Genomic DNA, 57671 nt, shown 5'->3' with positions numbered 1-57671 from the left:
CACCCGCAGGCGTTCCTGCGGGAGTTGCGCGATACCCTGGCCGAGCAAGGCGTCCGGACGAGCGTCAGTGGGTTGTGGCGGTTCTTTGCCCGGCATCGGATCACCCGTAAAAAGGGGCTGCCTACGCAGCTGAGCAGGAGCGGGCGGACGTGAGGGCCGCCCGGGAGGCATGGTTCTCGGATCAACTCGGCCTCGATCCCGACGCTCTCGTGTTCATCGATGAGACTGCCGCCGCGACGAACATGGCCCGAACCTATGGCCGGACCCCGCGCAGCGAGCGCTGCCGCATCCTCGTGCCCCGGGGGCATTACAAGACCACCACCGTCACCGCCGCCCTACGCACCAGCGGCCTCGTCGCCACTACCCTGTTCGATGGCGCGACCAACGGTGAGCGTTTCCGAGCTTATGTCACTGACATCCTCGTCCCGGTGCTGAAGCTGGGCGACACCGTCGTCCTCGACAACCTGAACGTCCACAAGGTCGCCGGCGTGCGCGAGGCCATCGAGGCGGCCGGCGCGCGGGTCTTCTATCTCCCCGCCTACTCGCCGGACTTCAACCCGATCGAACAGGCCTTCGCCAAGCTGAAAGCCCTCCTGCGCACGGCCGCCGCGCGCACCGTCCCCGACCTCTGGCAGGCCATCAAGGACGCCTTCGCCGCTTTCAGTCCAACCGAATGCCGAAACTACATCACCGCCGCAGGCTACGACGCTTATGACCCAATCTGAGTGGACGCAGCTCTAGGGGTGAGGAGCGGACCTTCCAAAGACTCGTTGCTGACGTCCATAGGGCGATTCCGGAATTGCCCTATCGACATCAGGATCAGCGCGGCATGGGCGCCGATCACAACTCTGTGGTTTGGCCGCAACTTGGCTATCCTGCTACACGGTGGACGTGTTCTACAGCTCCGACCGACGAGAGTATGACAAATTCTGGCATCTTGCGGGCGAAGCCCCCCCACCGGAGGCATCTAAGCAGGGCATCGGCCGACAGCTTCGGCTTCTATCACGATATGATCCAGTCGAGTGGGGCGGCGACGTACCTCCTCGGTGATACATTCGAAGCAACCATCGCCGCGCAACACTTCGGACGCCTAACGCTGTACGATCGGCAACTCATCGGCGCCGACCATAGGCGGGATCCCGCGCACATTCGGCGCGACGGTTTCGAGCATTACTATCTCCAAGTCTTACGATCCGGCCGGGTCGTGAGCGGTCGGCCGGGTGAGGAGCGTCGTCTTGTCCCGGGTGACGCAGTTCTCTTCGACGCGACCCAACCGATGCGGTCGATCGTGGATGACGGTGATCTCGTCACGATCATCTTGGCCCGCGATCAAGTCGAGGCTGTCGCGCCGGACGTGCGCCATCTGCATGGAAGCATCCTTCCCAAAGGTGAGACAGGCTCGCTCGGCCAAGCCGTGCTTTCTTTCATCCGCTGTGCATCGAGCTTCCCCGAGACCTCGGCCGCCGGGGTTGGTCACGTCATCACCAGTATGCTCGGCCAGGTCCAGGGAAGATCCGATACGGCCTACAGTGACGCCGTCGGCGAAAGCAATTTGGAGTTATCGCGACGCATCAGGGCAGAAATTTTCATCGACAACAACCTCGCGGCAGATTTGAGCTCCGATGCTGTCGCCCGTAGCATCGGTGTTTCCCGATCTTCTTTGTATCGTGCGATGCAAGCCGTCGGCGGCATCGAAACGGTCGTCAAACGTCGGCGTGCCGCTCGTCTGCGACTACTGATATCCCAACAGGACAAATCAACGTCGATCGGCTTTTTTGCGGAAAAAATTGGTTTCTCAAGTATCAGCCACGGATCACGTGCATTCAAGGAAATCTATGGACAATCGCCGGATCAATTTCGGGCGGCTCTTCGAGCTGACGCAATCTTGGCGGCTCAAGCTTTACACCCCGGTCGAATGAGGAATTGGTACGGCACTATAAACGACTGAATGGTTGCATTCGGTTGAGATCTGTACCGCCCGTGATTTCATCGCCTACAGACCGAAGGAGTTGTCGAGGCGTGCTTCCTTCCCGCCAACCGGCGTCCGCCCGGTTGGAAAGCATGGTGCTCAATTCGAATGACCGAGTTGGGTCGGGACAGGGACGGCGAGGAGTTAGAGGCCGCGCAGACCCTTCGGGTCTCGCTGTTCATCGATACCCCTCTCGGGCGCCGCGAACTCTACGTCGGCATCATCTCGTCCGGCTGGGGGTTTTCCGCGGTGCGCGCTACCGAGCTTTTGCCCCGTTCGGCGGCATCAAGGGCGAGATCGTCCGCCGCCGGGTGGCCCGACTGCCCGCCGTAATCCTGCGGGGCAACGAGAACACCCCGATCGCGACCCTGGCGTGGAACCTCGGCTTTTCATCGGCCAGTCACGGCTCGCGCGCTTTCGTGGCGGCCTACGGGGTGCCGCCGGGCCAGTTCCGCGACGCCATGCTGCGCCCGCAGGGCGGGGCCATCGGAGATCTCAAGGCGGAACACATGCGCGGCTGGGTCGAGGTCCTGAACCGCAAGTCGTCGAAGGCCTAAGACGCCCGCGACCGGCACGAGGCGTATCCGAAGGGACAATGTCTCNGAACACATGCGCGGCTGGGTCGAGGTCCTGAACCGCAAGTCGTCGAAGGCCTAAGACGCCCGCGACCGGCACGAGGCGTATCCGAAGGGACAATGTCTCCCGAAAACCACATCGTCCGTCCCGAACAGTGCGGTTGGCTCCTGCGTGAAGTTTGGGACGCTCAGACAACGCGCAGCTCCGTACACTTCTGTACCAGCGAGGGACGCGTGGTGTCGGGCTTTTCGCGCGAGACATCGACGCCCATGGATTCCGCGGTGACGGCATTGNAAACCACATCGTCCGTCCCGAACAGTGCGGTTGGCTCCTGCGTGAAGTTTGGGACGCTCAGACAACGCGCAGCTCCGTACACTTCTGTACCAGCGAGGGGCGCGCGTGCCTCGATCCTTCCGTCCGAAGGGGAACGGCGACAGCGCGAGTCAGCGTCTGGGACCGGGTATGATGAGCGTCGACAGCACCGCCGGATCGGCACGCCTCTGGGGCCGCGGCCTCCTGCTCGCCTCCACGGCCTTGGTCGGGTTCCGCACCCGTCCAGCGCCCAAGCCGACCGTACTGCATGTGGCCGCGTCGCTGTTACGGGAGCGGATCGGTCGCCTGCTGACCCTCGCTGTCGAGACCCCGGCCGCCCTCGTTGCCCGGTTGAACCCCCTGCGCATCCGGAAGGTCCGCCCAGCAGCCCGGATCGGGCGGCGGAAGTTACAGGAGACCCTGCGCGCGGTCGCGGTGTTGGCGATCCGGGCGCGTGGCGTGCTCGCCCGTTCGGGGCTGGTGGCCGCGTCCCTCGCCGTCGGCACCGGCATGGCCCACGCGCAATCATCGACATGGGGAGGCGCAGGAAACCCAGGCGCCACCACGACGACCGGCGATTACAACCTCGGCACCAATTGGAGCACCGGAACGGCTCCGACCGCCGCCGGCCAGTCGGCCGTCTTCGCCGCCACGGGTGTCCCAGCCGTCAACGTCTCAGCCGGACCGATCGCGCCGGCTAGCTGGATCTTCAACACGGACGCTCAGAACTACACGATCACCGGCGCACGCGTGAATTTTGGCGGTGACGGCATCGTTAACAACGCGTCTGCCGGCACGACGATCAGCATCGCCAACGTCATCGGCGGCACGGGGGGGGTCCAGCAACTCGGAGCCGGCACCCTCACCCTAACCGGCGCCAACACCTATTCGGGCGCGACGACGATCAACGCCGGCATCCTCCGCATTTCGGGCGGAAACGCCATCGCCAACACCGGCGCGGTGGTGCTTTCGCCCGGCGGCACGTTCGACGTGACCGCATCCGAGACCGTCGGCTCGCTCGCGGGGACGGGCGGCACGGTGGTGATCCGTCCGGGCCAGACCCTCACGACGGGCGGCGCGAACACCTCGACGACGTATTCTGGGGCCATCAACGGTGCTGGCGGGCTCGTCGTCGCCGGCCTGACGGGCGGCAGCACTGCGACCTTCGGTGGAGCACTCACGCAGACCGGCGGCTTCACCGTCGCGGACGCTTCGAACGTCACGATCGCGGCCACGGGCAGCTACGTCGCCGCCGCCAACGGCGTCGTCCTGAACGGCGGCACCTTCACCAACCAGGGCAGCGTGCGCGTCATCGGTGGCGTGGGCGGCATCAACGCCGTCACGACCAGCACCACCGTGGGCACCACCGTCAACAACGCCGCGAACGCGGAGATCGTGGGCCAGGCCAGCGGCGTCATCCAGCTCCAGGGCAACGTCACCGGCGCGTTCACCGTGGGCAACGCCGGCCGGATCCAGGGCATCGACTTCGATGGCGTGACCCAGCACGGCACGGGCGCGCTCACCGTCACGAACGCCGGCACCGGCGTCATCTACGGGCAGAACGCCAGCAACTCCGGGAACGGCTACGGCGTCGGCAGCGACGGCGGCGGCGCGCTGACCCTGATCAACCAGGCCGGCGGCACGATCGTCGGCCGGTACGGCGCGGTGGGCTCGAACGCCGCCGACCGGATCACCAACGCCGGCCGGATCGCCTCGGGCACCCTCAACGCCGACAACACGATCACCGCGGGCGGCGTCGCCGGGATCCAGCTCCGGGCCGGCGGCACGGTCACCAACCAGAACGGCGGCGTGATCGACAGCGGCGGACGCGGCGTCAGCCTCGGGGCCGCCGGCACCGTCGACAACCAGCAGGGCGGCATCATCCGCCACACGGGGACGGCGGACAACGGGACCGGCAACGGCGCCGGGGTCTACGCCAGCGGCAATCTGATCCTGACCAACGCCGGCCAGATCACAACCACCGCCGGCGGCTTCAACGACGGCGTGACCGTGCTTGGCGTGGCCATGATCACGAACACCGGCACGATCCAGGCAGCGAACGCCGCCGGCATCGCGATCGCAGGCGCGGGCAGCCGCATCACCAACAGCGGCACGATCCAGGGCGGCACCGGCAGCGTCGGCGTCAAACTCAACAACGGCGGCACGATCACCAACAGCGGCGCGATCCAGGGCGCCGTTCACGGTATCGACTCCAGTGCAGCGCTGACGTTGACCAACCTCGGCGGCGGTACGATCTCGGGCGATAGTAGCAACGGCGTCGTCGTCCGGAGCGGCGCCTCGACCGTGCTGAACGCCGGCACGATCACCAGCACCATGAATTCTGGCATCGCGGTGGGCGCCGGGACGCTGACCGTGGACAACTATGGTTCGATCGGCAGCGGGGCGCTCGGGATCACCGCCTTCGGCAGCGGGGCGCTGACCGCCAACCTCTACGCCGGATCGGCGACGGGCTCGATCCTCGGCACCGGCGGCAACGATACCGTCTCGATCTACACAGGTACCGGGACCAACGGCACGGGCGCCACAACCACCGATCCTGTGACCGGGCAGACCGTCGTGCTGCAGGCCGCCGGCACCAACGCCGCGGCGACCGTGGGCGCGATCGCCCTCGGCACCGGCAGCAACACGCTGAACCTGCGCGGCACTGGTGACGGCACCGCCCCCAACGGCGCCGCCGGTGCCTATGGCGCCGTCATCTCGGGCTCGACCTCAGTCAACAAGCTCGACACTGGCACCTTCGTGCTCAGTGGCGCCAACACCTACAGCGGCGCCACGACGATCTCGGGCGGCATCCTCAACATCCAGAACGCAACCGCGCTCGGCACGACGGCGGCCGGTACGACCGTGCAATCGAGCGGCACGCTTCAGCTTCAGAACAACATCACGGTGACCGGCGAGGCTTTGAGCCTCGCAGGCAACGGCTCCACCGGCAGCAACGGCGCGCTCCAGAACGTTTCCGGCGCCAACACCTATGCCGGTGCGATCATCCTGGCCGGCGCAAGCCGTATCAATTCGGACGCCGGCACGCTGACGCTGTCGGGGGGCATCGGCGGCGCGAACCAGAACCTGACCGTGGGCGGCGCGGGCGCGACTACGATTTCCGGCGCCATCGCCACGGGCACGGGCACCTTCACCAAGGACGGCGCGGGCACGGTCACGCTCACGGGCGTCAACACCTACACCGGCGCGACGACGATCAATGCCGGCACCCTCACGCTGAACAACGCCGCCGGTACCGCCCTTGCCAACACGAGCCGGGTGACGTTCGGTAACGTCGCAAGCACGGCGGCGACGTTGCAGGCGCAGACCAGCGAGACGATCGGCTCGCTCTCCGGCGGGAACACTAGCAGCACCGTCAACATCGCGGCCGGCACCACGCTGACGGTGGGCGGCGACAACACCACGGATGGCACCTACGCCGGCGCGATCAACGCCAACAACACAGGCATCCTCGCCAAGACCGGCACCGGCACGCAGACGCTGACCGGCGCGATGACCGGGGGCGCGCTGGTCGCCAACCAGGGCACGCTCGCTCTCGGCACGGGCGGTTCTTCGAACACGGCCGGCGTGGCCGGGCTGGTCCCGGGCGCAACGGGTGGGCAGGCCCAAGCCGCCGTGCTCGTGAACTCCGGCGCGATCTTCAACAATGCCGGAACGATCACCGCCAGCAACCAGGGCGTGGCGCTGCAGGGCGGCACATTGAACAACACCGGCGGCGTCACTGCGGCGAACCAGAGTGGTGTCTTCGCACTAACGGGCGCGGTCGCGATCACCAACACGGGTACGGGTTCGATCAGCGGCGTCAACGGCATCGACGCCAACCTCACCACGGCCAGTGCCATCTCCATCACCGGCACCGGTTCGGTCACAGGCACCGGCGGCTTCGGCATCCGGGCAGTCAGCAACGGCGGCAATGTCGTCCTCGGCACGACAGGGGCCGCCCTCGGCGCCGTCTCGGGCGCGGGTAATGCGATCCAGACCAGCAGCACCGGAACGGGCACCGTCAGCGTCGTCACTGGCGGCAACATCACTAGCACTGGCGGCAACGGCATCGCCGCCAGCACCGTGAACGGTACCGTCACGGTCACGGTGACCTCCGGCGCGATCGCCACCACCAACGGCTCCGGCCTCGTCGCCACCGGCACCACCGGCGCCGTCGCGGTGACCGCCAACGGCGCCATCGCGGCCGGCGGCGCGGGCAATGCGGGCGTGTTCCTCACCGGCAACAATGTCGGCAACACCGCAACGGTGGCCAACGGGATCACCGTGCAGGGCGCCATCGGCCTGCGGGTCGCGGGCACCGGCACGACGGCCCTCGTCAACAACGGCACCCTCGCGACCACCGGCGGGGCGGGCGCCAACGCAATCCAGATCGACGGCGGCACGCTTGTCGTCGGCAACAATGCCGGGACGGTCACCGGCAACCTCGCCGTCGTGAACGCGGGCAGCACCCTGTCCGTCGACCGCACGGCGGACCTCGCCCTTGCCAATGTCGTCACCGGCGCGGGCACGCTCAACAAGGGCGGCGCGGCGCGGCTCACCCTGACGGGCGTCAACGGCGTCACCAACCAGTTCACCGGCACGGTCAACGTCACCGCCGGGACGCTCGCCGTCAACGGGACCCTTGGGGACACGGCAGGGAACGCCGCCACGGTCAACGTCGCCACCGGCGCGACCCTGAACGGCACCGGCACCATCGCGGGTTCGGTCGTCGTCAACACCGGCGCCACCGTCTCGGCCGGCAATTCGCCCGGGACCCTCACCATCGGCGGCAACTACACGCTCAACGCCGGCTCGACCTCGCTGTTCGAGCTCGGGGCACCGGGCGTCGTCGGAGGCCTGAACAACGACCTCATCGTCGTCCGCGGCAACCTGCAGCTCGGCGGCACCCTGAGCCTGGTCTCGGCCGCGAACGCCGCCGTCGCGCCGGTCTCAGGCGTCTACCGGCTGTTCGATTACGGCGGCGCCCTCACGGGCGCCTTCGGCACCGTGCTGACGCCGACGGGCACCACCTCGACGGCCAGCGTCTTCACCACCGTGCCGAACCAGGTGAACCTGCTGATCGCCAACGCCAATGCGGGCGGCGGCGGCGGTGGGGGCGGAGCGGGGCCCGTCACACCGGTGACGCCCGTGACGCCGGTCAATCCCGGCACGCCGGTGATTCCGGTCACGCCGGGCGGCACAGGGGGCGGTCAGGCGGTGCAGTTCTGGGACGGGGCCGACACGGGCGGCGCCCTCGCGGGCGTGCAGGGCGGCAGCGGCACCTGGGCGGCCGGGGCCACGAACTGGACGACGGTGACGGGCGACGCCAACACCGCCTGGCGCTCGGGCGTCGGCATCTTCTCCGGCACGGCCGGCGTCGTCACGGTCGCGGGCGCGCAGGGCGTCCAGGGCCTGCAGTTCACCACGGACGGCTACGCGCTCGCCGGGGCCGGCACCCTCACGCTCCTGGGCGACGTCACGTCGCCGACCCGCAGCTTCGTCAACGTCGATGCCGGCGTCGGCGCCACCATCGCCAACGCGCTCACCGGCGCCACCGGGGAGATCGGCCTGAACAAGCTCGGCACCGGAACCCTGACGCTCACCGGGGCCAGCACCTATACGGGACCGACCCAGGCGGCGGCGGGCACCCTCGTCGTCGCGGCTGGCGGCGCCCTCGCCTCCGCCGTGACGGTCGATACGGGGGCCAGCCTCGTCAACGCCGGCACCCTCGGCGCCGGCCTGACCAATGCGGGCAGCGCCAGCAACAGCGGGACCGTGGCGGCGCGGGCGTCCAACACGGGCCGCCTCGCCAACACGGGCACGATCAACGGCGGCCTCGTCAACGCCACGGGGGCGACCACCAACGCCGGCACGATCAACGGCGGCGCCACGATCGTCAGCGGTAGCCTCACCACCACCGGCATCGTCAACGGAGCGGTCGCCAACGGCGGAACGATCCGGGCGCAGGGCCAGCTCAACGGCCCGGTGGCCAACCAGGCGGGCGCGGCCTTCATCCAGACCGGCGCGCTCACCGGCATCGGGCGCCTGACCAACGACGGAACGGTCGATCTCGGCGGCAACGACCTCGGCATCGGGTCGCTCGCGGGCACGAATGCAGGCGCCCGCATCGTCAACGGCGGCACGCTCAGCGCCGGCTCGGACGGCGCATCGACGGCCTTTGCCGGCGCGATCACCGGTACGACCGCCCTGACCAAGACCGGGGCCGGCACCCTGACGCTCTCGGGTGCCAACACCTCCACCGGCACGACCCGGGTGCAGGCGGGCGGGCTGATCAACACCGGCAGCCTCGCCGGCGGTGTCGGCAACGCCGGGATCTTCACCAACACCGGCAGCGTGGCGGGAGCCCTCGCCAACGGCGGCACCGTCCTGACTTCCGGCACCCTCGCGGGCGGGCTGTCCAACACCGGCGACGTGACGGCCCTGGCCGGGCGCATCGACGGCGCCGTTCTCAACACGGCCGGCACCCTCTCCATCACCGGCCGGGTCGCGGGCAACGGCACGCTCAGCAACGCGGCCGCCGCGACGCTCGCGGTCTCCGGCACCTACGATCTCGCCGGCCTGCTCACCAATGCGGGCGGCCTCACCGTGGCGTCGGGCGGCGCTCTCACGGCGCCCGCCGGCATCGTCAATTCCGGCGCGATCACCGTCGCGCAGGGCGGCACCATCACGGATGCCCTTGCCAACACGGGCCGTGTCGTCAACGACGGCACCTACAATGCCGACGTGAGCAATGCCGGCCCGGGCACCCTCGCCAACCGCGCCACCGGCGTCTGGAACGGCAATCTCACCGCCAACACCGCCAGCCTCACGAATGCCGGCCTGTGGCAGGGCAACGCCCGCAACGACGTGGGCGGCACCCTCGCCAACGGCGGCACCTGGACCACGGCCTCCGCGCCGATCGCCAATGCGGGCACGCTGTCGAACACCGGCACCGTCAACGGCGGCGTCGCCAACAGCGGCGGCTTCACCAACGCGGGAACGCTCAACGGCGGCCTGAGCAACCTTGCCGGCACCACCACGAACACCGGCGCGATCAACGGCGCCGTGGCGGTGACGGGTGGCAGCCTCGCCACCACCGGGACCCTCAACGGTGCGCTGACCAATGCCGCCACGGTGACGGCGTCCGGGCGGATCGCCGGGTCGGTCACCAACCTCGCGGGCGCCAGCTTCACCCTGACCGGGCCACTCTCGGGCGTGACGCGCCTGTCCAACGACGGAACCGTCGACCTCGGCGGAACGGCGCTCAGCGTCGGTTCGCTGTCGGGCACCAACATCGCGGCGGTGCTCCGCAACGGCACCCTCACGGCCGCCGGCGACGACACCACCACGTATGCGGGCACCATCACGGACGGCGCGGCGACGACCGCGCTGGTCAAGGCCGGCACCGGCACCCTGACGCTGACCGGCGCCAACACCTTCACGGGGGGCACCACCATCCTGTCCGGAACCCTGGTGGCGTCGGCGGCCAATCTCGGCGGCGGCCCCGTGACCAACAACAACACCCTGGTGATCGATCAGGCCGGCGACGCCACCTTGAGCGACACGATCAACGGCACCGGCCGCTTCATCAAGCAGGGCGCCGGCAGCCTGACCTATACGGGAACCGGCACCCTGTCGGGCGCGACCCTGATCTCGGCAGGGCGCCTCAGCGTCAACGGCAGCCTCGCCAACTCCGTGGTCACCGTCGCGAGCGCAGCGAGCCTCGGCGGCACCGGTGTCGTCGGTGGCGTGGTCGTCAACGGCGGCGGTGCGGTCGCACCGGGCGCGAGCCCGGGCACGGTCGGGACCCTTCGGGTCGCCGGCAACATCCTGTTCGCGAGCCAGTCGCTGTACCAGCTCGACGCCACGGCCTCGGGCCAGTCGGACCGGATCGTCGCGTCGGGCACCGCTGCCCTGCAGGGCGGCACCGTGCAGGTCACGGCCCAGCCCGGCCTCTACGCGCCGAGCACGCGCTACACCATCCTGACGGCGGCAGGCGGCCTCACGGGGCAGTTCGCGAACGTCACTGCGAACTTCGCCTTCCTGACGCCGACCCTGGCTTACGGCAACACCGACGTCACCCTGCAGCTCGCCCGCAACGACATCGCGTTCGGCACCACCGCGCAGACGCGCAACCAGGGCGCCGTCGCGGCCGCCGCCCAGGCGACGGGGCCCGGCGCCCGACTCTACGACGCCATCGCGGTGCTGTCGGCGCCGCAATCGCGGGCGGCCTACGACGCGCTGTCGGGGGAGATCCACGCCAGCGCCATCACGGCGCAGTTCGAAACGGCGACGCTGATCCGCGAAGCGGTCCTCGACCGCCTGCGCTGGGGTGATTCCGCCGGCTTCGGCAGCGGTGTCGGCAGCCAGGGCATCGGCCAGCGCTTCGCACCCGGCACCACCGTACCGGCAGCCTATACCGCCGACCTGCCCGGCCGCGCGCCGAGCCTGTCGATGGTGCCGGCCCGCTTCGTCGATCCGCAGCCGATCACGGCCTGGGGCCAGGGCTTCGGTGCCTTCGGCTCGACCGCCACGAACGGCAACGCCGCCCGCCTAGACCGTCAGACCAGCGGCTTCGTCCTCGGCGCCGATGCCCGGGTCGAGAACGACTGGCGCATCGGTGCGGCCGGCGGCTACACCATCACCAACCTCGACATCACCGGGCGTCTGTCCACGGGCAGCGTCGAGAGCGGCTACGGTGCGCTCTATGCGGGCGGCGGCGCTGGCCCGCTGCAGGTGCGGCTCGGCGCTTCCTACGGCGGCAACAGCCTGACCACCCGCCGCGCCGTGATCTTCGCCGGTGTCGGCGAGAACGCCGGTGCCCGTTACGGCGGAAGCACGGCCCAGGGCTTCGCCGAGACTGGCTACCGGTTCGGCACCGCCCTCGGCTACGTCGAGCCCTTCCTAGGCGGTGCGGTGATCCGCATTGGCCGGAATGCCTTCAACGAGACCGGTGGGGCCTCGGCCCTGACGGCAGCGGGCCGGGACTACGATCTGGCGACCTCCACGGTCGGCGTGCGGGCGGAGGCTCAGCTCGGCGCAGTGCTCGGCAGCGACCTGCCCATCCTGGTGCGGGCGCTCGTCGGCTATCGCCGGGCCTACGGCGATGTGGTGCCCTCGGCGCTACTCGCCTTCTCAGGCGGGCAGTCTTTCGTCACCGCCGGTATCCCCATCGATCGGGACGCCGTGGTGGGCCAGGCCGGCCTCGACTGGCAGGTCGCTCGTGGGACGACCCTCGGGGTGGCCTATACCGGTCAGGTCGGCACCCGGGCCCAGGATCACGGCGTGAAGGGCAACTTCACCCTGCGGTTCTAGGAAGCCGCAAACCAGAACGCCTCGGCCCGCGCGTCGGATGAGCGGGCCGATTCTTGTCCGGTCTGCGGGCTCCGGCTGCTTGTGGGGCCATCGGACCTGCACTCGTGTGCCACGTTTCGCTTAAGCGAGTTCCCCCATGCGTCAGATCTCCACCGCTCGTCTCCTCGGCCTGACCTGTGCCTTGATCGTGTCCGGGCCAGCCGGTGCACAGACCGGCAAAGCCGCCGCACCCGCGGCCCCCGCCAGGGCGGTGGCGGTTCCGACGGAGCCCGGCAGCACGACGGCGAGCTTCGGCGACTGGGTGGTTCGATGTCAGCGTGGCGGAGGCGACAAGCCGGTGCGGATCTGCGAGGCGGCCCAGACTATGCAGATTCAGGGACAGCCTCAGCCGATCGCCCAGATCGCCGTCGGCCGCCTGGGGCCGGGAGAACCCTTGCAGGTCACCGCGATCCTGCCGCCCAACGTCGCCCTGCCGAGCAGCGTGCGGGTTGTTCTGGACGAGAAGGATACCACCGGCGTCGAACTCGCATGGCGCCGCTGCCTCCCCGGTGGGTGCGTCGCCGAGGCGGCCGCTAGGGAAGATTGGCTCAAGCGCTGGCGGTTGGCGGCGGAACCCGGCCGCATCACGTTCAAGAACGCCGCGGGCCAGGAGGTCGCGATCCCACTGTCGTTCCTCGGCTTCGCCCAAGCCCTCGACGCGCTCGCCAAGGAGCCGGCGTAGGGCAGTCGAGCTTCCTTCTGCACGCACTGTTTCAAGGTACTTTGTCCGCGTATTAGGCGGCCGCAAGATAAGGGGCCGATCGGCCGCTTTCGGTTCTTGTGTGGAACGGATCAGACGACAAGGTCGGGTCGCGAGCGGTCTCAGCGGCTATGTCCGCTTCCTTGCATCCGCTCTCTGGAAGCGGACCGGCAGAAATCCACCCAACCCGGTCATTCCCGGGTGTCCGATAGACGGTCGTCCAACGGACACCCGGGACCCGTCCCTCGGGACGCCTCCCGCCCGAGGGAGGCATCGTCTCACAAGACCCGTACGCTGATCCTTCCAATGGCGGGGGCCTAAACGTACACTTCCCGCCATGACGACGATCCTGATCGGCTACGCCCGCTGCTCCACCGACCGGCAGGATCTCGCGGCTCAGTGATCCGCACTCGTTGAGCTAGGTATCGCCGAGCGGATCTAAGCCTTGGTCTAGCCAATGCTACGCGGCAACAGCTTCTTTGGTGGTCGAGCGGACGGCGTATCTTGGGAACGCCTTCATCTCGTTGGCCATTACGTCGACTGGGAATTCTCCATACTTGCCGCCCTCAGTCTGCGGCACGTGCCCCTGGATCGCATCGAGGACTGAGTCCCGCATACCGCCCCTCCGGCCGCGTGTCTTGAAGCCGTGGCGCCAGCCGTGGTTCGGGTCCACCCCGACGTCGGTGATCCCCAGCTTCCGCACCCAAGCCGCGAGCCGTTCCCCGACCTTCTTCGAGATCGGGTTGGCATCCGAGCCGCCGCGGCCTCGTTTCGGGTCGTAGAACAGCGCCCCCGGGCGTGTGCCGACATAGTCGAGGAAGCCCATCTCGATTAGGTGCGGATGGATCGGCACGTTTCGGAACCGGTTCGTCTTTACTGTGCCCGCGTCGGGCGTGATGTGGATGAACGGTACGCCATCCTCGTGGCGTACGTCCTTTCGGCGCAGTTGGGTGATCTCGCCGACCCGCGCGCCGGTGTAGGCGCATAGCCAGGGGACCCATCGGCGGGCCGCCGCGTGCTCGGCGCTGAGACGCCCCCCGTGGGGCGCAAGGGCCGCCGCCAGGATGGTGGACGCCTCCGCTTCGGTGAAGGAACGGTCGCGTAGCACGGGCCCCTCGACCACCTTCACCCGCAAGCCCTCGCAAGGATTGACCGCGACCTTCCGGGTGCCCTTCAACCAGCCGAACAGCGCCTTCGCCGAGGCAAGGTACACGTCGCGGATGGTCTTGGAGCGGCGTCCGCCTCGGGCGAGGTCGTCGACCCAATCGGCGACGTTGTCCGGCGTGACGCGGGCGAGGTCGTCGTGGCCGATGTAGGTGCCCAGCGTCGCCAGCGCCGGCCGCCACCGTTTCTGGGTGGAGGGCGCGAGCTCCGAGGCCTTGGCGTACGCGGCGAACCATTCATCCAATGGCAGGACGGTCGTCGGGGGCTTGTCGACGATTTTCGGGAAACGTCCCGCCATCGGATCGGGCCGGAAATCCCCGTCGAGATACTTCGCACTCTGCTCGACGGCCTGAAGGATCGCCTTGGCGATCGCGTAATCCAGGGTCACGCGCGTCTGCGGATCCACCCGGAGGCCCTTCCGCGCAAAGTGGGCTTCGATCTCCTTGCCGTGCAAGCCAAGGAATGCCTTGCGATGCTCCGCGCTGGGATCCTTGACGTACCGCTCGATCATCCCGGCCGAGGCTAGGTTGAAAAACGGCGAGAAATCACCCGCCTGGAACTCGGGGATGCGGCCCTCGTAGAACTCGCCCGCGATGGCGTGGATTTCGAGAAGACTCAGGTCCCGCACGCCGGCCCGCAGGCTCGCCCAGCGAACCTCGACCTGCGCGGCGTGCGCGGCATGGCGGCGTTTGGCCTCGCCGACCTCCTTCGTCCCGAGGCTGGCCTTCTCCTCGCGCTTGCCGACGAGCGCCAGGAGGTCCTTCGGGACCCGCTTACGGAACCAGAAGACGCCGGTCTTGGGATGGGGCCAGGGACGCGACATAGCGAGAACCACGTGTGTACCACCCGTGTGTACCACCGGACGGCCGCGAAGTCGCTGTTTCCCTTGGAGATGTCTGAAAAATAAGGCTTTTCAGGTGTTTTGGCGGAGAGGGGGGGATTCGAACCCCCGATGCCCTTGCAGGCATGCCGCATTTCGAGTGCGGTGCATTCAACCGCTCTGCCACCTCTCCGCGGGGGCCTCAATGAGACGAGCGCGGCTTAGCATGGGTCGTGTGAGAGTCACAAGGCGGGCGAGGGAGAAAAGTCGCGGCGCTCAGGGCGCGGCGCGAAAGGTGTTCATTTGCGCCCGCAGGGTCTCGGCGAAGCGGGTGGCGTCGTGGCGGTCGCGGATGCGGGCGGCGAGGTTGGTGGGTGGGGGCGTTCGGGCGGCGGCCAGGATCGCGGCGGCGAGGGAATCCGGTATCAGGGCGACGAGGCTGTCAATGTCGGCCTCCGTCCCCGCCAGGAGGGCGCGGTGGGCGGGGATGTCGCTCGCCGCGATGGGGAGGCCGCGGGCGAGGGCCTCCACCAGGGCGAGGGGCTGGGCTTCGGCGCGGGAGGGAAAGACCGCGAGACCGATTCCGGCGAATGCGGTGTCCGACGCACGTTCGCCCGCGAACGTGACGGCTGCGTCGAGGTTCAGGGTGGCGATCCGGGCGCGCAGCAGGGCGGCGAAGTCCGCATCGAGTTCCGGCCCGACCAGGGTCAGATGGGCCTGCGGATACACCGTCCGAAGGCGAGCGAGGGCCTCCACGGCGAGATCCTGGCCCTTGCGCGGCACGAGGGCACCGACCACCGCGAGGGTCGACAGAGGATCGCCCTGCGGCGTCGGCAACGGGGCAAGTGGCGGAAGCGGGTTCGGGATCAGGACCGCCGGCAAGCCCACCGGCGGCGCGATGTGGGGGCTGATGCGGATGCAGGCGTCCGCCAGGGCGACGCGGAGGCGCGCTGCACGGCCCCGGCCGGCATCGGCGTGGAGGTGCCAGAGCACGAAGGGGCGTGGACGCAGGCTCCGGGCAGCGAGGCCGTAGACGTAGAGGGACGGCTCGTCGTGGACGTGGATCACGTCCGGACGCAGGCGGCGGAGGGCCAGGGTTTCGCGCGCCACGAGACCGGCGAAGCGCGGCAGAACGGCGAGCTTGCGCCATCGGCTCGAGAGCGGCCGGGACGGGAACAGCGCCGGGCTGCGCTCGTCGGCCTCCGCGAGGGGCGCCCGCACGGTGACGGCATGGGCGGGGCGGAGGGCCTCCGCCGCCGCGAGCAGCACCCGCGTGGAGCCACCGCGGGTGTCGTACAGGGTGGGAAGCAGGATCTTCACGGGATCCGGCGCGCCCGAGCCCGCGCGATGGAGCCGGGTCGGGCGCGCCGTGCGATCATGCGGCGGTTGTCGAAGGGCCGGTCGAGGCGTCGGCCAGGGCGGCCGCCACCTTGCGAGCGAAGGCGACGGGGTCGCGCGGCGTGTCGCCGTCCTGGACCCGGGCGAGGTCGAGGAGGGTGCCGGCGGCATCCGAAATGTCGGCCTCCGCCGCGACCCGGTCGGCCAGCGACCGGATCAGGGGATGGCGCGGATTGATCTCGAGGACCGGCAGACTGCCGCCGCCGCGCCCGGCCCGGCGCAGGAGCCGCTGCATCTGCAGATCCGGCCCGGCGCCGGAGGCGGAAAGCACCACGGCGCTCTCGACCAGGCGGCCCGTGGCGCGCACCTCGGAGACGTCCGCCGTCAGCGCAGCCTTCAACGCCGTCACCAGGGCCTCGACGGAGGCCGAGACCTCGGCGCCGTCTTCAACGCCAGCGAACTTCGCGAGGTCGACAGCGCCCTGCGTGATGGAACGCAGGGGTTTGTCGTCGAACCGGCCGAGGGTTTCGGGCCAGAACGCGTCGACATGGTCGGAGAGCAGCAGCACCTCGACGCCGCGGGCGCGGAAGCCTTCGAGCTGGGGCGAATTCCGCAGGGCGTCGGCATCGTCGGCGACGAGGTAGTAGATCGCCTCCTGGCCGTCCTTCATCCGCGCCACGTAATCGGGGAGCGAGGTCCACCCCTCCACGGCGGAAGAGTGGAAGCGCAGGAGCGGGGCGATCTCGGCCCGGCGCTCATGGTCCTCGTAGATGCCCTCCTTGAGGACGGGGCCGAAGTTCTCCCAGAACGGCGTGTAGCCCTCCGCGTCCTTGGCCCGGTTGGTGAGCTCGGTCAGGACTCGGCCCGTCACCGCGCGGCGGATCTTGGTGAGCACCGGAGTCGCCTGCAGCATCTCGCGGGAGACGTTGAGCGGCAGGTCTTCGGTGTCGACCACGCCCTGGACGAATCGCAGCCAGGAGGGCAGCAGTTCGGCCTCGTCGGTGATGAACATGCGCCGGACGTGCAGGCGCACCTTGCTGGCGCGCTCGTTCTCCACGGCCTGGAACGGCTTCATGCCGGGTACGAACAGCAGCGCCGAGAATTCGAGGGCGCCTTCGGCCCGCCAGTGCAGGGTCGCCCACGGCTCATCGAAGTTCATGCCGACATGGCGGTAGAACGCCGTGTACTGCTCGGGCGTGATCTCGGATTTCGCCTTGCGCCACAGGGCGGTGCCCTGGTTGATCGTCTCCTCCTTGCCCTCCTCGACGAGGGCGATGGGTACGGTGATGTGGTCGGCCCATTTGCGCACGACGTGGTCGAGTCGGTAGCCTTCGAGGTACTCGCCGGCATCCTCCTTCAGGTGGAGCACGATGTCGGTACCGGGCTCGGGGCGCGTCGCCGGCTCGAGGGTGTAGCTGCCCTGACCTTCCGAGGCCCAGGTCCAGGCCTCGTCCGATCCGGCACGGCGCGACGTGACGGTGACACGGTCGGCAACCATGAAGGCGGAGTAGAAACCGACGCCGAACTGGCCGATGAGGCTCGGCCGGTCCTCCGCCTTGGCGTCCCCGAGGGACTGGCTGAAGGCGCGCGTGCCCGAGCGCGCGATGGTGCCGAGGTTCTGAGCGAGCTCGGCCTTGGTCATGCCGATGCCGGCATCCGACAGGGTCAGGGTGCGGGCGTCCTTGTCGGGGACGATGCGGATCTTGGCGTCGGGCGGCAGGGCGGAGGCCGCATCCGTGAGGGCCTCGAAGCGGCGCCGGTCCATGGCGTCGGCCGAATTCGCCACGAGTTCGCGTAGGAAGATCTCACGGTCGGAATAGAGGGCGTGGACCACGAGGTCCAACAGGCGCCCGACCTCGGAACCGAATTCGTGCCGCTCCACGGTGTCGCTCAAGGGTCCGCCTCCGAATGGTGTGATGGGAAGGGTATACCGGAACGGGCGTCCCCGCCGGGACATCCCCGACGGTGCCACTGCGACGGGGCTACCCGAATGCGCGCGATATGCGCGTGGGGGGGCGGAAATTCAATGCCGCACGTGGGTGCGGTGCAACCTTCGCGGCGTTCGAGCGTAGCCAAGCCTTCCCATCCCAACGCCAAGGAGACGCCGCGTGGAACCGATGAAGCCGATGAAACCCATGGAGCCGATGAAACCCATGGAGCCGATGAAACCCATGGAGCCGATGAAGCCCATGGAGCCGATGAAGGGCACCGAGCCTTGGTGGCCACGGGAGCTCGGCCAACCCGCCAGCAGCGGCGGCCAGAATGACATGCGCTACGCGTTCTTCCCCGATGCTCACCGTCTCCTCGTCGAGATCGACGGCCAGCGCACCACCTACGACAGCGGCGATCACCGGATCTCCGGCGTCCAGCAAACCAACGGAACGGCGCCGCGCTTCTCGAGCCAGAACGGCGACGTCGCCCTCAACGACCTGAAGGTCGTCGACTGACACCACGGAGACGGCCCAGCGTCGCCATCGGGTCTATCAGATGTGGGCGGCGACGCGTTGGCCATGATCGCCGAGGCCACGCTTAGCCGCCTGGGCGTTGACGATCCCGAACCGCAGGACCGCCTGTTCGAGATAGTCGATGGCATCCGTGAGGCGTGTCCGCGCGGCTGCCAGCGCCTCAGCGCCATCCTCGGGCCTTGTCTCGGCCAGCCCGACCGCTGCGATGAGAACGCGGTCCCGCTCCTCCTCGATGCGACGGTCGCGCTCCACATGGCCTCGGACATCCGCATCGAAGGCCTCGATCACAGCCCACGGTAACTGTTCGGCGCCGCCCAAACCGGAGAATGCTTTTGCTCGACGGCGGCCCGTAGCCGTAGCGCGTGCAACCTCTTCCGCGAGCTTGGTGGTCATGTGCATTACCCATCGAGTGCCATGGCCAGTCGCATGCTCGGAGCGCTGGCACCGTTGCGGTGGTTTTAGCACCACCTGGGCATTTTGATATCGAACGGCAGCTGGAAGCGCCGTCGGTAGTGGGACACAGGACTGGCGGGATGAGGTTAGCGAACGACCGTTCGATGATGGCCTGCCGCGAGGCAGGTGGTCATTTTCTAACCGACCCGCCCGACGGTGCTCGGCGAGAAGGTCACCGTTCGTGTGAGACGGGCATCGAAACCGGGGTGCTCGGATGCGATCCGGATGGATGCCGGGCCGTCGCCGGATCGTGCTCTTTCGGAGAAAATCAAGCGTCAGGCGGCGCGCACCGTGGCGAGAAAGTGGGACACCTGGGCGCTGAGATCTTCGGATTGGCGCGACAGTTCCGATGCGGAGGAGAGGACCTGCGCGGCGGCGGCGCCGGTCTCCTCGGCCGCCATCGCGACGCCGGTTACGTTGCGGGTGACCTCCCCGGTTCCGGCGGCGGCTTCGCTGACGTTGCGGGCGATCTCCTGGGTCGCGGCGCCCTGCTGTTCGACGGCCGCCGCGATGGAATTCGCCACGTCGCTGATCTCGCGGATGCGGGTCGTGATCCCCGCGATGGCCGTGACCGCCTGACCCGTCGAAGCCTGGATCCGGCCGATCTGACCGGTGATCTCGTCGGTGGCCCGGGCTGTCTGGTTGGCGAGTTCCTTCACTTCCGAGGCGACCACGGCGAAGCCCCGTCCGGCCTCGCCGGCGCGTGCCGCCTCGATGGTGGCATTGAGCGCCAGGAGGTTGGTCTGGCCCGCGATGGTCGAGATCAGCGCGACCACATCGCCGATGCGGGCCGCCGTCTCGCTGAGGTCGCGCACCAGGGCAGCGGTCTCGCTCGCTTCGGACACGGCGAGGCGCGACAGCTTCGCCGACCCGTGGACCTGCCGGCCGATCTCCGCGACGGAGGAGCCGAGCTCCTCGGCGGCCGCGGCGACGGTCGTGACGTTCCTGGCCGCTTCGTCCGATGCCACGGCCACGCCCGTCGAGCGTTCCGCGGTCTCGGAGGCCGTGGCAGAAAGGCTGCCAGCCGTCGCCTGGAGTTCGGTCGCCGCAGCGCTCACCTGCGCGACGATGCCGCCCACCGCCGCCTCGAACCGATCGGCGAGGCCGAGGGTCGCCGACCGGCGCTGGGCTTCGGCGTCCAGGCGGGCGAGGCGGGATTCCTCCTCAAGGACACGGGTCGCGATGATGTTGTCCTTGAACACCTGGACGGCGCTCGCCATCGCGCCGATCTCGTCGCCCCGACCGGCGCCCGGAACGGTGATCCCGGTGTCGCCGTCAGCGAGGCGGCCCATGGTCTCCGTCATCCGGCGCAGGGGCCGACTCACGCCGAGGGCGAGACCGGCGGCGGCGCCACCGGCGATCACCAAGGCGACGCCGACGAGGATCAGGGTGGTGAGGAGTGCCGTGTCGTAGGTGTCCTGCGCATGGGCGCCGCTCACGCTCGCCTCGCGCTCCTCGAGTTCGGCCATCTTCTGCAGGGGGCCGAGCACCAGATTCACCCCCGTCGACATGTCGGTGTTGTAGATGCGTTGCGCCGTGGCGGTCTCTCCGGCCTTCACGTGCGCGATGACGGAGGCCTGCAACGCCTTGTAGGCGACCCAACTCGTCCGGAAGGCCGCCGTCAGGGCTTCGGCCTCCGGTGATTTCGACCGCGCTTCGAATGCGGTTTGGAGGGTGGTCATTTCGGCCTCGCGCTTGGTCAGGGTCGCGAGGATCTCCGCGCGCAGCTCGGGCGTATCGGCGGTGATCACCCGGGCTCCGTTGGTACGGGTCCGCAGGACCAGGACCTGGATCTTGCCGAGGAGTTGGATGTTCGGCAGGCGCTCGTCGCGCATCTCGCGTGCGACGGTGTTCACGGCGTGCAACTGCAAGAGTGCCGAGCCTCCGATTCCCGCAACGAGCAGAAATACGAGGCCGAAGCTCAGGAACAGCTTCGTCCGGATAGACAATGTGCCGAGGAACATGATGCGCGAGCCATACTGATGGTGGACCGACAAACGATGCCTGCAGAACGTTAAATAAGTTCTCCACTTGTTGAGACGAATGTCTTACAAGCAAAATTCAGCAATCATTTCCGTCGATCCAATAATCGGCATCAATACGTGATCGAATTCCCGCACTCAGATAACTAAGGACGCAGAAATCCTTGTTAGTTTGGAATTTTCGAAGATTTACAACCTGGATGATTGGGCGAGAGTCTATTTCTCACCCAATTTCCTGGAATGACGTCGGCGAACACCATCTCGATGATTTCGAGTGGCTTTTACAACGGCGAGTTGATCGGCGAACTCCCGTTCGAAAATCCGGTGCCTGCCGCCACGCCGCGATCGCGACGCGCGAGAGGGGCGGCCCGACGGGACGCCCCCCGCTCCGATGTCCTTACCCGCGCCCCAACGCCGCCGAGATGAGCCGCAATCCATCGGCGCTGTCCCATTCGGCCGGCCCTTTCATCACCCCGAGGGTGCAACCGGCGCCATCGATCAGAAGGGTCGTCGGCAGGCCGAGGGACCCGGTGGCCTTCTGGATCGCCGGCAGGACGCGCCCGCCCGGATCGGCGTAGTAGGTGAGTTCGGCGATGCCGTTCTGGGTCAGCCAGGCCGGCGGTGCGTCGAGGTTGCGTGTGTCGATGTTGATGGCCACCACGGAGAAATCGGCGCCGCCGAGTTGCGCCTGAAGCCGGTCGAGGGCCGGCATCTCGGCCTTGCACGGCGCGCACCAGGTCGCCCACAGGTTGACGAGCCGGAGGCCCTTGATCCCCTCCAGGGTGGCCTCGGTGCCGTTCGGTCCCTTGAACGCCAGGGCGGGTGCGGCGACCGGCTTCTGTGAGACCTGCAGGGCGGCCACCTGGCCGCGCGCCAGCGGCGCGATCCGGCTAGCCGCCTCGGCGGAACCTGCACAGGGCGCGGCGGAGTTGCCGCCGGTCGAGCCCGTCCCGTATACGGCAAGCCCCGCGCCGAGCGCGGCGACGAGGATGGCTCCGGCGGCCAGTGTGAAGCGGGCGCCGGGCATCATCGTTGCGTCTCGGGCTTGGCAGGCGGGGCGACTGGAAGGATCAGGGACAGCATGAGCAACCGGATGTGGGGCGGGCGCTTCGCGAGCGGCCCCGCCGAGATCATGGAGGAGATCAACGCCTCCATCGGGTTCGACAAGCGCCTCGCGCCCCAGGACATCCGCGGCTCCCTGGCGCACGTAGCGATGCTGGGGCAGGCCGGCATCCTGCCTGCCGCCGATGTGGCGGCGATTCAAGACGGTCTCAAGGCCGTGCGCGATGAAATCGAAGCCGGCGGCTTCGTGTTCAAGCGCGAACTCGAGGACATCCACATGTCCATCGAGAGCCGGCTGACCGAGATCGTCGGCCCGGCGGCCGGGCGGCTGCACACGGCGCGCTCACGTAACGATCAGGTGGCCACCGACATGAAGCTGTGGGTGCGCGACACCCTCGACGGCCTCGACATCCAGGCCGCCGGCCTCCAGCGGGCGCTGGCCGAAAAGGCGCTAGCCCATGCCGGTACGGTGATGCCGGGCTTTACCCACCTGCAATCGGCCCAGCCGGTCACTTTCGGCCACCATTGCCTCGCCTATGTCGAGATGCTGGCGCGCGACCGCGGCCGGTTCCGTGATGCCCGTGCCCGTCTCAACGAGTGTCCTCTGGGTGCCGCCGCGCTCGCCGGTACGTCCTTCCCCATCGACCGGCACGCCACCGCCGCGGCCCTGGGTTTCGACCGGCCGACGGCGAACTCCCTCGATTCCGTGGCCGACCGCGACTTCGCCCTCGAATCCCTCGCCGCTGCTTCGATCTGCGCCGTGCATCTCTCGCGCTTTGCCGAGGAACTCGTCGTGTGGACCTCGGCACAGTTCGATTTCGTGCGCCTGTCGGACGGTTATACCACCGGCTCGTCGATCATGCCGCAGAAGCGCAACCCGGACGCGGCCGAACTGGTCCGGGCCAAATCCGGACGCGTCATCGGCGCCCTCACGGGCCTTCTCGTCGTGATGAAGGGCCTGCCGCTCGCCTATTCCAAGGACATGCAGGAAGACAAGGAGGGTACGTTCGACGCCCTCCAGGCCCTGTCCCTGTGTCTTGCCGCCATGACCGGCATGGTGCGCGACTTGGAGCCCAACGCCCCCGTTCTCGCGCGCGCCGCCGGCTCCGGCTACGCCACGGCCACGGACCTCGCCGATTGGCTCGTGCGGGAACTCGGCTTGCCGTTCCGTGAGGCCCACCACGTCACCGGTCGCCTCGTCGGGACTGCCTCCGCTCGGAGCGTCGGCCTCGAGGAGCTGACCCTCGACGAGATGCAGGCGGCCGAGCCGCGGATCACCGACGCGGTCTATGCGGTCCTGGGCGTGGAGAACTCGGTGTCGAGCCGCACGAGCTACGGCGGGACGGCCCCGGACAATGTGCGGGCCCAGGCCACGCGCTGGCTCGAACAACTCGGGAAAGACGCCTGAGAACCCGGCCCGCACGAAAAAAGCTGGGCGGTGACGCGTGGCGTTCACGGCCCAGCTATGTGATCCTGCCTAGACCAGGCCCGAGCCCTTCGGAGATCGCGCGCATGCCCGTCGAGAGTTGGATTACGCCGGACGACACCCCCGTTTTCGCGGCGCAGGCCACGGACCGCATCGACGTCGCCCTGGCTCGCCTCGGCGAGGCCGAGCGTGCCGCGTTCTGGGCCTCCGTTCGCAAATGCTACAACACGCCGTATAACGATCCGAAGCCGCGCCCCCTACCGACGGTGCAGATCACCGCTCCGGTGCCGTCGCCGCCTCCGGTCCAGTCCATCGCTCAGGCGCAGACCATCCCCCTCGAACGGCCGATGCCAGGCCGCGACGTTCCGATGGCCGCGATGCCGGTCCCCAGCTTTGCCATCGAGGCCCACGCGTCCTGAGGGCCGGCCGTGGACCCAAACAACATCGATGCGAAGGCAGAGCGCCGGAGCATCGCACCGGTCGAGCAGTCCGGTCCGATGCCCGCGCGTCCCACAAGGTTTCCCCATGCACCTCGACGTCCGCCGCTGCCTCATCCTCGGGCTCTCGACGGCCCTCCTGTGCGGGCCGACCGCCCTGACCGGCGCCGGATCGCCCCTCGGCGCCGGCGTCGCCCAGGCGCAGGAGGCGGCTCCCGAGGAAGCCGAATCCCCACGCAAGCGCCGCCGTACGCGCGACGCGAAGGGCACGGCCAAGCCCGTGTCGGCGCCGGGAATGCAGCAGGCGACCCCCGTGGCGATCTTCGGAGATTGGAACGTCTTCGCCAGCGGGCAGGGCAGGACGCGGGTCTGCTACGCCATCGCCCAGCCGACGACGCGCTCGCCCAAAACCCTCAAGCGGGACACGGCCTACCTGTTCGTCACCGTTCGCAAGGCCGAGAACATCCAGAACGAGGTCGCGGTGATGCTGGGCTTCCCGGCCAAGCCCGCCGGAAGTCAGGCAGGTGGCGCCGCCAAACCCGGCGCGGCCGCGACGGACCCGGCGATCCACCTCGGCGCCACGCGCTACGGCCTCGTGACCAAGGACAACAACGCCTGGCTGCAGAACCAGGCCGAGGAAGCGCGCGTCGTCACCGAGATGGCCCGCACGGCCAAGCTTCAGGTCAGAACCACGTCCCTCAAGGGAAATCCGACGAGCGACGAATACGCTCTGGCAGGCTTCAACGAAGCCATGAAGCGCACCCGCGACGAGTGCAAGTGAACGGGCACTTGTGAACAGGCGCTACTGAGCACGCGAACTTCGACGCGGGAAAGCCGCGCCTCCGAAAGGGCACGGCGTTCCGTTTCGATCGCGTGCGGGCGTCTCAGACGGCGCGCAGGCGTCTGTCCTGCACCGGGCGGCCCCGCGCACCCGACCGGGCCCGGAACCGCTCGCGCGCGGCGCGTGCCGCCTGCTCGACGCTGCCGAACACCGTCCCGTCGAGGGGGTCGAAATCGCGCTGCGAGGAGAAGAATCGCACGCCGCCATTCTCAGGTACCGCGATTCCGGCCGTCACCTCTCCGATCTCGATGACTCGCGTCGGCGCGGGCACTTGCGCGGCGCGGAGCGACCGATCGACGTGCAGTTCGTTGCGAGCCCGGATGGCCTGCAGCTCGGTGAGCGGCGGAACGGCGGGACGGCGATTCAGGGCGCGGGCGGTGGTTTCAGCGTGATGATACGACATGGGATCGGAAATTCCTGATGCCGGCGCGCGGCCGGACTTCGCATTGCGGGACGGTCCATTGTGTGGTCAGCGTCGACAGCAATCGCGGGTGTTCAGGTAAGACCGAGGTAGGAATACAGTCAGCACGGCAAGTCATCCTCATCGAGCAAGGACCCCGAGGCGCGGGCGCATCGCAGTGCTTTAGCGTTTGGTGACGCGGCGCAAGCTACACACTTCAAATCACCGCGGTGCAGAGGCGGTGAAATTCGCCGCCGAACACCCCAAAGATGCTGTGCGGCGGCCTATTCGTCAACGGATCGATCTTTCGAATGCATGGTCCAACGTGGCAGGATGCGCCTCCAACGAGGTCCCGCACGATGGCTTCCTTCGGTTGGGCGTCAGGCGGTGGCAACCACCTCCGCAAAGGCCGAAAAATCGGTGAACACCCGCGCGGCACCGGCGGCGATGAGATCGGCGCCCGTGCGGTCGTGGGCCCAGTGGCCGCCGCCGACGAAGCCGACGACACGCATGCCCGCCGCCCGGGCCGCCTGCACGCCCGGCACGCTGTCCTCGACGACGAGGCAGGCGCCCGGCCGAATGCCCATGGCGGCGGCGGCATGGAGGAACAGGTCCGGCGCCGGCTTGCCGCGCGCCACCATCGTGGAGGAGTAGACCCGGTCCCCGAACAGGGGCAACAGGCCCGTCAGTCCAAGGGTATGAGACAGGCGGACCGGATCGCTGCTGGACGCGACGCAGTGCGGCAGGGAAAGGCCCGAAATGGCCAGCGCTACGCCGGGCATCGCCGTGAGGCCTTCGTCGAAGGCCCGTAGGGTGTCGGCCTTGACCACATCCACGAAGTCGTCCGGCACGGTGACGGGGTAATCGCGCACGATATGCGCCATGATCGAGACCATCGACGTACCGGCGAAGCGCACGCGGACGGTGTCGACGTCTATGGGCACACCGATGCGGTTGAGTCCGAAGGTGAGGCGAGCGAGGCTGATCGGCTCGCTGTCCACCAGCACACCGTCGCAATCGAAGATCACGAGCGCGAGGGTGGCATGCGGATCGGTCCGAGCGAGTTCGGTCGAAGTCTGTTGGATCAAGGCGGGTCCCCCGGGCGGCGGCGCTGGTTTCGCACGTGCGAGACAGGCACGGCAATGCGGCTCTCGCCGCCCGGATCGCCGGGACCTTGCACGGGAAGTCGGGCGCTCGTACTCAGGCAGCGGCCGGCGCGACGCCGGCGGGTGTGACCGGGTGCGATGCTTCGTTTCCTCAGCCGCTTCCTCGGCCTCGTTCTCCTCGCAGGGGGGTTCGTTGGCCTCGTCTATGACGGTGCCCGGTCCATCGCCAACAACGGCGTGCGGATGACGAGCCTGAGTGATCTGCTGTTCACATTGTTCAAGGATCGGGCGAGCGCGCTCCAGGGGGCAGTCGAGGGGGTAGCCCCCTGGCTTTGGCAGATCCTGGTACTTCCCCTCACTCTGGCCCCGGCCGCTCTCCTCGGTCTGGGGTTCGGAGCGGTCCTGCTCTGGCTCGGCCAGCCCGGCCGCGAACCCATTGGTTTCCTCAGCCGGTCTTGAGGCGAAGATCGATCTTCGGCATTCGCGCTCGGACGAGCCCCTTAATCCCCCAAGCTACGTGCCGTCGCGCACGCCACAGACGGCCCAACGTTTGCGCGCGATGGGGCGGGCCTTATGATCGTGCGTTCGCTCGCGGGTGGATCGCCGCGCGCGGGATCGCCGTGCGTCACATCCTACGGATCTAGGGTCATCTCGATGTTCCGCCTCCTCGTCGCCGCCCTCGCCCTGCCGCTGCTGGCGGCCGCCGCCGTCGCCCAGGCGCCAGCCGCGCCGGGTGGCCGCACGGTGACAGCCACCGGCGTCACCAAGCCGCCGGGCCGGGCCGGCAACGCACCGTTCACCCGTGCCAACACCGAGGCCGATATGGCCAAGGCGCAGCGCGCAGCCGCGACGCGCGACAAGGCATGGGATTCGAAGATGCGCACCACCATGGGGTCCATCTGCAAGGGCTGCTGACGGCGCAGGCGACACGGGATGATCCGATTCACAGGCGTCTCGAAGCGTTTTGCGGATGCCGCCCGCCCCGCCGTCGACGCCATCCACCTGACGATTCCGGAGGGCGAGACCTGCGCGCTCATCGGCCCGTCGGGCTGCGGTAAGTCGACGACCCTGCGGATGGTGAACCGGCTGGTCGAGCCGGATGCGGGCACCATCCACCTCGCGGGTGAGGCTCTCTCCGGCATCGAGCCGATCCGCCTGCGCCGCCGCATCGGCTACGTGCTCCAGGGCGTCGGATTGTTCCCGCATTGGACCGTGGCCCGCAACATCGCGACCGTGCCCGAGCTTCTCGGCTGGTCGAAAACTCGCACCGCCGCGCGTATCGACGCGATGCTTGACCTCGTCGGCCTCGATCCCGACGAATTCCGGGGCCGCCGGCCGGACGCACTCTCGGGCGGGCAGCGTCAACGCGTCGGCGTCGCCCGGGCTCTGGCCGCCGATCCGCCGGTCCTGCTCATGGACGAACCCTTCGGCGCCGTCGATCCCGTGGCGCGCGGTCGCCTCCAGACCGAGATCGGCGCGATACTGAAGCGCCTGAACAAGACCGTGATCCTGGTGACGCACGACCTCGACGAGGCCGTTCGAATGGGAGACCGGATCGTCCTCATGCGGGATGGCCGCATCATCCAGGCCGATACGCCCGATCGTCTGCTCGCACGACCAGCCGACGGGTTCGTGGCGGACTTCGTCGGGCCTGACCGGGCCCTCCGGCGTCTCGCCGGCCTCGACGTCGGTGATCTCGCCCGGCTTGGATCCAGCGAGGACGGGCCGGTCATCGCGTACGATGCTCCCGTGCGCGATGCTCTTTCGCTCATGCTGGAAACGGGTGCCGATCACGTCCGCGTGGCGGGGCTGGACGAGCCGTCGAGCCTCAGTCTCGCGGCCATCCGCGCCGCCTCGGCGCCCGCCGGTTAACCCGGCGGGCTTCGCGCGGCCTCAGGTGCCCGGCGTCAGCTTCAGGATCTTGCCACCGGCACCATCGGTGACGGCATACACCGCACCGTCGGGCCCGACCTTCACGTCACGGATGCGTTCACCCAGGGGAATGCGCTCCTCGGTGACCACCTTGTCGCCGTCGAGCTTGATCGCCACGAGGCCACCGCTGGAGAGGCCACCGATGAGGAAGGCATCCTTCCAGGCCGGGAACTTGTCGCCGGTGTAGAGCGCCATGCCGGAGGGGCCGATCACCGGGTCCCAGTAATAGACCGGTTGGGCGGTGCCGCCCGCCTGGGTCTTGCCCTCACCGATCTTCTCGCCGGAATACTCGATGCCGTAAGTCACCTCGGGCCAGCCGTAATTCACGCCGGGTCGCGGCCGGTTGAGTTCATCGCCGCCGCGCGGACCGTGCTCGACGGTCCAGAGCCGCCCCTGCGGGTCGAGGGCGGCGGACTGGACATTGCGATGCCCGTAGGACCAGATCTCGGGTTTGGCCTTCTCGCCGCCCGTGAACGGGTTGTCCTTGGCGGCATTGCCGTCGGTGTCGATACGGAAGACCTTGCCGAGGCCGCTTGTGAGATCCTGGGCCTGGACCCGCGGGCCCTTGTCGGAGCGCTCGCCCACGGTGACGAACAGCTTGCCGTCCGGTGCGAAGACGAGACGCGAGCCGAAGTGCTTGTCGCCGTCGTAGGTGGGCATCTGACGGAAGATCACCTTCACCTCGTCGAGGCGAGCGACGCCCTTGTCCTCGATGAGCTTGGCGCGAGCCACCGTCGTGCCGTTCCCCTTCTCCCGCGGTTCGGCATAGCTGAAATAGATCAACCGATCGGCGACGAAGCTCGGGCTCAGCGCGACATCGAGAAGACCGCCCTGGCCCTTCGCATCGACCTTCGGCACGCCGGGGATCGGTGCACCGGGCGTGCCGTCCTTCGAGAGGATCCGCAGGGTGCCGCCCTTCTCGGTGACCAGCATGCGGCCGTCGGGCAGGAACTCGAGGGCCCACGGACTGTCGAGGCCCTTGGCCACCGTTTCCGTCTTGACCTTGGTGGCCTCGGCGGGCTTCGGCGCCCGGGTCTGGTTCGGCAGAAGCGGCTTATAGGTCGTGTTGGGTGCCTCGGTCTCGGCGGGCGTCGTGCCGGCGGCGTCGGAGGTCGGCGCAGTGAAGGCCTCGCCCTCGACCCGTGGCTGCCGAGGTGCGGTACCGCCCGCCTCCTGTGCGATGGCGCCCAAGGGGGGACCGGCGAGGGCGAGGGTCGCGAGCAGGGTCTGGGAGATGCGCTTCACGTCGGATTGTCCTCCATGGCGGCGAGATGCCGTGTCCGGTCCTATCGCAATCGGGTCTTGTCGTGGCCTGACTTTGCCGAGACTGGATCCTACCATGTCCAGCCGACCCACGAACGGGGCAGCCGAACGCTCCCGTCCGGCTGCCGAAGCGCGCACGGGTAGAGAGCACATGGGGCCAGAGGGGCAGTTTGGCGAGTCCCGCCGGGTGACGGAGCGCGGCCATTCGCGAGGGTGCGTCGGCCGGAGACTGCCGTGAGTGGCAAACGAGCCCACGCCTCCGACATTGTTCGGGGGGCAGGGATTCGGGGAGGCAGGGATTCGGGGAGGCAGGGATTCGGGGAGGCGGGGGTTCGAGGAGGCGGGGGTTCGAGGAGGCAAGGTTCGGTGGAGGCGAGCGCTCGGGTCGGTGGACAACGCATGAGGCGGCCGGTGTGCTGCCCTGCGGACGGCGCGCACCGCCTTGACCGCCCGACCCAGCATTGCCAAGTCTCGTGACGAAGCGCCGCCGACGATGCGGCGCACCCGCCCGACCCGGACGGGACGCGCTCCGGCGCGAAGGCATGCGAAAGGGACGAAGATGGCGACGGTGAAAGTGACCGACGCGAGTTTCGAGCAGGACGTTCTCAAGTCCGTCGAGCCCGTCGTGGTGGATTTCTGGGCGGAGTGGTGCGGTCCCTGCCGGCAGATTGGCCCGGCCCTCGAGGAGATCGCCACCGATCTCCAGGGGCGGGTGAAGATCGCCAAGGTGAATGTCGACGAGAACCCCGGCATCGCGGCGCAGTACGGCATCCGTTCGATCCCGACGCTGCTGATCTTCAAGAATGGCGAACTCGCCAGCCAGAAAGTCGGCGCGGCGCCGAAGGGCGATCTCTCGCGCTGGATTCAGGCGAGCGCTTAAGCGCGCCGTTGACCACTGGAAACCGAAAGCCCGGCGCTCGCGCGCCGGGCTTTTTTGTCCGTCGTCTCGGCCCCGAACAGAGAAGGCCCAGCCTTGCGGCCGGGCCTCCCAAGTTCCGGATACCGGAAGCGTTAGGGCCTAGTACGAGCCGAACTTGTAGTTCAGGCCGGCGCGGACGACGGCGAACTCGGTGTCGCGGCCACGCGTTCCGCCGGTAGCGGTAGCGTAGGGGGTGCCGGTGCGGAACTGCAGGCCGGTGCTGTTGGACACGGCGAACACGTTGCTGGCGGCGGTGCGATCGAGGTTCACGTACAGACCTTCGACCTTCAGCGTCACGGCGGACGAGCGGAAGAAGTTCAGGAAGGAGTCGGTCGGGAGAGCGTACTCGATACCACCGCCGGCAGCGTAGCCGGTGCGGAAATCGTCGTTGCCACGGAAGCCGCCGAACGAACGCTCGGCGCTGCCGGCGCCGTAGGCGAAGCCGCCGGTGCCGTAGAACAGGACGCGGTCGAAGGCGTAACCGATACGGCCGCGCACGGTGCCGAAGTAGTCGAGGCTGGAGATGCCGTTCGGGTTGACGAACGTCAGATCCGGGTTCGGGGTGCCGACGAAACCGGCGACGCGGTTGCGGTCACGACCGAAGTCGACGTACTGGGCGTCGGCCTCGACACCGATCACGAAGCCGGAGCCCGGCGTGAACTGGTAGTTGTAGCCGATCTGGCCACCGCCCGTGAAGCCTTCCTGCGAGCGGCTGTTGTTGTAGATCACAGCGCCGTTGCCGCCGACCAGGCCGGGAGCGCGGAAGATGCCCGAAGCGCCCGTGGCGACGACAGCCGGGGTGGCGACGTCGTTACCGGCGTCGAAGCCGTAACCGGCGTTGAAACCGGCGTAGAAGCCGGTCCAGGTGAACACCGGCACCGGCACGAACACCGGCGGAGCGGCGCGGCGCGGAAGGTCGGCGGCCGTGGCGGCAGCCGTGAGAGCCGTGAAGGCTGCGAAAGACGTCAGAAGCTTTTTCATTTTTTATGATCCCCAGCGAGTTGCCCGATCGAAGGGCAAGCTAACCGACTTTCCACAGCCAAGATGTAGCGTTGGAGCCACACTGGCGGGGCCGATAGCGGCCAGGCCGGTGAGGGACAGAGCATCCTGGCGGGCGCCGCGAGATCCCGGTCCCGACCGGTTTCCCCGTCGGCCGGCGCGTCGGAACTCTCGTGATCCTCTTCAGACCGGCGGCGTCCCGTTGGCGGTCAGGACTGCCCCGGCAAGGTAGAGGGAGCCACAGATGAGGATGCGCGGCGGCCGCTCGAACGCCGTGGCGCACAGGCTCTCCAGGGCCGCCTCGATGCCGGACGCCACATGAGCATCGAGGCCGACCTCGACGGCGATCTGCGCCACCTCGTCGGCCGGCCGCGCTGCCATCTGCCCGGCGATGGGAACGGCGATCAGGGTGCGGGCGAGGCCCACGAAGTTGCGCAGGAAGCCCTCTGCGTCCTTCGTCCCGAGCAGTCCGACGACGAGAACGAGGGGTACGTCGCTGCGCTCGCCGAGATCCGCCATGGCGGCGGCGAGGATGCGGCCGCCGTCGACGTTGTGGCCGCCGTCGAGCCAAAGCTCCGCCCCCTCCGGCACGAGTTCGGACAGGCGACCACGGTTGAGCCGCTGCAGCCGCCCCGGCCAATCGACGGTGTCGAGGCCGCGTTCGATGGCGGCGATCCCGATATCGCCGAAGCCCGCCGCCCGCAGGGCCGCGATGGCGGTGCCCGCATTGGTGAGCTGGTGCCGGCCGTTGAGGCGCGGGCGCGGCAGGTCGAACAGGTCGACCTCGTCTTGGAACACGAGTCGCCCGCGCTCGGCATGCACGGAGAAATCCTGGTTGCCGACCCGAATCGGATCGGCCCCGACGGCGTCGGCCAGCCGGCACAGGACCGAATCGGCCTCCACGTAGTCCTGCGCGGCGATCACCGCCGGGCAGCCGGACTTGAAGATGCCGGCCTTCTCCGTGGCCACCGCCTCGACGGTGTCGCCGAGATACTCGGCGTGGTCGCGCCCGATCGGGGTGACCACGGCGCAGGCCACCCGGTCGATGACGTTGGTGGCGTCCACGCGCCCACCCAGTCCGACCTCCAGCAGAAGCACGTCGGCGGGCGTCTCCGAGAACAGCAGGAACGCGGCGGCGGTGGTGATCTCGAACACCGTGATCGGCTCGCCGGCATTGGCGGCCTCGCATCGGGCGAGGGCGTCGGCGAGCTGATCCTCGGGCACGTACTGGCCGCCCCCCACCGCGCCGATGCGGATGCGCTCGTGGAATCGCACGAGGTGGGGCGAGGTGTAGACGTGGGCGGCAAGGCCTCCGGCTTCCAGGATCGCCCGCATGAACGCGATGGTTGAACCCTTGCCGTTGGTGCCGGCGACATGAATCACCGGCGGCAGCTTGCGCTCCGGATGGCCGAGGCGTTCGAGCAGGCGCTGGATACGACCGAGGGAGAGGTCGATCGTGCGCGGGTGCAGGGCGAGGAAGCGCGCCATGAGCGCGTCGGAGGAATCCATGGGCGTGCGTCGCGTCGCTGAGGCTCAGGCCGGATCAGCCGCGGGGGCCGTCCGGGGCGAAGTGGGAGCGTCCTGCTTCATGAGGAGGCCGCACAGGCGTGCGATCGTCTCTTTCAGGGCGTGCCGGTGCACGACCTGATCGATCATCCCGTGCGCGAAGAGGTATTCGGAGCGCTGGAACCCATCGGGCAGCTTTTCCCGGATCGTCTGCTCGATGACGCGCGGGCCGGCAAAACAGATCAAGGCGCCGGGCTCGGCCAGGTGGACGTCGCCCAGCATGGCGTAGGAAGCGGTGACGCCGCCCGTGGTCGGGTTGGTCAGCACCACGATGTAGGGGAGCTTCGCCGCCCGGAGCCGGCGGATCGCCACGGTGGTGCGCGGCATCTGCATGAGGGAGAGAATGCCCTCCTGCATGCGCGCGCCGCCGGACGCCGAGAACAGGATGTAGGGGGTGCGCTTGTCGAGGGCCGTCTCGGCTCCTCGGACGAAGGCCTCGCCCGCCGCCATACCCAGGGACCCGGCCATGAACGCGAAATCCTGCGCCGCCAGGGTCATGGGCAGCCCGCCGACCCGACCGAAGCCGATCTTGAAGGCGTCCGGCATTCCGGTCTTGGCGCGCGCGTCCTTGAGGCGATCGACGTAGCGCTTCTCATCGCGGAACTTGAGCGGATCTGCGGCGACCTCCGGCAGGGGCACGTCGATCCAGGTGCCCTCGTCGAACATCATCTTGAGGCGCGCCTGGGCGCTCATCTTGAGATGGTGCTCGGAGCCGGGAATGACCCAGTGGTTGCTCTCCACCTCCTTGTGGAAGACCATCTGCCCGGTATCGGGGCACTTGACCCAGAGATTCTCCGGCGTCTCGCGCTTGAACAGGGTCTTGATCTTGGGGCGCACGACCTCCGAGATCCAGTTCATCGGCTCAACCATCATCGTGATGCCGTCCTTGGTTTCGCGAATTCGGTGATCAGACCCTGTCCGGTGATCAAGCCCGGGCCGCCCGGCGCACGCCCTCGGCGAGATCGCGCACCAGGGCGCTCACCGCCTCGACCGTTCCGGCCCCCGCGCGGCCCTCGCCGTCGAGGCTGCCCCGGAGGGCGTCGATCAGGGCGGAGCCGACCACGACCCCGTCGGCACCCCGCGCGATGGCGGCGGCGTCAGCCCCCGTGCGGACGCCGAAACCGACCACGACGGGCAGTTCGGTGTGGCGCCGGATGCGCCCGACGGCATCGGCCACCTTGCCGAAATCCGGGGTCGCCGTCCCGGTGATGCCGGTGATCGATACGTAATAGACAAAACCGGCCGTGTTCGCGAGGACGGCGGGCAGGCGCTTCTCGTCCGTGGTCGGCGTGGCGAGCCGGATGAAGGCGAGGCCCTTGGCGAGTGCCGGCAGGCAGAGTTCGTCATCCTCCTCGGGCGGCAGGTCGACGACGATGAGGCCGTCGATGCCGGCCGTCACCGCATCGTCGAGGAAGCGGTCGACGCCGTAGGTGTGGATCGGGTTGAAGTACCCCATCAGGATCACGGGCGTGCCGGCGTTGCTCTCCCGGAAGCGGCGCACGAGGTCGAGGGTGCGGGCCACACCCTGGCCGCCCTTCAGCGCCCGCAGGCCCGCAGCCTGGATCGCGGGGCCGTCGGCCATGGGATCGGTGAACGGCAGGCCGAATTCGACGATGTCGGCCCCCGCTTCCGGCAGGGCCTGAAGCACTTTCAAGGATGTCTCCGGGTCCGGGTCACCCGCCATCACGTAAGTGACGAGGGCCGCGCGCCCCTCCGAACGGCAGCGGGCGAAGGTCGCCTCGATGCGGGTCGGGGCGGAACCGGTGACGGGACTTGGTACGGTCATGGGCGCTTGCGCTCTCGCGGCCGGCCCGGATCGGGCTCACGGATGAGCCGTCGCGCCTACACCATCGGGGCGGGCCCGTGAAGCGCGAGCGATCCGATGGCGCCAAAGGCCGCGGGCGCCGCCCTGTTCGTCCGCCCGGGAAACGGACGGCGGCGGATCGACCGCCACGCAGACGCATTCGCGGGTCGCCTGGCAAGGAACGCTTAAGCGCCTTTCGAAAGCCGGCGTTCAACCCCGGCTGGCATCGTCCCTCTGCGCTGCGAACGGGTCGGTCCGTCCGCACCGGGGAGAAACGCATGACCAGCCAGACCCTCGCGCTGATCCTCGCCGTCCTGGCCGGGGCCTTCGTGCTGGTCGTCCTGCTGCGCCGGCACGGGATGCCGGCGGTGGAGGGTGCGGAGGTCGAGCACCTCCAGGCCCGCATCCAGCGCATCACGGAGAGCGAGGAGCGCTACCGGGCCCTCGTGGAGGCGACCACCGAGATCGTCGTCCAGCGCGACGCCCTCGGGCGGATCACCTTCGCCAATGCCGGGTTCGGGCGCCTCGTCGGCGCGGAGGCGTTCGCCCTCGTTGGCTCCACCTTGGAGGCGTCCTGCCTGGAGCACGGCCCCGTTGAGGAACGTCCGGACGGCGTGCGCCGGGTCGAGCGGCGGCTCGCCCCCGTGACCGGCCCGCCGCGCTGGTTCTCCATCATCGAGATGCCGGTGGCCGGTCCCACGGGCGAGACCCAGTGGCTGCATGCGGGCTCCGACATCACCGAGCGGATCGAATCCGCCCGCTCCCTCGACGAGGCCCTGACCCGGGCGGAAGCCGCCAACGTCGCCAAATCCCGCTTCCTCGCCACCGTCAGCCACGAGTTCCGCACGCCGCTCAACGGCATCCTCGGGATGGCCGACCTGGTTCTCGACACCGGGCTCGACGCGGAGCAGCGCACCTACGTCGAGGCGGTGCGGACGTCCGGCAAGGCGCTGCTGTCGCTCATCGACGGCATCCTCGACTTCTCGCGGATCGAATCGGGCCGCCTCGACCTCGCCGCCGCACCCTTCGACCTCGCAACTCTCGCCGAGGGCGTGGTCGAGCTCCTCGCGCCGCGGGCGCAGGACAAAGGCATCGAGATCGCCCTCGACATCGCCGAGGATGTCGCCCCGATGGTCATCGGCGACGCGGACCGCGTGCGTCAGATCCTCGTCAACCTCGCGGGCAACGCCGTGAAGTTCACCCAGACGGGCGGCGTCGGCATCGAGATCGGGCGGGAGGACGACCATGTCGCACTCACGGTTCGCGACACCGGGCCGGGCATCCCATCGGAGCGGATTCCCCTTCTTTTCGAAGAGTTCGAGCAGGGCGACGGCAGCGCCAGCCGACGCCACGAAGGTACCGGCCTCGGGCTCGCCATCACCCGCCGCCTCGTCGCCCGCATGGGCGGCCGGATCGAGGCGGAGTCGGCGCTGGGCCAGGGCAGCCGCTTCACCGCCCTCCTGCCCCTGGAGGCCGCCGGGACCGAGGATCCCGTCGCGGCGCCTGTATGCCTCCACGGGCGCACGGTGCTGATCGTGGCAGCCTCACCGTTCCAGGCGCCGTTCCTCGCCCGTCGGCTGTCCAGGGTGGGCGCCCATGCCACTGTGGTGGACACCGAAGCGGCCGGGCTCGCAGCTCTTTCCGGCGCAGGCTTCGACGCGATCATCGCCGACCGCTCCCTCGGCGACGCCGCCGTACGGACCCTCGCTCAGGCCGCAAAGGCCGGGGGCGTGCGCTGCAGTCTCGTCCTGCTCTCGCCCTTCGACCGACGCGAATTCGGGTCTCCGGGCGCGGCGGGCTTCGACAGCTATCTCGTCAAGCCCGTGCGCTCCCGCTCCTTGTTCGACCGCCTGATGGCGCCGGCACGGCCCATCGGGGGGGGCGAAGGACCGTCGGCCGCCGCGCCTCCACGGGTCGCCGCGTCGGGCCCGCGCGTGCTCCTGGCGGAGGACAACCCCATCAACGCCCTCCTGGCGACGAAAGCTCTGGAGCGCCTCGGCGCCACGGTGGTTCCGGCGCGCGACGGGCTCGAAGCCGTGGCACTCTTCTCCGAGGGCGGAGCGTTCGATCTCGCCCTCATCGACATCCGCATGCCCGGTCTCGACGGCCTCGAGACCGCCCGGCGCATCCGTGCCCTCGAGGCTTCTCGCGAAGGCGGGCCGCTTCACCTCGTGGCGCTCACGGCCAATGCGGGGCGCGACGACGAGCTGGCGGCCCGAGCCGCCGGCTTCGACGGTTTCCTCGCCAAACCCCTCAACCTGAGGGCGCTGCCGGCCCTGCTCGAACGGCGGTCGGCCGCGGCTTGACCCGGCTGTTGACGGGCCGCGTTGACAGGTCCGGGCCGGCGCGCGAACACGGGCGCATGGCCGCTTTCCAGACTTTCGACGCCCCGACGATGGACCCCTCGTCCGCCCGCCACGACCGCGGCATCCTCGCGGGTATCGCGGCGATCGTCTTCGCCACGGTTCTGATCGGAACCCTGGCTCCGGCCTCGCACAGGGCAGCCGCCGTGGCGCCGAGCGCGGATCACACCTGCGCCGAGTGGGGCGACGGCTGCCGTGTCTGCCAGCGCCGGGAGGAAGGGGCCGCCTGCTCCCTGCCGGGCATCGCCTGCGTGCCGTCCGAGATGCGCTGCCTGCGCCGCGTCGGCGACTGAGTGTCTCTCACAAAACTCCCGTTGCGCCGCCGTGCTCAGAGCGAGAACCGATGGTGACCGGGAGTTTTGTGAAGCACTCTGAGCCGGCGGCCCCCGTGACCGCGCCGACTTTCCGGTTCGCGCCGAGCCCCAACGGCCGCCTGCACCTCGGCCATGCCTGGTCGGTCCTGCTCAACGCCGATCTCGCCCGGCGCTGGGGCGGGCGCCTCCTCCTGCGCATCGAGGATATCGATCCCGGCCGCTCACGGCCCGACCTGGTATCGGCGATCCAGGACGACCTCGCCTGGCTCGGGATCGCCTTCGACGGAACGGTTCTGCGCCAATCCGAGCGCATGCCGGCCTACCGGTCGGTCCTCAGGGGCCTCGCGGCCCGAAGTCTCGCCTATCCGTGCTTCTGCTCACGTTCGGAGGTCGGCGCGGCGGCGCGGGCCGCCGCCGGGGATGGCCCACTCCCGCGCGATCCCGATGGGGCGCCGCTCTATCCCGGCACGTGCCGGATTCTACCGGAGATCAGCGTCTCCGCCCGGATCGCCCGGGGCGAACCGCACACCTGGCGCCTCGCCATGGACCGCGCATGCGCGGCTGCGCCCGGCCCGTCCGGTTTTTCCACCTTCGCACCGGACGGAACTACGGGGTCCGTGCGTGCCGACCCGGCCCGCTGGGGCGACAGCGTCATCGGCCGCCGCGACGTGCCGACGAGCTATCACCTCGCCGTTGTGACCGACGACGCAGCGCAGGGCATCACCCACGTGGTACGCGGCGCCGACCTCCTGGCCGCCACCGATCTCCACGCGCTGCTGCAGGCGCTCCTCGGTCTGCCGGGCCCACGCTACCACCACCACGCCCTCCTGCTCGACGCCACCGGCGCCAAGCTCGCCAAATCGCGCGGCTCGCAGAGCCTCGCCGACCTGCGGGCGCAGGGCGTCGAACCCGAGTCCATCCGCGCGCAGCTCGGCTTCTCCTGAGGGGCCCTTGCGGCGGGCGCGCGTTTGCGCCTCTCATCGCCGAAAATTCCGTGACGGAGAGTCCCGTACCCGTGTCCGACCGCTTCAACGCCGCCGCCCATTGCCTCTCCGAGAACGCCCGCCTGCGGCCCGACAAAGCCGCCCTCGTCATGGCGGGCGCCGACGGAGCCGCCGCCACCCTGACCTTCGCCGAGGCCGACCGGGCCGTCCGGGCAATCGCGGCGGGTCTTCTCGGCCTCGGCCTGACACCCGGTGCGCGGGTGATGATCCGCCTCGGCCACGAGGCCGACTACGTCCTGACCTATTTCGGGGCGTTGGCCGCGGGCCTCGTCGCCCTGCCGGCCTCGCCCCAGCTGACGCCCGCCGAGGCCGCTTTCCTCGCGCGCGATTCCGGGGCCGCCGTGATCGCCGCCGGCGCGGACATCGCCCTCGATCCCGCGAGCACGGACGGCCGCCTCGTCCTGCGGCCCGCCGACATCGCTGCCTTCAGGGCCGGGCCGCCGCTGCCGGCCTACGCCGACACCGCCGCCGACGATTCGGCGATCTTGGTCTACACTTCCGGCACCACGAGCCGACCCAAAGGCGTGCGCCACGCCCACCGCTCGGTGCGCGGACGCCGACCGATGCATGCCCACTGGCTCGGCCTGACCGACACCGACGTGATGCTGCACGCCGGCACGTTGAACTGGACCTACACCCTGGGGGTCGGCGTCACCGATCCGTGGGCCTGCGGCGCCACCGCCGTGCTGTACGACGGCCCGCGCGATCCGGCCGTGTGGCCGTCCCTCATCGCTCGCCATGGCGCCACCCTGTTCGCCGCCGTGCCGAGCCTCTACCGCCAGATCCTCAAATACGCAGACCTCCCCGCACACGACCTCACGCGCCTGCGCCACGGCGTGACGGCCGGCGAGGCCCTGCCGGCCGAACTCCTCGCCGCCTGGACGGACGCCACGGGCAAGCCGCTCTACGAGGCACTGGGCATGAGCGAGATCTCCACCTACGTGTCGAGCGGTCCCACCATCCCTGTGCGCCCCGGCTCGCCGGGCCGTCCCCAGCCCGGGCGCCGCGTCGCCATACTGCCCACGGACGGTGCACCCGAGCCGCTGTCGCCGGGTGAGATCGGCCTGCTCGCCGTGCACCGCTCCGAGCCCGGCCTGATGCTCGGCTACTGGAACCGGCCGGACGAGGACGCGGCGGTCACCCGGGGCGACTGGTTCACCGGCGGCGACCTCGCCAGCCTCGATTCCGACGGCTACCTCTGGTTCCACGGCCGCAACGACGACCTCATGAACGCGCTGGGCTACCGGGTCTCGCCGAGCGAGGTCGAGGCGGTGCTCGCCCGTCACCCGGACGTCGCCGAAGTCGGGGTCGCTGAACTCGGCGTCCGCGCCGACCTCCGGGTCATCGCCGCCTTCGTGGTGCCGAGAGCCGGGGCGTCCCCCGATGCCGCCGCCCTCATCGCCTTCTGCCAGGTGCATCTCGCCGCCTACAAGTGCCCGCGCGCGATCCGCTTCCTCGACGCCCTGCCGCGCACGCCAAACGGAAAGATCCAGCGCCGCCGCCTCGGACAGGACTGAGACGAACGCACCTCGGACGATCGCAGCCGAGGTTGTGGCGTCGGGGGGGGCTCGATAGAGCGGGGGCGCTTGCAACGTTTCTCGCCAAAGATGGCCGCCCCGCGATGCCTCCCCTCCCTCTCTCGGTCTTCATCATCGCCCAGAACGAGGCCGACCGCATCGGGGCTACGATCCGGGCGGTGCGGGGCCTGACGGACGATCTCGTGGTGGTCGATTCCGGGTCCACCGACGGCACGCAGGCCCTGGCGGCGTCCCTCGGTGCCCGGGTGATCCACAACGGCTGGTCCGGCTACGGCCCGCAGAAACGCTTCGCCGAGGACCAGTGCCGCCACGTCTGGCTGCTCAACGTCGATGCCGACGAGGTGGTGCCGGAGGATCTGGCGGCCGCGATCCGGGCCGCCTTCGGCAAGGGCGAGCCGCGCCACCCGGCCTATCGCATCGCCATCGCGGAGATCTTTCCCGGCGAGGGCCGCCCGCATCCCTGGGCCTACCGCCTCACGCCCGTGCGCCTCTACCGCAAGGATCGCGGCCGCTACTCACCGTCCCCGGTCCACGACCGCGTCGACCTCGCCCCGGGCGCCAGCGTCGGCACCCTGCGCGGCGTGATCCACCATTTCTCGGTGCGCTCGCTCGGCGACCAGCTCGACAAGCTCAACCGGTACTCCGACCAGCAAGCCGACGATCTCGCGGCCCGCGGCGTCGCGATCCCGACCTGGCGCCTGTTCGTGGAGTTGCCGGGCAACTTCCTCAAGGCCTATTTCGGCCGCCGCCATTTCGTGCGCGGCACCTACGGCTTCCTCACGGCAATGAATTACGCCATCTCCCGCCACCTGCGCGTCGCCAAGCACTACGAGCGCCGCCGGGCAGATTCTCACACCAGCACGGATTCGCGGCTTGACCGCCCCGACGCGAAATTCTAGATCGACGGCCTGCGGAGACGTGGCCGAGCGGCTGAAGGCACTCGTTTGCTAAATGAGCATACCCCGAAAGGGGTATCGAGGGTTCGAATCCCTCCGTCTCCGCCATCTACGCCTACCCCTCATAACTCATTGTTTTGACTGGGCTTTAGGCTGCCTTAAAATCGCATTTGTCCCCGATATGTCCCCGGACGGATTGCTTGTGGAAACAGGTTTGAAAGCCTGGGCGTTTAGCCACGATTTTCGGCGATTGGGTCGTTTCAGCCGACTCGGGCAAATGCATATATCTTTTGACGCTTTGAATACCCGGAGATGCGCTGGGAACCGTGGCATGCCTCATCGTTCCGGAAGCTGGACCTGTGGACGGTTCCGCCCTCGCGCTTGCCCATCATCGACCGAGCTGCGATCCGTCCCGCCCCCGAAGAGAGTTTTCCAATGATAGCTGAGACGCCGCACCTATCCCGTTGACCCCGGAGTGCCGCGTCGAACGCCGTGCCTCCGAATTATCGGAGGCTATCATGCCCAGGACCCTTCTGACCGCGGACAGCCATTTTGGGCACAAGTCCGTTCTCTCACCCCGCATCAACAACCAGCGCCCGTTCGTATCCATCGAGGAGCATGACGAGGCCCTGGTCGCGGCCTGGAACGCCGTCGTGCGCCCGGACGACATCGTCTGGCACCTCGGCGACTTCGCTCATAAGTGCCACCTCGACTACGCCGCCGGCATCTTTTCGCGATTGAAGGGCCGAAAGCATCTCGTTCGGGGCAACCACGATGACGACCTTGGGGAACGGTTGGCGTGGGCCGGGCCTGTTGTGGACGTGGTAACCATCCAGATCCAAGACCCGGGGATGGCGAAGCCTCAGAAGGCCTGGCTGTCCCACTACGGGCATCGTGTGTGGCCGGGCCTGCACCGGGGCCACCTCCACTTCTACGGCCATTCCCATGGCTCCCTGGAGGCAATCCCAGGCAGCCTCGATGTGGGGGTCGACTGCTGGGACTGGAGGCCCGTCACCCTCGATCAGATCCTGGCGAGGCTGCCCCAACCATCGGTCCCCACGGACGTCTGATCGCGCAGGGACGAAACCGCAGGGCGCCTCCGCCGTGCCGCTTCGCGAAACTTCGTAACGCATAGCGGATGTCGCTACCCGCTATGCGTTACCCTCGGAGTCGAGCGGCACCCACTTGGGCCGGCTCGTAAGCTCAGGCTCGCGGCCGCGTTCAGTGCCGGCGACCCATCCCCAATCAGTCGTGACCGTCCGCGTTCGCCATACGGTGCCCCCGTCGCACCCCGGGCAGGGCGAGGAACGTATCGCCTCCCAGGTGCCGCTATGCGCTGCGCTCGGCGTCGCCCGGCGGCGTTTCGGCTTCATCGCCCTCAAGCGCCGCGAAGCGCCCGTCCTCCAGGTCCTTGAAATAGTACCCGCGACTGGACCGCTTGGTCATGTCCTTCCCCAGTCGTTTCAGGCCGTCCTGCCAATGCTTCTTGGCAGCCGCGTGCACCCTGGCCGGCAGGAGCTCACGTATCTGCGCAGGCATCAATGGCCCTTGCTCCAGAAGCACTCTTTCGACTTCCCACATGACCGCATCGCCAAGGGAAGGCGGCGGCGACCTTACACCCCCTTCCGCAGGCTTGGCCGGTGGTGCCGCGCCCTTGGCCTTCTCGGCAGGCATGAAGCGCCCATCGATTTCGACGAGCGGCTTGCCCGCCTCGATCATCACCCTGAGCCTGTAACGGAGCCAACCTACCGATAGGGGCATCTCGACATTCTTGCCGCGGTTCAGGAGATCCTCCGGCAGGGCTATCAGCAGGCTGCCTGCCGGCATCGGACCGCGCTTGCGCAGCAACGCGAGGACCTCGGTCTCGACGCTTCGCCAGAAAGCTTCCTGGGCTCCCGGCATGACCGCCCTGTCCCTCGATAGGGACATTGCCGCATCCATCACCGCCCCCTTGCCCGCGAGGTCTTGGCGCCGCTGAAGCGTCGCCTCGTCGACGGGCTGCCTCTCAACCGCTTCCGTGGCCCCATCCTTTCGAAGGCGCGCCACTTCCGCGGTCAGCGCCGCCACGCGCGCCTCCAAGGCATCGATTGTCATGCCGGCCTCGTCGAGCAACTCCCGATGGTTCGCCCGCTCGACCTCGAAGTTCGCGCGCTCGACGTCCCGAACGCGGCTCTCGCTGGCCTGCACCTCATCGAGAAGCGCCCTGCCGAAATCGCCAATTCGCTTCTCCAAGGCGTCCGGCAACTGCATCAGCTCGATCACCGGATGGTAGCTCCGGGCGTTCTTCCAATCCTTAAGCTCCTTGCCGACGTCGCCGAACGAGCCCTTCCGTTTCAGGTTCTCCCGCACCCGTCGCACCGAGACCCGGACGGCCTCCTTGCCCCGGAGCGCCCGTAACCGGTCCGCGACCTCGAACACCTCGAACACCTCGACCCTATCGACCATGACCCGCGCCCCGACATCATTCGGGACATCATGGGGGCCAGGCGTGAAGAAGCGGTCATTTCACGGACCACCCCGGAGCGAGGTCGACCGGCCGCAGAGGGAAGCGGCTCATCTCTTATTGTCGTGGGGACCGAACCGCGAACCTTCGCGCCGGGTAATTAAACCTGACGAATGGGAGCCATGCCTTGGGTCCGCTTCCGACCCAACTCAGTCGCCAGAAGCGCTGTTGGCGCTCTCCCAGAGCAGACGTTCGTCAGTCCTCCGCCGACTTCGGTCCAGGGTCGAGGATGGTGGTGCAGTACCTGTTCCCCTAGGCTTGGCTTACGACCTCGCGCTCCGGCCGTAGGCCCAACCCTGTAAAGGCTTCAAAAATCGGACGTCGAAACACCTGCGCCCGCCTTCACCGGTGCCGCAGTGGGTACGCCGCCAGCTTGGCCTTCAGCCGTAGTAGGCGCCTTAAGTAGGCCTCCCTGCTGCATCATACGTTGCTCGGCGGCTCCCATCGCCCGCCCGACTGCGTCGGCATCGGCCGCCCAGCGCTGGCTCCATGCCACGGCAACGACCTGCATCTTCGCCTTGGACCAGGGATGCTCACCGCGCCAGGACAGGATTTCGGTGGCCCCCTTCAGTTGCAGGTCGGCGGCCTGGGCTTTTACCTCCTCGTTGAAGGTGTCGAGGTTGAAGCTCTGGGTCGAGCCGTCGCTTAACCCGCGCTTCTCGTACGCCTCCTGGGATTTCGTCTTAGCAAGCACCCTTTCGCTGACGAACCTCTGGATCGCTGCCATGGCCGACAAGTTCGCGCGGCTGCGGTCGGCGGGCATCAGGCTGGTCTGAGGCGCCACGCCAAAGCCGACGACGACCCGCTCTCCGTTCTCGTCAGTAAATACGCGTGCCCCCATCGTGTAGGCCAGCCAGTCCGGGTTTGCAGCCTTGATCGCATCGAACTGCTGGCGGACGGGTACCTGCGGCGATTCCGGCTGGATTTTGAGGGTCGGATTCCAGATCGTCTCCGCGACACCGGCGAGCTTCGGCGTCCAGATCAGACCGGTGAGCACATGGTACTTCCCACTATCCTCCCGGCTCGGCCCTTCGCACTGGACAACCGTAAAAGCACCGGAGGCGAACATCTCCGCGCTGCGTTCGATGCTCTGGTTGATCCGCAATTGCTCGGTGGCGATTGCCGCGCGCTTCTGCGTCTCGGTGCCCCCTGACCATTTGGGATCGAACTTCTTGATCTCGGCGTCGAGGGCCTTGTCCGTGAGGACCATGGACTTGTCGACGATTGAGAGTTGTTCGACGACCGGCTGCAGGGACGGCGGCGCGTCATCGCCACCGAAGGTCCTGACTGCCGCCGACCGGCTCGACCGCATCGTGGTGCGCATGGCCTCCGCCAGCGACTTCCGGGCATTAATCTCGGCATAGCTAAAAGCAGCGTTCCGGCCGACGAGCCAATTGCGAGACCCCAAAGGTTCGTCCACCGGAGCCTGCTCATGGGCGACGTAGACGAAATATCCGTTCTTCTTCTCGTTCTTGCCGTCCTCGAGTTTCTCCTTCGCCTTCCAGTCGGCCCAGCATTGCTCAACCGACGGAGGCTGTGCGCCGGCCGCCGGGTGCGCTCCACCGTTAAGCGCCGCCGTCGCCTCGGCGTCGCCGCCGGGCGCGCTCGTTTGCGCCAGGGCGGCCGCACTAACACCCAGGTACAGCGCGGCAGTCGCGCCGAAGAAACTAAGACGCTTCGCGTTCATCACCTTTTCCCTGCTCAGCGTCGACCGATACCCCCGAGGGCACCGCCTACAAGTCCCATGAAGGCGCGGGCCGCCTGATCGTTCTGAAGGCGCTGCTGTTCGGCCTGCCGCTGGCCTTCCATCATGCGGTCCACCGCCTCGGATGCCTCGCGGTGGCCCAGGCCTGCCGCCCGTTTAAAGAGGCGGTAGGCTTCTTCCTGACCCGCTCCCTCGACACGCCCCTTCGAGATCATCGTCGCCAGGCTGACCATGGCATCCGGATCTCCCAGGTTGGCTCCCTGCCGAAAGCTCGCGAGGGCGCCGGCCATGTCGTTACGTCCGACCCGGGTGTCGAGGAGCGCCCAGCCGTAATTGTCGTAGGCCGCGCGGTAGTTCTGACGCATCAGAAGCTGCAGCAGCGGCAAAGCCTTCTTCGGCTCCGATCCCTGGTAGGCCCGAGCCAGCTGGTACCGGTAGCGGCGCTCCTCCGGGTACTGACGGGCGGCGATCTCGCAGGCCTCGACAGCTTGACCACCCGCGCCCCTCAGGGTTTCCCAGGCCACGCCGGGCGTGGTCTTGGGCCGATCGAGATCGTAGGGCCCCGCGGCAGCTTGGTCGCATAGTTCCCCCGCCCGGGCGATCTTGGCTTGCCGCTGTGCCTCAGCCTCCCGCTGGGTTGCCTCCCGTTGCACTCGCTCGACCGCCTCGCGTTTCCCCCGCTCGACGCTCACGCGCCACTCGTTCACGACCTTCCGGTCGACGACCAGCAGTTTGTCGCCGGTCCTCGGATGAAATCCGGAATTGTCGAAGAAGTCGTAGGTCGCGTCTTCGCGCCAGTACCAGACCCGCGGCTGGCCGGTGACAGGATCGAACCAAGCGACGGTCGTCGGATCGACAGGCTTGGCGGGCCGTTGCTGCCGGGCGACGCGCTCCTGCTCCTCTTTCTTGACCGTCTGCGACTTCGGCACACAGACGGTAACCTGGGACTTGATCGACAGGGACCCGCCCGCGTTCGTCGATTTCCGATTTTCCTCCAAAATCTTTACCCGCACGAAGCCGGCGAGATTAGTCTGCTCGAATTGCTTGAAGCGCTGTTCCGCATCGCTATTCACGATTTCCGCGCGATTTTCGCGCGACGACTTCACCTCGACGCCGACGACTTGGCTAATCGCCGACTGGTTCGTCCTGTCCAGGGCTCGCTTCCTCGCGGCATCCATCTCGGACCAGGTGCCGAAGTCCTCGTCGACACTGACCGGGACAGTTTCCTGCCGTACACAGTCGCTGTCGTCGTAGGCCAGGGCCGGCGCAGTGAGCATGAGCGTTGCAGCAAAGCCTATGGGCAGCAGCGTGCTCCAAGTCGGCCGTGCCAATCCACCATGGGTAAAAAAGTACGCGACCCCGTCGCCAACCAGTCCCTTGGATCGGCTTTGCGGACTGCCGTCCGAAGGGTCAAAGGACGTGGCCGTCACCGCCCGCGCTCCGACTTTCCGAGGCCACATGCCACACTCGTTCAAATTTCGTTTCGCTTTGTCACTACTCTCAGATCAACCATAAGCTGTCCAGTGAGTGATGTGACGAAATCGGAAATTTGCCGGGACTGGGTTTTGGTAACCTGAACAACGATCGGCAATTTCGTAAGCAGTGCCGAATGCCTCATGCCGTCCAGCTACGGCGTCGGGCATTCGACGACTTCGGCGAGGGGTCGAAAGCGTCCGGAGCAGCCAAGTCTGCATGGAGGCTTATCGGTTCTGACGCAGACCGGCGGAAATCCACCCATCGCAGACGTTCGTAGGGTGGCCGGGCATTAGATTTCCACCACTACGGAATGGCGATGAGGTCCTTGATCCGGGACGCCAGCGCTACCGTCACGAACGGCTTGGTCAGGACGGCCATGCCGGGTTCGAGGTGACCGTACCCGAGCACCGCATTCTCGGCATAGCCAGAGCGGGTACGCCTTCTCCCCTCCGTCGCCGCAACGGGGAGGGGCGGACTTCGATGAGCGAACTGGCGATCAAGCCACGCGATGCATGGCCGCTACGACCTGCTCCGCACTGTAGGGCTTAGGCACGAACAGGCCGTGGTCCGGTATATCTTGGTCCGTTAGACGCTGGCCACCGGAGGTCACCACCAGTCGGATGTCCGGCCAGGCGTCGTGTACGCGCCCCGCCAAGGTCATTCCGCACATGGAACCTGGCAGGTCGACGTCGGTGAAAAGCACGCCGATGTCCGAACGCTCGTGCAGGATGAGCCATGCCTCATCGGCATGCCGTGCCTCGACGACCGCAAAACCGGCGTCCTCCAGCATCTCGGCGGCATTCATCCGGACGAGATCGTCGTCCTCGACAACGAGGATGACGGATGCTTCGTGGGTGCGTTTCGTCGACATTTTCGGTCAACAGGCCAGGCAGGGATGAGTTGCTCGCCTCGGACGTGTTCGTGAAAGGGTCGCGGTGGTCCTCGCCTTATCCAGGCCACGCCCAACCTCAGCCGTGGAGCAAATCGAGCAACGAAGGGTTTGTCTCCCCGGCGATGCGACTGGCGTCGCCAAGGCTTCGGATCAACCTAGGGATTGCATGGCCGAGGATACCACGCCGACCGAGTACGAGTGGACGCTGGCGAGCTTCACCGACACGATCCACCTCGGTGGCGTCGCCATGTGGGCATGGTCGCCGAGCCGGCGCCTGGCCCAGCTCGACGGTTTGTGCCGGGAGTTCTGGGGCACAGCCGAGACCGTCGTTCCCATCGACGAGTTGTTCGCGAAGGTGAACCCGGAGGACCGCCACGGTATGATGCTCGACTGGCATGCGAGCGCGACCGATCCCGGCCCTTACAGCTTCGACTTCCGCATCGGCGACGGTTCCGATGCCCGCTGGGTCTCCGCCCGCGGCGTCGGTGGCGACACCGGTCAGGTCGGCGAGTGGGTGCAGGCCATCTTCCTCGACATCACCGACCGCAAGCGCGCCGAGGAAGCCGAGCATCTCCTGACCGCCGAACTCGAACATCGCGTCTCGAACATGCTCACGGTCGCCCGCGCGCTCACCGCCATCGTCGCCCGTGAGGCCAAGTCGACGCCCAACTTCGCCGAGGATCTCTCGCGGCGGTTCGGCGTCCTGCACGAGGCGACGTCGCTGGCCACGCGTTCGCACAAGCACGACCTCGGCGATGTCAGGCTCCAGAACCTCGCCGAGCGCATCCTGTCCCCCTACCGGGACGGCGCCAACGTCGATGTCGCAATCGACGGGAGCGTCACCGTCGAGCCGGGTCGGGTCAACGACTACGCGATGATCTTCCACGAACTCGCAACCAACTCGGCCAAGTACGGCGCCCTCTCAGGAGGCGGTACCCTGAGGCTGCACGGGGTCATCGAAGGCGACGAGATGCGGCTGACATCGGACGAGGGTGTGGCCCCGTCCAAGGCGGACAAGGCCGACGGCACGGGGTTCGGCTCGCGCCTTCTGAAACAGACCATCGAACGCAGCCTACGCGGACGCTTCCACCGCACCATCGACGGGAGCGGCCTGCACTTCGAGATGATGGTGCCGACGGAATAGGTGATGCGTGAACCGGACGTGGTCATGGGTATCCCATGCGCATGTCAGGCAAGGCTGGCCAGACGCTGGTACGACACCGGGAATGCCCATCCACTTCCCCGGTGCCGCAAGGGTCATGCAGCCCTGGCAGTAACCTTCTCGTAAGTCCCCGTCGCGATCTGTTCCTCAAGCTGTGCCTTGAAGTCCGCGATGCCGAGGACCTGGACGGGGTTGCCGGCATCGTCGAGGAACTCGTAGAGCGCGTCCTCGATATTGCGGTTGCTGAAGAACACGATGGCGTCCTCGTCGCCGCCACCCTCAAGATGCGGCTCGCCGTTCGCCACGCCCGAGACGTAGCTCCCGGTGGGACGGGTCTCCTTGTGTGTACCGTCCTGGCGGTAGAACCGGAGCTCGCCCTGGAGCACCAGGGTCACGTAGGGACTCTTGTGCCGATGCAGCATCACACGCTGGTTCGCGGCGAACTTGAAAACCACGTCGACGATGCGGTTCTCCTCGTCGACCTTGTAGACGAAGAAGGCGATGTGCGGCAGCCAGTCGAGCGTCCGCCAGGTGATGTTGCTCTCGTCGAACATAGGGGTGGGCATCTCGTTTCCTTCCGTTCCCTCATCCGGCCGCTCGTGGGTGGCGTACGGCTTTCCGCCGCATCGGATGAGCTGGGATTGGGGCCACGTCCTCCGCGATCAATCGATGCGGCGGCTCCGAAGCATGTCCTGCGCGTTGTGAGCAGTCAGCAGGAGGACGTCATGGGCGACGACAAGGACAGAACCGACGATGCACCGGTGCCGACCGAGGACCTTGGCTTGCCAACGCCGCCGAGCCCAGGACGATTACCGCCGCCCCACCTGCCGCCGCCTCCGGAGGAGGACGCCCCGTCCGACGAACCCGTCCCAAGCGGACGCGGGTGAGCCGATCCGACCGACCGTCCGGCGAGAGGCTGATACGTCGTCCGCTCGAACATCAAACGCCGCGGAGGTTTTTGGTGACCACCGCCGCGCTTGCTCATCCCGTCCGTCTCGCGCAAGTCGACGACAGGGCAGGAGATGTCCTGAAGTCCGGCCCATTATCGACTCTTACGGAAGGATGCCCGGCGTCAGCGCACTTCGATGGGGCCTGGCGGCTGGGGAGCCGGTGGCTCGACGGGTGGATCAATCTCAGGCGTCGTGGGCTCGGGAGCCGGATCGCCGATAGGCGGGAGAGGATCATCGCCTGGGCGTGGTGTGTCAGACTGCATTCGTCTCGCCTCCCTTCATCAGGGACCGTTGGGGCGGCACCTCTGGCTAACGTTTGATGTTCGCGAAGGTCCCGCCATCGGTCGGATGGATGGGGACGGGACCGACGGGCGTTTGATGATCCGTGTCGGGCAGCGCCGAAATTGGACCAATAACGCCGAACCCAAGCAAACCTACCGAATGCGTTCGGCGTGACGCCTGCGTCAGCGACGGCAGCGACCGCCAGGTCCGCGGTAGAGACCCGGAGGGCATCCGCGGGGTGCGCCGGTCAGGGCGCGCCTGATATCGCCTCGGGGGCCACGGTTGAGACGGCATCCGCCGAACGGGCCGCGATGGGCGCCGAACCCGCATCCGCCGCGCGCCAGGACAATGGGCGCGTCGAGACCGGTCGGGCCGGGCGCAATCGGCAGAGCCTGGGTTTGACCGACGGCGAACAGCGTTGCGGAGGCGGCGACGATGAGACCGGTGAGCTTCATGTTGATTCCTTGGTTTTGGGGCGAACGGACAAGCTTTTGGGTCGCCGTGTCAGGGTGATGGGATAGGGCGGCATTGCCACCAGTTCACTTGCACCGGCAGGGCCGTTCCGCCCGCGTGACGCGGCCATTGTGGTCCGCATCAAGCCGTTCGAACCTTTTCGCAAAGGCCGCGTCGAGTTCCTCGGCGGTGACGACGCCGTCCCCGTTCGCATCAAGGCGTCGGAAGCGTTTCGCGGGGTCCGCCGGTCCCTTCCCGGGATGGGCGGCCCACCAGGCCGTCCACTCCGCCTCGCTGATACGCCCGTCATGATCCGCGTCGGCCTTCATCAGGCGCGTCCGATGCCGGGCCTGGAAGGTCGTCAGGTCGACGCCGTCGGCCTTGGCGGCGACAGGCGCCGATGTCGACGGCTCCGGCGTCTGTGCAAGGACGGCGGACGCCGAGAGGAAGGCCGCAAAGGTGAGGCAGAGGGTTCTGCGTGCCATGGAACGACATCCGTGATGGGGGGATGGGCGGGATCGCGCCGGAGAGCGCGATCCCGGGGCCTCAAGCCGGCTCGGCCCGGTCACCAGCGGTGGTGCCAGCCGCCGCGCCAGCCGACGTGACGGTAGCCTCCCCAACGGTGCCAGCGCGGACCACCCCAACCGATGCGACGGGGGCCGTAGAAGCGAGGACCGTAGAAGCGGGGGCCGTAGAAGGCTGGCCGCACGACGTAGGGGGCGTAGACGACCCTCGGACTGAGGTTGGGTCGGCAGAAGCCGTAGAGCCCGCGGTGGAAGCCGAGGCCGCAGCCGTCGCGGGCTTCCGCCGTTCCCGCCGTGGCCAGCGGTGCCGCCAGCCCCGCGGCCAGGAGCGCCGCCGGAAGCAGCCGCTTCAGTCCGGTGGAGGCGATGTCCGTCAGACCCGTCATTGCAGGTTCTCCCTGGTGGGTGATTGCGATGGGGGGAGATTGCCGGCGCCCTGTCGCAGGGATTTGTCGACACATCACGATTGTGTCGCGGACGGTCGCGGAGCCGGGCAGCCTGACACATATTGCGACAACTTCATCGAGAGCCGCAGATCGCGCCGGGTTACGACCGGCGGATGGGACACGTAGCCATGGACCACGCCCACGTGCTGGTGGTCGACGACCACCGCGACATCCGCGATCCGCTCGCGGCCTACCTCAAGCGGCACGACCTCCGGGTCAGCGTCGCCGCCGACGCGGCCGCTGCCCGTGCCGTGCTGTCGGGCTCGGCCATCGACCTCGTCATCCTCGACGTGATGATGCCCGGCGAGGACGGGCTCTCGCTCTGCCGGCACATCCGCGAGGTCCACGACACCCCGGTCATCCTGCTGACCGCCCTGGCGGAGCAGACCGACCGCATCGTCGGCCTGGAGATCGGCGCGGACGACTACGTCGTGAAGCCTTTCGATCCGCGCGAACTGCTGGCTCGGGTCAAGAACCTCCTGCGCCGCGCCCGGGCGCTCCCCCGCCTCCGCGACGCCAGTGACGGAAGCCGCCTCGCCTTCGACCGTTGGGTGTTCGACACCGACCGGCGCGAGCTCGTCGACGCGGCGGGCGCGGCTGTGGCGCTCAGCACCGCCGAGTTCCGCCTGCTCTGCGCACTCACCAACCACCCCCGCATCGTCCTCTCGCGCGACCAGCTCCTCGACCTCACCAAGGGCCGGGCGGCCGACGGGTTCGACCGGAGCATCGACAACCAGGTCAGTCGGCTTCGACGCAAGCTGGAGCGCGATCCGGCAGACCCGGAACTCATCAAGACCGTTTGGGGCGGTGGCTACGTCCGCGCCTCCGATGTGAGGACGGTGTCGTGAGGCTGGGGCCGGGTTCACTCGGCGTCCGCCTGGCGCTCCTCCTCGTGCTCGCGGTCGTCGGCGCACAGGCCCTCGCCTTCGCGATGGTCACGCGGGAATCCTCGCTCGTCGGTCGTGCGGTCGCCCGGACCCAGGTCGTCGACCGCGTCGCCACGCTGGTGCGCCTGCTCGATACGGTGCCCCCGGAGGCCGTTCCGCGCGTGATCGAGGCCTACGGCTCCCCGCGCCATCGGTTTACCATCGATACGGCCAGCTTGGTGCCGGACAATGCCATGGACGACGATGAGGCCCGGCTCGCCGGCCGTCTCGACCGACGCATGCGGGACGGTGCGAGCCAGGCCCGTCTGCTCCTTGTCGAACGGGAGCAGGGGGAGGAACCGTCATCGGACCGGCTTGCCGGCAAGCCGCAGGTCCTGCGCGTGTCCGTGCGTCTCGACGACGGTCGCTGGCTCAACGGCGAGGCGCCGCTGGCGCTCCCGACGCCACCATGGGTCCGCATCGGCCTGATCCAGATCGCCGCCAGCGTCGTCGCCGTGCTGGTCGTAATCGGCATCGCCATGAAGGGCATCGTGGGGCCGGTGAAGGCACTGGCCTCGACCGCCGAACGCGCCGGTCGGGGCGTCGCCGTCGAGCCCTTGCCCGAGAAGGGACCAAGCGAGCTTCGCACCATGACGGCGGCTTTCAACGAGATGCAGGCGCGCTCGCGGGCCTTCGTCACAGACCGCACCCGCATGCTCGCCGCCATCAGCCACGACCTGCGCACCCCCATCGCCTCGCTCTGGCTGCGGGCGGAGATGGTGGAGGATGCGGAACTGCGCGACGCCATGGTGCGCACGATCTCGGAGATGCGCGAGATGGTCGAGGCGACGCTCGCCTTCGCACGCGACGACGCCACGGCCCAGGACCACGGACCTCTGGACCTTGCTGCCCTGGTCCGGACAATCGCCGACGACCACCGGGTCCTCGGACACGAGGTCGCCGTCACCACTCCCGCGTCCTTGCCATTCCACGGTCGCGCGACGGCCTTGCGCCGTGCCCTCGACAACCTCGTCGCCAACGCCGTCCGCTATGGCGGGCGCGCCCGGATCGCCCTGGAGCATCGGTCCGACGGCCTCCTCGTTACCGTCGACGACGACGGTCCCGGCATACCGCCGGACCGAATCGAGGAGATGTTCGCGCCCTTCGCGCGCCTGGAGGATTCCCGCAGCATCGAGACCGGAGGCACCGGCCTTGGCCTTGCCATCGCGCGTTCGGCCATCCGAGCGCACGGAGGTGAGATCAGGCTGTTCGATCGGGAGGAAGGAGGTCTCAGATCAGAGGTGACTTTGCCGGCCCCGAGGGAAGGCGGCAGTGCCGGAGCGGGTACAAGCTCAGGATGATGGAAAGGCGCGTACCGAGACTTCTTGCACCTCGCAGGCCTTCAGGGTTCGCCCTTAGCCCTGCGAAAATGCCAATCTCGGGTCTGCGAATTTTCTTGGAACCCGGATGCGATGTCCGCGTTACCTGCGCGCGAGGCCGGTTCTCGGCTCGCTGAACGGGCGCTGGGTCACATCACGTTGCTCCAAGGAGGATGTGGTCATGAGGACCCTCGATTTCGCCCCTCTCTACCGTTCCACCGTCGGCTTCGACCGCCTGTTTTCCCTGCTGAACCAGGCCACCCAGACCGAGACGTCCGCGAGCTGGCCACCCTACGACATCGAGAGGGTGGAGGACGATGCGTACAGGATCACGATGGCCGTCGCTGGCTTCGCGCCCGACGAGATCGATCTGACCCAGCACGACACGACTCTCCAGGTCACCGGCCAGAGGAAGTCGTCCGAGGGTGAGCGCCAACTCCTGCATCGCGGCATCGCAACCCGGACGTTCCGTCAGACCTTCAACCTGGCCGACCACGTGAAGGTCGTCGGCGCGAACCTGGAGAACGGCCTGCTGACGGTCAACCTCAAGCGTGAGGTGCCGGAGGCCCTGAAGCCGAGGCGCATTCCCATCGGCGGGACGCAGGCTGCCGTCGGCCAGGACAATGCACAGCCTCGGATCGAGGCCGAGCGCAAGGCGGCTTAAGTTCCGCCACCCGTCGAACGCCCTCCCTTGCGTACCGGCGAGTGAGGGCACCGCCCATCCAACCCATCTTCAGGAGGGATGATCGATGTCGATGATGGAGAGCTTCAGTTCCCGTACCAGCGCCGTGAACCCAGTCGGCGCGCATCCGGCCTCGTTCGAGGCATGGCAGGCGCTCGTCGCCCCGGGCGACGTGTTCCGTCACCCCAGGGAGGTGTTGACCCACCCTGGGCTCTCAATGGGGGAAAGGCGCGCGATCCTCGCCTCCTGGGCGTCTGACGCGAGCGCCCTTGAAAACGCGCCGAGCATGCGCTGCCTCACAGGCAGCAGGGCCGAGCCGGTCTCCGTCGATGCCGTCCTTGCTGCGCTTGGCGAACTCGACCGCAAGTCGGCTCCCAAGTTCGGTTCGGTAACGTCCGCAGGCCCGCCGAGGCAGCCCAGGCAAAGACGCCTACGACGTCTCGCGGACCTGCACTGGTACGTTCGCCCGGGACGACGCGACGATGACGACGATCCGCCGCCGTGTCCGGCGATGGCGATGCCACGTCCGAAGACGCCCCCGGATGCCTCGCTTGCCGCTGCCATTCCAGCCTAGCGGTTGGCATCGTTCCCTGACGCGGTTGGCGTCCTAGATTGATCCGGATGGCCCGACGTTCCGCTTGGCGGCGTCGGGCCATCGTGCGTTTTGGGAACCCGGACCAAGGCGGCGATCGCCCTTAATCGGGCGCTCCACGATTTCCGTCCGCCACCGAGTGTCACCCGATGGATAAGTTCCTCTACTATCTCGTCACCCTCTTTGAGTCCGTGCTCGGGGTCTTCGGCGTTCGAACCTTCTACGACCAGCCTCGGTACGCGGTCGTCGAGCGTCTCGACCGTGGCGTGGAGGTCCGAGCCTACGAGCCCCGCCTCGCCGTCGAGACCGACGGGCGCGGACAGGGTGATGGCGAGGCGTTCGGACGGCTCTTCCGTTACATCACCGGCGCGAACCAGCGGGGCGACCGCATCGCGATGACCGCCCCCGTGGAAACCGGAGGTCAACGCATCGCGATGACGGTTCCGGTCGAGCAGGGCTCAGGGGGAACGATGCGGTTCTTCCTTCCACGCGAGGTCGCCGAGGCCGGGCCCCCGGAGCCCACCGAGGCAGGTGTCCGTCTTGTCCGCGTCCCGGCTGAAAAGATCGCCGCCCTTCGCTTCTCAGGCTCCATCACGCCTGAGGCTCGAACCGAACAGGAGCGTATCCTGACGGAGGTGTTGTCCACCGCCGGCCGGAAGACCAGCGCTCCCCCCGTCTTCATGGGCTATGACCCACTCTTCGCGATCCCATTCCTCCGCCGGAACGAGGTGGCCGCACGACTACCTTGACCGCTGCCTCATGCAAGCCCGCCGTGACGTACCCCAGGACGCATTCGACCTTGGACCGCGACGGTCGTTCGTGGCGACGTCGAGGAAGGGGTAAATGCCAGGACGCCAACCCTTCCGGCAGGGTATCGGGATCTGCCGTTAATTCCGCGCCCGTTCGTACGCCCGACCAATCGTGAGCATCACCGCGGCACCTAGGACGACGGCAATGCAGGCGTAGATGATGACGCCCCTTGGCCCAGTTCCGTCGACGAGGAGGCCCCCGAGAACGGCACCGCTCGCAATCGCCACCTGGAACGAGGACGAGAAGAGTGCGCCCGCGCTTTCCGCAAGGTCGGGCGCGGCGCGGGCATTCCAGATCGAGGTCGAGACCGGGAACCCACCGAACGTAACGCCCCAGATGGTCGTGGCGAGGAAGGAGACGAACGGGGACGACCCTAGAAGCGCGAGCGCGAGCGTGGCGGCTCCGATGAGAAGCGCCGAACTGCCGACGGCCCAGGCCGGGCTTCGCGCCGCGATGATGCCCGCGACGACGTTGCCGAAGAAGCCGCCGATGCCGAAGGCCAGGAGCGTCAGCGAGACCGTCGACACCTCGAACCGGGGCACGGCCTCAAGGAACGGCCTGATGTAAGTGAAACCGGCGAAATGGCCGGAGACGACGATGATGACTGTCGTCAGCCCGATCAACACGGGCCGCAGCGTCAGTGCCGCACGGAACGAGGCGATGCCCGGCGCGCCCGCCGAAGGCATCCGAGGAAGGACCGCGAGTTGAACGAGAAGCGAAGCGACGCCGAGGCCGGAGGCGTCGAGGAACGTCGTTCGCCAACCCGAGAAGCCACCGAGTGCAGCCCCCAGTGGCGCCGCCGCGACGGTGGCGAGCGACACGCCCATCACGATGATCGACATGGCGCGCGGCACGTCCGCAGGGGATACGAGACGAAGGGCGAGCGAGGCCATCATCGCCCAGAAGCCTCCGAGGGCGAAGCCAAGGAGGGCTCGGGCCAGTAGGAGCATCGTGATGCCGGTCGCGAAGGCCGTGAGTACGCTGGAGACCGCGAGGAGGGCCATCAGCGTCCATACGATGGAGCGGCGGTCGAGACGGCCCGAGCCGAGGACCAGGAGCGGTCCGGCGCAGGCGGCGACCACCGCAGTCGCGGTCATCGCCTGTCCCACCGCGCCGTTGGATACACCGAGATCGGCCGCCATGGGCGTCAGGAGGCTCACGGGCAGGAACTCGGCCGTGACCAACCCGAAGACCCCGAAGGACAGCGAGAAGACGGCGGACCACGCGGCAGGTTGCGCCGCTGATGCTTGTTCCGGCAGGGTCGACGATGGCGAACATGCGAAATCTGACATCGGGTGAACCGCCCGGGAATTGGGGCGGCGCAATGGCGGCCGTCGGACTTGGGAGCGCATCGGGCATGCAGCCAAGGACAGCCATGCTGGTCCGTCGAACGGCGTTCGGTCTCTGGCTCTGCCTCATGTTCCTCACTCCGGCGGGGGCATCGGCCCAAACCCGCGTCACGCCCGAGGTTCGAGAATGGCTCTCGGCCCTCGTGGCCAAGGTGGCCACTGCCGTGGAAGTCACCCGTCCGACCCCGGGCAAGCGTCGCCCTGTCGTCGTCGAGGTTCGCGTCGTCGTCGCTGCCGATGGGACGTTGCGGGACGTCTCGGTCGAACGTGGTTCCGGCTCGCGACGCACCGACGAGAGCGCCCTGGCGGCGGTCATGGCGGCGGCTCCGTTCGGTCCTCCCCCAAAAGAGCTCCTCGCGCTGGACGGGACGGCCGACCTAAGTTTTCCGATGGAACTGGCCCATCGTCGTTGAGGGTCGTCCGGCTACTGAGCTCACCAAGAATCTATCGGCCTGGGCGGCCCGGTGATGGCAGCCTTACGGTTCATCCGACAGGCTAGAGCGTTTTCGGTTTAATCTGGCTCATATCCTGCGGCGGCGAAGAAGTTGGCGCACTCGTCGGGTGTGACGGTGTCGACGAGGCGCCCGATGGCCG

General features: G+C 68.2%; 47 protein-coding genes and 2 tRNA genes (1 of these 49 running past the window's edge). 27 read left to right on the top strand and 22 right to left on the bottom strand.

Features of this window, described 5'->3' with window-relative positions:
- The 5 genes from ASF22_RS22990 to ASF22_RS11135 all read left to right on the top strand — a co-directional run.
- A protein-coding gene (locus ASF22_RS22990; RefSeq protein WP_156647667.1) for an IS630 family transposase occupies nucleotides 1-725 on the top strand; the annotation gives its coding sequence in 2 pieces (ribosomal slippage) (nucleotides 1-115 and nucleotides 115-725; 957 coding nt in all) (it extends 231 nt beyond the left edge of the window).
- 284 nt (nucleotides 726-1009) lie between these two features.
- Nucleotides 1010-1948: an AraC family transcriptional regulator gene (locus ASF22_RS22985; protein WP_162239540.1), complete on the top strand. Its 939-nt coding sequence runs from the start codon at nucleotides 1010-1012 to the stop codon at nucleotides 1946-1948.
- A gap of 332 nt (nucleotides 1949-2280) precedes the next feature.
- The gene (locus ASF22_RS11145) at nucleotides 2281-2526 is read left to right on the top strand and encodes an AraC family transcriptional regulator (protein WP_056264095.1); all 246 of its coding nucleotides are present in this window, start codon (nucleotides 2281-2283) and stop codon (nucleotides 2524-2526) included.
- Between the two features lie 484 nt (nucleotides 2527-3010).
- On the top strand, nucleotides 3011-12175 hold the full coding sequence (locus ASF22_RS11140; RefSeq protein ID WP_162239539.1) for an autotransporter-associated beta strand repeat-containing protein: 9165 nt from the start codon (nucleotides 3011-3013) through the stop codon (nucleotides 12173-12175).
- A gap of 136 nt (nucleotides 12176-12311) precedes the next feature.
- The gene (locus ASF22_RS11135; protein WP_056264088.1) at nucleotides 12312-12896 is read left to right on the top strand and encodes an invasion associated locus B family protein; all 585 of its coding nucleotides are present in this window, start codon (nucleotides 12312-12314) and stop codon (nucleotides 12894-12896) included.
- Nucleotides 12897-13374: 478 nt separating this feature from the next.
- On the opposite strand, the gene ASF22_RS11130 is transcribed toward ASF22_RS11135, so the two are convergent.
- From ASF22_RS11130 to htpG, 4 genes are all read right to left on the bottom strand, one after another.
- Complete coding sequence (locus ASF22_RS11130; protein WP_056264084.1) at nucleotides 13375-14901, bottom strand: site-specific integrase; 1527 nt, start codon at nucleotides 14899-14901, stop codon at nucleotides 13375-13377.
- Nucleotides 14902-15001: 100 nt separating this feature from the next.
- A tRNA-Ser gene (locus ASF22_RS11125) sits at nucleotides 15002-15091 on the bottom strand.
- 83 nt (nucleotides 15092-15174) lie between these two features.
- Complete coding sequence (locus tag ASF22_RS11120) at nucleotides 15175-16218, bottom strand: glycosyltransferase family 4 protein (RefSeq protein WP_056264081.1); 1044 nt, start codon at nucleotides 16216-16218, stop codon at nucleotides 15175-15177.
- Nucleotides 16219-16273: 55 nt separating this feature from the next.
- A complete protein-coding gene (htpG, locus tag ASF22_RS11115) occupies nucleotides 16274-18130 on the bottom strand; it encodes a molecular chaperone HtpG (protein WP_056264078.1) in 1857 nt (618 codons plus the stop codon).
- A 223-nt stretch (nucleotides 18131-18353) separates the two neighbouring features.
- On the opposite strand from htpG, the gene ASF22_RS11110 reads away from it, so the two are divergent.
- Entirely contained in the window at nucleotides 18354-18683 is a 330-nt protein-coding gene (locus ASF22_RS11110) for a hypothetical protein (protein WP_244474262.1), read from the top strand.
- A 36-nt stretch (nucleotides 18684-18719) separates the two neighbouring features.
- Here the strand turns inward: ASF22_RS11110 and ASF22_RS11105 are convergent, their stop codons facing one another.
- The 3 genes from ASF22_RS11105 to ASF22_RS11095 all read right to left on the bottom strand — a co-directional run bounded on the left by ASF22_RS11105 (nucleotide 18720) and on the right by ASF22_RS11095 (nucleotide 22163).
- Nucleotides 18720-19094 carry a hypothetical protein gene (locus ASF22_RS11105; RefSeq protein WP_056264188.1) on the bottom strand — a complete coding sequence of 125 codons (375 nt, stop codon included), beginning with the start codon at nucleotides 19092-19094 and terminating at the stop codon, nucleotides 18720-18722.
- Nucleotides 19095-19429: 335 nt separating this feature from the next.
- Entirely contained in the window at nucleotides 19430-21118 is a 1689-nt protein-coding gene (locus tag ASF22_RS11100; RefSeq protein WP_056264186.1) for a methyl-accepting chemotaxis protein, read from the bottom strand.
- A 415-nt stretch (nucleotides 21119-21533) separates the two neighbouring features.
- The gene (locus tag ASF22_RS11095; RefSeq protein ID WP_056171289.1) at nucleotides 21534-22163 is read right to left on the bottom strand and encodes a TlpA disulfide reductase family protein; all 630 of its coding nucleotides are present in this window, start codon (nucleotides 22161-22163) and stop codon (nucleotides 21534-21536) included.
- A gap of 54 nt (nucleotides 22164-22217) precedes the next feature.
- On the opposite strand from ASF22_RS11095, the gene argH reads away from it, so the two are divergent.
- From argH to ASF22_RS11080, 3 genes are all read left to right on the top strand, one after another.
- Complete coding sequence (argH, locus tag ASF22_RS11090) at nucleotides 22218-23606, top strand: argininosuccinate lyase (protein ID WP_056171239.1); 1389 nt, start codon at nucleotides 22218-22220, stop codon at nucleotides 23604-23606.
- Nucleotides 23607-23710: 104 nt separating this feature from the next.
- Nucleotides 23711-24043, top strand: coding sequence for a hypothetical protein (locus ASF22_RS11085; protein ID WP_056264075.1), 333 nt, complete (start codon nucleotides 23711-23713; stop codon nucleotides 24041-24043).
- A 106-nt stretch (nucleotides 24044-24149) separates the two neighbouring features.
- On the top strand, nucleotides 24150-24842 hold the full coding sequence (locus ASF22_RS11080) for a hypothetical protein (protein WP_056264072.1): 693 nt from the start codon (nucleotides 24150-24152) through the stop codon (nucleotides 24840-24842).
- A gap of 103 nt (nucleotides 24843-24945) precedes the next feature.
- On the opposite strand, the gene ASF22_RS11075 is transcribed toward ASF22_RS11080, so the two are convergent.
- Together ASF22_RS11075 and ASF22_RS11070 are read right to left on the bottom strand one after the other, a co-directional pair.
- Nucleotides 24946-25206: a hypothetical protein gene (locus tag ASF22_RS11075; protein ID WP_082483644.1), complete on the bottom strand. Its 261-nt coding sequence runs from the start codon at nucleotides 25204-25206 to the stop codon at nucleotides 24946-24948.
- 476 nt (nucleotides 25207-25682) lie between these two features.
- Nucleotides 25683-26390 (bottom strand): HAD family hydrolase, encoded by a 708-nt coding sequence (locus tag ASF22_RS11070; RefSeq protein WP_244473764.1) that lies wholly within the window; start codon nucleotides 26388-26390, stop codon nucleotides 25683-25685.
- Nucleotides 26391-26546: 156 nt separating this feature from the next.
- Here ASF22_RS11070 and ASF22_RS11065 point away from each other — a divergent pair, with 156 nt between their 5' ends.
- The 3 genes from ASF22_RS11065 (at nucleotide 26547) to ASF22_RS11055 (ending at nucleotide 28280) form a co-directional block, all read left to right on the top strand.
- Nucleotides 26547-26867 carry a hypothetical protein gene (locus ASF22_RS11065; protein ID WP_056171245.1) on the top strand — a complete coding sequence of 107 codons (321 nt, stop codon included), beginning with the start codon at nucleotides 26547-26549 and terminating at the stop codon, nucleotides 26865-26867.
- 195 nt (nucleotides 26868-27062) lie between these two features.
- On the top strand, nucleotides 27063-27323 hold the full coding sequence (locus tag ASF22_RS11060; RefSeq protein WP_056171246.1) for a hypothetical protein: 261 nt from the start codon (nucleotides 27063-27065) through the stop codon (nucleotides 27321-27323).
- Nucleotides 27324-27341: 18 nt separating this feature from the next.
- The gene (locus tag ASF22_RS11055) at nucleotides 27342-28280 is read left to right on the top strand and encodes an ABC transporter ATP-binding protein (protein ID WP_056264069.1); all 939 of its coding nucleotides are present in this window, start codon (nucleotides 27342-27344) and stop codon (nucleotides 28278-28280) included.
- Nucleotides 28281-28301: 21 nt separating this feature from the next.
- Here ASF22_RS11055 and ASF22_RS11050 read toward each other — a convergent pair whose 3' ends face one another.
- On the bottom strand, nucleotides 28302-29585 hold the full coding sequence (locus tag ASF22_RS11050; protein ID WP_056171250.1) for a PQQ-dependent sugar dehydrogenase: 1284 nt from the start codon (nucleotides 29583-29585) through the stop codon (nucleotides 28302-28304).
- Between the two features lie 577 nt (nucleotides 29586-30162).
- On the opposite strand from ASF22_RS11050, the gene trxA reads away from it, so the two are divergent.
- Nucleotides 30163-30483 (top strand): thioredoxin, encoded by a 321-nt coding sequence (gene trxA / locus ASF22_RS11045; RefSeq protein WP_056088302.1) that lies wholly within the window; start codon nucleotides 30163-30165, stop codon nucleotides 30481-30483.
- Nucleotides 30484-30621: 138 nt separating this feature from the next.
- On the opposite strand, the gene ASF22_RS11040 is transcribed toward trxA, so the two are convergent.
- The 4 genes from ASF22_RS11040 to trpA all read right to left on the bottom strand — a co-directional run bounded on the left by ASF22_RS11040 (nucleotide 30622) and on the right by trpA (nucleotide 34873).
- Complete coding sequence (locus ASF22_RS11040) at nucleotides 30622-31503, bottom strand: porin family protein (RefSeq protein WP_056171252.1); 882 nt, start codon at nucleotides 31501-31503, stop codon at nucleotides 30622-30624.
- Nucleotides 31504-31704: 201 nt separating this feature from the next.
- Nucleotides 31705-33030: a folylpolyglutamate synthase/dihydrofolate synthase family protein gene (locus ASF22_RS11035; protein WP_056264067.1), complete on the bottom strand. Its 1326-nt coding sequence runs from the start codon at nucleotides 33028-33030 to the stop codon at nucleotides 31705-31707.
- A 24-nt stretch (nucleotides 33031-33054) separates the two neighbouring features.
- Nucleotides 33055-33957: an acetyl-CoA carboxylase, carboxyltransferase subunit beta gene (accD, locus tag ASF22_RS11030; RefSeq protein ID WP_056171294.1), complete on the bottom strand. Its 903-nt coding sequence runs from the start codon at nucleotides 33955-33957 to the stop codon at nucleotides 33055-33057.
- Between the two features lie 55 nt (nucleotides 33958-34012).
- Nucleotides 34013-34873: a tryptophan synthase subunit alpha gene (gene trpA / locus ASF22_RS11025; RefSeq protein WP_056264064.1), complete on the bottom strand. Its 861-nt coding sequence runs from the start codon at nucleotides 34871-34873 to the stop codon at nucleotides 34013-34015.
- Between the two features lie 296 nt (nucleotides 34874-35169).
- On the opposite strand from trpA, the gene ASF22_RS11020 reads away from it, so the two are divergent.
- The 7 genes from ASF22_RS11020 to ASF22_RS10990 all read left to right on the top strand — a co-directional run bounded on the left by ASF22_RS11020 (nucleotide 35170) and on the right by ASF22_RS10990 (nucleotide 42076).
- Nucleotides 35170-37197 carry an ATP-binding protein gene (locus tag ASF22_RS11020; protein WP_056264061.1) on the top strand — a complete coding sequence of 676 codons (2028 nt, stop codon included), beginning with the start codon at nucleotides 35170-35172 and terminating at the stop codon, nucleotides 37195-37197.
- Between the two features lie 56 nt (nucleotides 37198-37253).
- Complete coding sequence (locus tag ASF22_RS11015) at nucleotides 37254-37547, top strand: hypothetical protein (RefSeq protein WP_056264058.1); 294 nt, start codon at nucleotides 37254-37256, stop codon at nucleotides 37545-37547.
- 95 nt (nucleotides 37548-37642) lie between these two features.
- The gene (gene gluQRS, locus ASF22_RS11010) at nucleotides 37643-38512 is read left to right on the top strand and encodes a tRNA glutamyl-Q(34) synthetase GluQRS (RefSeq protein ID WP_056264178.1); all 870 of its coding nucleotides are present in this window, start codon (nucleotides 37643-37645) and stop codon (nucleotides 38510-38512) included.
- Nucleotides 38513-38562: 50 nt separating this feature from the next.
- Nucleotides 38563-40089: an AMP-binding protein gene (locus ASF22_RS11005; RefSeq protein ID WP_056264055.1), complete on the top strand. Its 1527-nt coding sequence runs from the start codon at nucleotides 38563-38565 to the stop codon at nucleotides 40087-40089.
- A gap of 104 nt (nucleotides 40090-40193) precedes the next feature.
- Nucleotides 40194-41009, top strand: a complete 816-nt coding sequence (locus ASF22_RS11000) for a glycosyltransferase family 2 protein (protein WP_056264051.1) — start codon at nucleotides 40194-40196, stop codon at nucleotides 41007-41009.
- Between the two features lie 13 nt (nucleotides 41010-41022).
- A tRNA-Ser gene (locus ASF22_RS10995) sits at nucleotides 41023-41114 on the top strand.
- Nucleotides 41115-41524: 410 nt separating this feature from the next.
- Nucleotides 41525-42076, top strand: a complete 552-nt coding sequence (locus ASF22_RS10990) for a metallophosphoesterase (RefSeq protein WP_056264049.1) — start codon at nucleotides 41525-41527, stop codon at nucleotides 42074-42076.
- Nucleotides 42077-42335: 259 nt separating this feature from the next.
- Here the strand turns inward: ASF22_RS10990 and ASF22_RS10985 are convergent, their stop codons facing one another.
- The 4 genes from ASF22_RS10985 to ASF22_RS10965 all read right to left on the bottom strand — a co-directional run bounded on the left by ASF22_RS10985 (nucleotide 42336) and on the right by ASF22_RS10965 (nucleotide 47561).
- Complete coding sequence (locus ASF22_RS10985; RefSeq protein ID WP_210166649.1) at nucleotides 42336-43433, bottom strand: DNA-binding protein; 1098 nt, start codon at nucleotides 43431-43433, stop codon at nucleotides 42336-42338.
- 383 nt (nucleotides 43434-43816) lie between these two features.
- Nucleotides 43817-45196, bottom strand: coding sequence for a hypothetical protein (locus ASF22_RS10980; protein ID WP_056264044.1), 1380 nt, complete (start codon nucleotides 45194-45196; stop codon nucleotides 43817-43819).
- Between the two features lie 14 nt (nucleotides 45197-45210).
- A complete protein-coding gene (locus ASF22_RS10975) occupies nucleotides 45211-46644 on the bottom strand; it encodes a hypothetical protein (RefSeq protein WP_156647666.1) in 1434 nt (477 codons plus the stop codon).
- 542 nt (nucleotides 46645-47186) lie between these two features.
- Nucleotides 47187-47561 carry a response regulator gene (locus tag ASF22_RS10965; protein ID WP_056264038.1) on the bottom strand — a complete coding sequence of 125 codons (375 nt, stop codon included), beginning with the start codon at nucleotides 47559-47561 and terminating at the stop codon, nucleotides 47187-47189.
- Between the two features lie 187 nt (nucleotides 47562-47748).
- Here ASF22_RS10965 and ASF22_RS10960 point away from each other — a divergent pair, with 187 nt between their 5' ends.
- On the top strand, nucleotides 47749-48726 hold the full coding sequence (locus ASF22_RS10960) for an HWE histidine kinase domain-containing protein (protein ID WP_056264036.1): 978 nt from the start codon (nucleotides 47749-47751) through the stop codon (nucleotides 48724-48726).
- Between the two features lie 113 nt (nucleotides 48727-48839).
- On the opposite strand, the gene ASF22_RS10955 is transcribed toward ASF22_RS10960, so the two are convergent.
- The 3 genes from ASF22_RS10955 to ASF22_RS10945 all read right to left on the bottom strand — a co-directional run bounded on the left by ASF22_RS10955 (nucleotide 48840) and on the right by ASF22_RS10945 (nucleotide 51339).
- Nucleotides 48840-49310, bottom strand: a complete 471-nt coding sequence (locus ASF22_RS10955; protein WP_056264033.1) for a hypothetical protein — start codon at nucleotides 49308-49310, stop codon at nucleotides 48840-48842.
- 1205 nt (nucleotides 49311-50515) lie between these two features.
- Nucleotides 50516-50758 (bottom strand): hypothetical protein, encoded by a 243-nt coding sequence (locus ASF22_RS24345; protein ID WP_162239544.1) that lies wholly within the window; start codon nucleotides 50756-50758, stop codon nucleotides 50516-50518.
- Nucleotides 50759-50994: 236 nt separating this feature from the next.
- Entirely contained in the window at nucleotides 50995-51339 is a 345-nt protein-coding gene (locus ASF22_RS10945; protein WP_156647665.1) for a hypothetical protein, read from the bottom strand.
- 188 nt (nucleotides 51340-51527) lie between these two features.
- Between ASF22_RS10945 and ASF22_RS10940 the strand changes: the two genes are divergently transcribed.
- From ASF22_RS10940 to ASF22_RS10925, 5 genes are all read left to right on the top strand, one after another.
- The gene (locus ASF22_RS10940) at nucleotides 51528-52247 is read left to right on the top strand and encodes a response regulator (RefSeq protein ID WP_082483632.1); all 720 of its coding nucleotides are present in this window, start codon (nucleotides 51528-51530) and stop codon (nucleotides 52245-52247) included.
- Nucleotides 52244-53626 (top strand): ATP-binding protein, encoded by a 1383-nt coding sequence (locus ASF22_RS10935; RefSeq protein WP_056264009.1) that lies wholly within the window; start codon nucleotides 52244-52246, stop codon nucleotides 53624-53626. Before ASF22_RS10940 ends, ASF22_RS10935 begins: the two co-directional genes overlap by 4 nt.
- Nucleotides 53627-53825: 199 nt before the next feature.
- On the top strand, nucleotides 53826-54308 hold the full coding sequence (locus ASF22_RS10930; RefSeq protein WP_056264004.1) for an Hsp20 family protein: 483 nt from the start codon (nucleotides 53826-53828) through the stop codon (nucleotides 54306-54308).
- An 85-nt stretch (nucleotides 54309-54393) separates the two neighbouring features.
- The gene (locus tag ASF22_RS22965; protein ID WP_082483631.1) at nucleotides 54394-54900 is read left to right on the top strand and encodes a hypothetical protein; all 507 of its coding nucleotides are present in this window, start codon (nucleotides 54394-54396) and stop codon (nucleotides 54898-54900) included.
- A 167-nt stretch (nucleotides 54901-55067) separates the two neighbouring features.
- Nucleotides 55068-55667, top strand: coding sequence for a heme-binding protein (locus ASF22_RS10925; protein ID WP_056264001.1), 600 nt, complete (start codon nucleotides 55068-55070; stop codon nucleotides 55665-55667).
- A 138-nt stretch (nucleotides 55668-55805) separates the two neighbouring features.
- Here ASF22_RS10925 and ASF22_RS10920 read toward each other — a convergent pair whose 3' ends face one another.
- Nucleotides 55806-57020: an MFS transporter gene (locus tag ASF22_RS10920; RefSeq protein ID WP_056264170.1), complete on the bottom strand. Its 1215-nt coding sequence runs from the start codon at nucleotides 57018-57020 to the stop codon at nucleotides 55806-55808.
- Between the two features lie 83 nt (nucleotides 57021-57103).
- On the opposite strand from ASF22_RS10920, the gene ASF22_RS10915 reads away from it, so the two are divergent.
- Nucleotides 57104-57490: a TonB family protein gene (locus ASF22_RS10915; RefSeq protein WP_056263999.1), complete on the top strand. Its 387-nt coding sequence runs from the start codon at nucleotides 57104-57106 to the stop codon at nucleotides 57488-57490.
- Nucleotides 57491-57671 lie beyond the last annotated feature (181 nt).

The sequence above is a fragment of the Methylobacterium sp. Leaf87 genome (assembly GCF_001422775.1).
Taxonomy (GTDB): Bacteria; Pseudomonadota; Alphaproteobacteria; order Rhizobiales; family Beijerinckiaceae; genus Methylobacterium.
This window is presented reverse-complemented; position numbering and strand designations above follow the sequence as displayed.

Coding starts and splice junctions, on each gene's coding strand:
- trxA (WP_056088302.1), top strand. CDS start 30,163: ATGGCGACGGTGAAAGTGACCGACGCGAGTTTCGAGCAGGACGTTCTC.
- accD (WP_056171294.1), bottom strand. CDS start 33,957: ATGGTTGAGCCGATGAACTGGATCTCGGAGGTCGTGCGCCCCAAGATC.
- ASF22_RS10930 (WP_056264004.1), top strand. CDS start 53,826: ATGAGGACCCTCGATTTCGCCCCTCTCTACCGTTCCACCGTCGGCTTC.
- ASF22_RS11085 (WP_056264075.1), top strand. CDS start 23,711: ATGCCCGTCGAGAGTTGGATTACGCCGGACGACACCCCCGTTTTCGCG.
- ASF22_RS11080 (WP_056264072.1), top strand. CDS start 24,150: ATGCACCTCGACGTCCGCCGCTGCCTCATCCTCGGGCTCTCGACGGCC.
- ASF22_RS11100 (WP_056264186.1), bottom strand. CDS start 21,118: ATGTTCCTCGGCACATTGTCTATCCGGACGAAGCTGTTCCTGAGCTTC.
- ASF22_RS11140 (WP_162239539.1), top strand. CDS start 3,011: ATGAGCGTCGACAGCACCGCCGGATCGGCACGCCTCTGGGGCCGCGGC.
- ASF22_RS10915 (WP_056263999.1), top strand. CDS start 57,104: ATGCTGGTCCGTCGAACGGCGTTCGGTCTCTGGCTCTGCCTCATGTTC.
- ASF22_RS11000 (WP_056264051.1), top strand. CDS start 40,194: ATGCCTCCCCTCCCTCTCTCGGTCTTCATCATCGCCCAGAACGAGGCC.
- ASF22_RS10940 (WP_082483632.1), top strand. CDS start 51,528: ATGGACCACGCCCACGTGCTGGTGGTCGACGACCACCGCGACATCCGC.
- ASF22_RS24345 (WP_162239544.1), bottom strand. CDS start 50,758: ATGAAGGCCGACGCGGATCATGACGGGCGTATCAGCGAGGCGGAGTGG.
- ASF22_RS11060 (WP_056171246.1), top strand. CDS start 27,063: ATGTTCCGCCTCCTCGTCGCCGCCCTCGCCCTGCCGCTGCTGGCGGCC.
- ASF22_RS11035 (WP_056264067.1), bottom strand. CDS start 33,030: ATGGATTCCTCCGACGCGCTCATGGCGCGCTTCCTCGCCCTGCACCCG.
- ASF22_RS10945 (WP_156647665.1), bottom strand. CDS start 51,339: ATGACGGGTCTGACGGACATCGCCTCCACCGGACTGAAGCGGCTGCTT.
- ASF22_RS22965 (WP_082483631.1), top strand. CDS start 54,394: ATGTCGATGATGGAGAGCTTCAGTTCCCGTACCAGCGCCGTGAACCCA.
- trpA (WP_056264064.1), bottom strand. CDS start 34,873: ATGACCGTACCAAGTCCCGTCACCGGTTCCGCCCCGACCCGCATCGAG.
- ASF22_RS11095 (WP_056171289.1), bottom strand. CDS start 22,163: ATGCCCGGCGCCCGCTTCACACTGGCCGCCGGAGCCATCCTCGTCGCC.
- ASF22_RS10990 (WP_056264049.1), top strand. CDS start 41,525: ATGCCCAGGACCCTTCTGACCGCGGACAGCCATTTTGGGCACAAGTCC.
- ASF22_RS10960 (WP_056264036.1), top strand. CDS start 47,749: ATGGCCGAGGATACCACGCCGACCGAGTACGAGTGGACGCTGGCGAGC.
- argH (WP_056171239.1), top strand. CDS start 22,218: ATGAGCAACCGGATGTGGGGCGGGCGCTTCGCGAGCGGCCCCGCCGAG.
- ASF22_RS10965 (WP_056264038.1), bottom strand. CDS start 47,561: ATGTCGACGAAACGCACCCACGAAGCATCCGTCATCCTCGTTGTCGAG.
- ASF22_RS10920 (WP_056264170.1), bottom strand. CDS start 57,020: ATGTCAGATTTCGCATGTTCGCCATCGTCGACCCTGCCGGAACAAGCA.
- ASF22_RS10955 (WP_056264033.1), bottom strand. CDS start 49,310: ATGCCCACCCCTATGTTCGACGAGAGCAACATCACCTGGCGGACGCTC.
- ASF22_RS11015 (WP_056264058.1), top strand. CDS start 37,254: ATGGCCGCTTTCCAGACTTTCGACGCCCCGACGATGGACCCCTCGTCC.
- ASF22_RS10980 (WP_056264044.1), bottom strand. CDS start 45,196: ATGAACGCGAAGCGTCTTAGTTTCTTCGGCGCGACTGCCGCGCTGTAC.
- ASF22_RS11105 (WP_056264188.1), bottom strand. CDS start 19,094: ATGACCACCAAGCTCGCGGAAGAGGTTGCACGCGCTACGGCTACGGGC.
- ASF22_RS22985 (WP_162239540.1), top strand. CDS start 1,010: ATGATCCAGTCGAGTGGGGCGGCGACGTACCTCCTCGGTGATACATTC.
- ASF22_RS10925 (WP_056264001.1), top strand. CDS start 55,068: ATGGATAAGTTCCTCTACTATCTCGTCACCCTCTTTGAGTCCGTGCTC.
- ASF22_RS11055 (WP_056264069.1), top strand. CDS start 27,342: ATGATCCGATTCACAGGCGTCTCGAAGCGTTTTGCGGATGCCGCCCGC.
- ASF22_RS11065 (WP_056171245.1), top strand. CDS start 26,547: ATGCTTCGTTTCCTCAGCCGCTTCCTCGGCCTCGTTCTCCTCGCAGGG.
- ASF22_RS11135 (WP_056264088.1), top strand. CDS start 12,312: ATGCGTCAGATCTCCACCGCTCGTCTCCTCGGCCTGACCTGTGCCTTG.
- ASF22_RS11130 (WP_056264084.1), bottom strand. CDS start 14,901: ATGTCGCGTCCCTGGCCCCATCCCAAGACCGGCGTCTTCTGGTTCCGT.
- ASF22_RS11110 (WP_244474262.1), top strand. CDS start 18,354: ATGAAGCCGATGAAACCCATGGAGCCGATGAAACCCATGGAGCCGATG.
- ASF22_RS11020 (WP_056264061.1), top strand. CDS start 35,170: ATGACCAGCCAGACCCTCGCGCTGATCCTCGCCGTCCTGGCCGGGGCC.
- ASF22_RS11040 (WP_056171252.1), bottom strand. CDS start 31,503: ATGAAAAAGCTTCTGACGTCTTTCGCAGCCTTCACGGCTCTCACGGCT.